The 57,671-nt window shown below is 73.1% G+C and carries 44 protein-coding genes and 1 tRNA gene (2 of these 45 only partly in view); 9 read left to right on the forward strand and 36 right to left on the reverse strand.

Annotated elements, in window-relative coordinates; translation table 11 throughout:
- The 10 genes from RKE38_RS04800 to RKE38_RS04845 form a co-directional block, all read right to left on the reverse strand.
- Positions 1-92 carry the 5' portion of a class I SAM-dependent methyltransferase gene (locus tag RKE38_RS04800; protein WP_316006304.1) on the reverse strand. It extends 775 nt beyond the left edge of the window, so 92 of the gene's 867 nt are visible here — the first part of the coding sequence; its start codon is at positions 90-92; the stop codon falls past the left edge of the window.
- Positions 85-1,380: a hypothetical protein gene (locus RKE38_RS04805; RefSeq protein ID WP_316006305.1), complete on the reverse strand. Its 1,296-nt coding sequence runs from the start codon at positions 1,378-1,380 to the stop codon at positions 85-87. Before RKE38_RS04805 ends, RKE38_RS04800 begins: the two co-directional genes overlap by 8 nt.
- Positions 1,377-2,999, reverse strand: a complete 1,623-nt coding sequence (locus RKE38_RS04810) for a hypothetical protein (protein WP_316006306.1) — start codon at positions 2,997-2,999, stop codon at positions 1,377-1,379. Before RKE38_RS04810 ends, RKE38_RS04805 begins: the two co-directional genes overlap by 4 nt.
- Entirely contained in the window at positions 2,996-4,582 is a 1,587-nt protein-coding gene (locus RKE38_RS04815) for a Wzz/FepE/Etk N-terminal domain-containing protein (protein ID WP_316006307.1), read from the reverse strand. The genes RKE38_RS04810 and RKE38_RS04815 overlap by 4 nt, the downstream gene beginning before the upstream one ends.
- The gene (locus RKE38_RS04820; protein WP_316006308.1) at positions 4,579-6,681 is read right to left on the reverse strand and encodes an alginate lyase family protein; all 2,103 of its coding nucleotides are present in this window, start codon (positions 6,679-6,681) and stop codon (positions 4,579-4,581) included. Before RKE38_RS04820 ends, RKE38_RS04815 begins: the two co-directional genes overlap by 4 nt.
- Positions 6,678-8,873, reverse strand: coding sequence for a bi-domain-containing oxidoreductase (locus RKE38_RS04825; RefSeq protein WP_316006309.1), 2,196 nt, complete (start codon positions 8,871-8,873; stop codon positions 6,678-6,680). Before RKE38_RS04825 ends, RKE38_RS04820 begins: the two co-directional genes overlap by 4 nt.
- 100 nt (positions 8,874-8,973) lie before the next feature.
- A complete protein-coding gene (gene asnB / locus RKE38_RS04830; protein WP_316006310.1) occupies positions 8,974-10,890 on the reverse strand; it encodes an asparagine synthase (glutamine-hydrolyzing) in 1,917 nt (638 codons plus the stop codon).
- A 2-nt stretch (positions 10,891-10,892) separates the two neighbouring features.
- Positions 10,893-12,185, reverse strand: coding sequence for a glycosyltransferase family 4 protein (locus tag RKE38_RS04835; RefSeq protein ID WP_316006311.1), 1,293 nt, complete (start codon positions 12,183-12,185; stop codon positions 10,893-10,895).
- Complete coding sequence (locus RKE38_RS04840) at positions 12,182-13,501, reverse strand: nucleotide sugar dehydrogenase (RefSeq protein WP_316006312.1); 1,320 nt, start codon at positions 13,499-13,501, stop codon at positions 12,182-12,184. The genes RKE38_RS04835 and RKE38_RS04840 overlap by 4 nt, the downstream gene beginning before the upstream one ends.
- Positions 13,502-13,657: 156 nt before the next feature.
- Positions 13,658-15,178 (reverse strand): lipopolysaccharide biosynthesis protein, encoded by a 1,521-nt coding sequence (locus RKE38_RS04845; protein WP_316006313.1) that lies wholly within the window; start codon positions 15,176-15,178, stop codon positions 13,658-13,660.
- Between the two features lie 332 nt (positions 15,179-15,510).
- Between RKE38_RS04845 and RKE38_RS04850 the strand changes: the two genes are divergently transcribed.
- Positions 15,511-16,707: a glycosyltransferase family 4 protein gene (locus tag RKE38_RS04850; RefSeq protein ID WP_316006314.1), complete on the forward strand. Its 1,197-nt coding sequence runs from the start codon at positions 15,511-15,513 to the stop codon at positions 16,705-16,707.
- A 30-nt stretch (positions 16,708-16,737) separates the two neighbouring features.
- On the opposite strand, the gene RKE38_RS04855 is transcribed toward RKE38_RS04850, so the two are convergent.
- The 12 genes from RKE38_RS04855 to RKE38_RS04910 all read right to left on the reverse strand — a co-directional run bounded on the left by RKE38_RS04855 (position 16,738) and on the right by RKE38_RS04910 (position 35,202).
- Positions 16,738-17,868: a DegT/DnrJ/EryC1/StrS family aminotransferase gene (locus tag RKE38_RS04855; RefSeq protein ID WP_316006315.1), complete on the reverse strand. Its 1,131-nt coding sequence runs from the start codon at positions 17,866-17,868 to the stop codon at positions 16,738-16,740.
- Positions 17,868-18,992, reverse strand: a complete 1,125-nt coding sequence (locus tag RKE38_RS04860) for a DegT/DnrJ/EryC1/StrS family aminotransferase (protein ID WP_316006316.1) — start codon at positions 18,990-18,992, stop codon at positions 17,868-17,870. Before RKE38_RS04860 ends, RKE38_RS04855 begins: the two co-directional genes overlap by 1 nt.
- Before the next feature lie 24 nt (positions 18,993-19,016).
- Positions 19,017-20,006: a hypothetical protein gene (locus RKE38_RS04865; protein ID WP_316006317.1), complete on the reverse strand. Its 990-nt coding sequence runs from the start codon at positions 20,004-20,006 to the stop codon at positions 19,017-19,019.
- Positions 20,003-20,704: a nucleotidyltransferase family protein gene (locus RKE38_RS04870; RefSeq protein ID WP_316006318.1), complete on the reverse strand. Its 702-nt coding sequence runs from the start codon at positions 20,702-20,704 to the stop codon at positions 20,003-20,005. Before RKE38_RS04870 ends, RKE38_RS04865 begins: the two co-directional genes overlap by 4 nt.
- A 174-nt stretch (positions 20,705-20,878) precedes the next feature.
- Entirely contained in the window at positions 20,879-21,946 is a 1,068-nt protein-coding gene (locus RKE38_RS04875) for a glycosyltransferase family A protein (RefSeq protein WP_316006319.1), read from the reverse strand.
- A 14-nt stretch (positions 21,947-21,960) separates the two neighbouring features.
- Complete coding sequence (locus tag RKE38_RS04880) at positions 21,961-28,140, reverse strand: DUF4082 domain-containing protein (protein ID WP_316006320.1); 6,180 nt, start codon at positions 28,138-28,140, stop codon at positions 21,961-21,963.
- 152 nt (positions 28,141-28,292) lie between these two features.
- Positions 28,293-29,294: an NAD-dependent epimerase/dehydratase family protein gene (locus tag RKE38_RS04885; protein WP_316006321.1), complete on the reverse strand. Its 1,002-nt coding sequence runs from the start codon at positions 29,292-29,294 to the stop codon at positions 28,293-28,295.
- On the reverse strand, positions 29,291-30,388 hold the full coding sequence (locus RKE38_RS04890) for a Gfo/Idh/MocA family oxidoreductase (protein WP_316006322.1): 1,098 nt from the start codon (positions 30,386-30,388) through the stop codon (positions 29,291-29,293). The genes RKE38_RS04885 and RKE38_RS04890 overlap by 4 nt, the downstream gene beginning before the upstream one ends.
- Before the next feature lie 145 nt (positions 30,389-30,533).
- On the reverse strand, positions 30,534-32,114 hold the full coding sequence (locus RKE38_RS04895; protein WP_316006323.1) for a sugar transferase: 1,581 nt from the start codon (positions 32,112-32,114) through the stop codon (positions 30,534-30,536).
- A gap of 476 nt (positions 32,115-32,590) precedes the next feature.
- Complete coding sequence (gene pth, locus RKE38_RS04900) at positions 32,591-33,190, reverse strand: aminoacyl-tRNA hydrolase (protein ID WP_316006324.1); 600 nt, start codon at positions 33,188-33,190, stop codon at positions 32,591-32,593.
- Between the two features lie 194 nt (positions 33,191-33,384).
- Positions 33,385-34,074 (reverse strand): 50S ribosomal protein L25/general stress protein Ctc, encoded by a 690-nt coding sequence (locus tag RKE38_RS04905; protein ID WP_316006325.1) that lies wholly within the window; start codon positions 34,072-34,074, stop codon positions 33,385-33,387.
- Positions 34,075-34,221: 147 nt separating this feature from the next.
- The gene (locus RKE38_RS04910) at positions 34,222-35,202 is read right to left on the reverse strand and encodes an EamA family transporter (RefSeq protein ID WP_316006326.1); all 981 of its coding nucleotides are present in this window, start codon (positions 35,200-35,202) and stop codon (positions 34,222-34,224) included.
- 72 nt (positions 35,203-35,274) lie between these two features.
- Between RKE38_RS04910 and RKE38_RS04915 the strand changes: the two genes are divergently transcribed.
- Positions 35,275-35,826, forward strand: coding sequence for a CGNR zinc finger domain-containing protein (locus tag RKE38_RS04915; protein ID WP_316006327.1), 552 nt, complete (start codon positions 35,275-35,277; stop codon positions 35,824-35,826).
- 42 nt (positions 35,827-35,868) lie between these two features.
- Here RKE38_RS04915 and RKE38_RS04920 read toward each other — a convergent pair whose 3' ends face one another.
- From RKE38_RS04920 to RKE38_RS04935, 4 genes are all read right to left on the reverse strand, one after another.
- A complete protein-coding gene (locus RKE38_RS04920) occupies positions 35,869-36,849 on the reverse strand; it encodes a ribose-phosphate diphosphokinase (protein WP_316006328.1) in 981 nt (326 codons plus the stop codon).
- The gene (glmU, locus tag RKE38_RS04925; protein ID WP_316006329.1) at positions 36,846-38,318 is read right to left on the reverse strand and encodes a bifunctional UDP-N-acetylglucosamine diphosphorylase/glucosamine-1-phosphate N-acetyltransferase GlmU; all 1,473 of its coding nucleotides are present in this window, start codon (positions 38,316-38,318) and stop codon (positions 36,846-36,848) included. Before glmU ends, RKE38_RS04920 begins: the two co-directional genes overlap by 4 nt.
- A gap of 47 nt (positions 38,319-38,365) precedes the next feature.
- The gene (locus RKE38_RS04930; protein WP_316006330.1) at positions 38,366-38,848 is read right to left on the reverse strand and encodes a hypothetical protein; all 483 of its coding nucleotides are present in this window, start codon (positions 38,846-38,848) and stop codon (positions 38,366-38,368) included.
- 313 nt (positions 38,849-39,161) lie between these two features.
- Positions 39,162-39,243, reverse strand: a tRNA-Gln gene (locus tag RKE38_RS04935).
- Between the two features lie 149 nt (positions 39,244-39,392).
- On the opposite strand from RKE38_RS04935, the gene RKE38_RS04940 reads away from it, so the two are divergent.
- The 4 genes from RKE38_RS04940 (at position 39,393) to RKE38_RS04955 (ending at position 43,362) form a co-directional block, all read left to right on the forward strand.
- Positions 39,393-40,379 (forward strand): acyl-CoA desaturase, encoded by a 987-nt coding sequence (locus RKE38_RS04940; RefSeq protein WP_316006331.1) that lies wholly within the window; start codon positions 39,393-39,395, stop codon positions 40,377-40,379.
- 222 nt (positions 40,380-40,601) lie between these two features.
- On the forward strand, positions 40,602-41,666 hold the full coding sequence (locus RKE38_RS04945) for a hypothetical protein (protein WP_316006332.1): 1,065 nt from the start codon (positions 40,602-40,604) through the stop codon (positions 41,664-41,666).
- A complete protein-coding gene (locus RKE38_RS04950) occupies positions 41,663-42,598 on the forward strand; it encodes a methionyl-tRNA formyltransferase (RefSeq protein WP_316006333.1) in 936 nt (311 codons plus the stop codon). The genes RKE38_RS04945 and RKE38_RS04950 overlap by 4 nt, the downstream gene beginning before the upstream one ends.
- A 164-nt stretch (positions 42,599-42,762) precedes the next feature.
- Complete coding sequence (locus tag RKE38_RS04955) at positions 42,763-43,362, forward strand: TetR/AcrR family transcriptional regulator (protein ID WP_316007599.1); 600 nt, start codon at positions 42,763-42,765, stop codon at positions 43,360-43,362.
- Positions 43,363-43,404: 42 nt separating this feature from the next.
- Here RKE38_RS04955 and RKE38_RS04960 read toward each other — a convergent pair whose 3' ends face one another.
- A complete protein-coding gene (locus RKE38_RS04960; protein ID WP_316006334.1) occupies positions 43,405-44,220 on the reverse strand; it encodes a methyltransferase domain-containing protein in 816 nt (271 codons plus the stop codon).
- Between the two features lie 64 nt (positions 44,221-44,284).
- On the opposite strand from RKE38_RS04960, the gene RKE38_RS04965 reads away from it, so the two are divergent.
- Positions 44,285-44,803, forward strand: a complete 519-nt coding sequence (locus RKE38_RS04965) for a MarR family transcriptional regulator (protein ID WP_316006335.1) — start codon at positions 44,285-44,287, stop codon at positions 44,801-44,803.
- Between the two features lie 54 nt (positions 44,804-44,857).
- Here RKE38_RS04965 and RKE38_RS04970 read toward each other — a convergent pair whose 3' ends face one another.
- A complete protein-coding gene (locus RKE38_RS04970; protein WP_316006336.1) occupies positions 44,858-45,661 on the reverse strand; it encodes an alpha/beta hydrolase in 804 nt (267 codons plus the stop codon).
- Positions 45,662-45,725: 64 nt separating this feature from the next.
- On the opposite strand from RKE38_RS04970, the gene RKE38_RS04975 reads away from it, so the two are divergent.
- The gene (locus tag RKE38_RS04975) at positions 45,726-46,286 is read left to right on the forward strand and encodes a PadR family transcriptional regulator (protein ID WP_316006337.1); all 561 of its coding nucleotides are present in this window, start codon (positions 45,726-45,728) and stop codon (positions 46,284-46,286) included.
- A gap of 46 nt (positions 46,287-46,332) precedes the next feature.
- Here the strand turns inward: RKE38_RS04975 and RKE38_RS04980 are convergent, their stop codons facing one another.
- The 8 genes from RKE38_RS04980 to RKE38_RS05015 form a co-directional block, all read right to left on the reverse strand.
- Complete coding sequence (locus RKE38_RS04980; RefSeq protein WP_316006338.1) at positions 46,333-48,150, reverse strand: ABC-F family ATP-binding cassette domain-containing protein; 1,818 nt, start codon at positions 48,148-48,150, stop codon at positions 46,333-46,335.
- Positions 48,150-49,085: a 4-(cytidine 5'-diphospho)-2-C-methyl-D-erythritol kinase gene (locus tag RKE38_RS04985; RefSeq protein WP_316006339.1), complete on the reverse strand. Its 936-nt coding sequence runs from the start codon at positions 49,083-49,085 to the stop codon at positions 48,150-48,152. The genes RKE38_RS04980 and RKE38_RS04985 overlap by 1 nt, the downstream gene beginning before the upstream one ends.
- 43 nt (positions 49,086-49,128) lie before the next feature.
- Positions 49,129-50,013, reverse strand: coding sequence for a 16S rRNA (adenine(1518)-N(6)/adenine(1519)-N(6))-dimethyltransferase RsmA (gene rsmA, locus RKE38_RS04990; RefSeq protein ID WP_316006340.1), 885 nt, complete (start codon positions 50,011-50,013; stop codon positions 49,129-49,131).
- Positions 50,014-50,153: 140 nt separating this feature from the next.
- Positions 50,154-51,239: a ubiquitin-like domain-containing protein gene (locus RKE38_RS04995; RefSeq protein ID WP_316006341.1), complete on the reverse strand. Its 1,086-nt coding sequence runs from the start codon at positions 51,237-51,239 to the stop codon at positions 50,154-50,156.
- 373 nt (positions 51,240-51,612) lie between these two features.
- On the reverse strand, positions 51,613-52,476 hold the full coding sequence (locus RKE38_RS05000; protein WP_316006342.1) for a TatD family hydrolase: 864 nt from the start codon (positions 52,474-52,476) through the stop codon (positions 51,613-51,615).
- Between the two features lie 12 nt (positions 52,477-52,488).
- Entirely contained in the window at positions 52,489-54,342 is a 1,854-nt protein-coding gene (metG, locus tag RKE38_RS05005; RefSeq protein ID WP_316006343.1) for a methionine--tRNA ligase, read from the reverse strand.
- Positions 54,343-54,607: 265 nt separating this feature from the next.
- Positions 54,608-55,294 carry a response regulator transcription factor gene (locus RKE38_RS05010; RefSeq protein WP_316006344.1) on the reverse strand — a complete coding sequence of 229 codons (687 nt, stop codon included), beginning with the start codon at positions 55,292-55,294 and terminating at the stop codon, positions 54,608-54,610.
- On the reverse strand, positions 55,291-57,372 hold the full coding sequence (locus RKE38_RS05015; RefSeq protein WP_316006345.1) for a GAF domain-containing sensor histidine kinase: 2,082 nt from the start codon (positions 57,370-57,372) through the stop codon (positions 55,291-55,293). The genes RKE38_RS05010 and RKE38_RS05015 overlap by 4 nt, the downstream gene beginning before the upstream one ends.
- A gap of 175 nt (positions 57,373-57,547) precedes the next feature.
- On the opposite strand from RKE38_RS05015, the gene RKE38_RS05020 reads away from it, so the two are divergent.
- On the forward strand, positions 57,548-57,671 hold the 5' end (the start) of the coding sequence (locus tag RKE38_RS05020) for a hypothetical protein (RefSeq protein ID WP_316006346.1). The gene runs 533 nt beyond the window's last position; only the first 124 of its 657 coding nucleotides appear in the window; the start codon lies at positions 57,548-57,550; its stop codon lies off the right edge, out of view.

Raw genomic sequence — 57,671 nt, forward strand, 5'->3', positions numbered from 1 at the left:
TAGTCGTCCCGGAAGCCCTCGTGCAGGCCACCCACGATGTGGTCACCGCACGGGTGGCTGTTCCAGAAGGACTGGACCGCAGACTCATCCATCTCCACCCCTTGCACTCGACGGAGCCGTCTCGTGTCGCCTGCGCCACTGCGCAGCCTCTCGTCCTCCCACTGGTGCCGGGGCGAGCAGGGAGGCGGCGACGAAGAGGTCCAGCAGGTAGGGGGACGCGTCCCCGGGGCCCGTCTCGGTGAACGACGCCGTGATGCAGTAGACGGTGAGGAACAGCGCCATGGCCCGGCGCAGCCCGCGCAGGTGCGTGGCCGCCATGAGGAGCAGCAGCAGGAGGAAGGCGACCTGGACGACGATGCCGAACCACCCGAGGTCGAGGTAGGTCGCCACCCAGTTGCTGTCGATCGGCAGGCCGTTGAAGGACTTGTTGGACAGGCCGTCCCCGAAGAGCTGGCTGGTGAGGGGGCGCTCGCCCTGCGTCGCGGCGCTCCACACCTTGGTCCGGCCGGTGAGCTCCGAGGCGTCCTGCGCGGACTGGCCGCGCGCCAGCCACTTCACCAGCTGCGGGGCGAACAGGGTCCCCCCGGCGATCCCGATGACGATGGTCCACACCGAGGTCCGGCGCACGCGCGCGTGCCCGAGGAAGAGGCTGGCCGACCCGACGGCGAGACCCACGACACAGCCCAGCAGCGCGGTTCGCGTGTGGGTGCCGATAAGCACCGCCACGCCCACCACGATCGCGAGGGAGGCGTGCCGTCCGCCGATCACGCGGCACATCCACAGCAGCGCGGAGCTGCCGACCAGCACGGCGGCGTAGTGCGCGACCTGGGTGGCGGGCATCGGCCACAGCGTCCCCGACAGGCGGCCCGACTCCCCGAACGCCGCTCCGGGGGCGATCACCGCACCGACCACGACCGAGCCCACGGCGGCCCACAGGCACAGCCGGTGCACCCGCAGGAGGGGCAGCTCGCGCCGCCCCCACCACGGGGTGAGAAGCCACAGGGCCAGCACGAAACCACAGAGCCGGACGGCCCGGTAGGTGGACCCCACCACGAACTCGCTGTGGATGCTGACGATGAGCGCCATCACCGCCATGGCGCTCACGAGGACCATGAACACGTTGGGCCGGATCACGATCCGCGGGTTGACCAGCAGGGCGAGCACGATGGCCACCAGGAGGGCGCCCTGGGCGATCGCCTGGTTGGCCGCGTGCGGGATGGGGAGGACCGTCCCGGCTCCGTAGGGAGGAAGGACGTTGAGCAGCAACGCCCCCCACGCCAGCAGCAGCAACCTCGGCACCTCGCTCGCCCGCGTGCGCAGCGACGCCGGCACCTGCGTCGCGCGCAGCGGACGCGGCAGGGCGCGAGCCCCCACGCTCACGACTGCCCGACCAGCCTGCGCGCGGCCTCGCCGAGCGCGACGGCCCCGAAGCTCTCGTCAGTGCGGTCGGCCCCCACGAGCATGGCGAAGGGCAGGACCAGCCCGGCGGCCCGGACGAGCTCGGCGGTCGTCTCCAGCAGCTCGGCCGACGCCTCACCGGCCGTCACGAGCGGCACGACGCGGTCGACCCACGTCCTGAGGTTCTCGGCGTCGATGCCCGGGTCCACCTGGACCAGGGCCAGCACGACGTCCGCCTGCTCCCACGCCTCGCGCCACGACACGTCGTCAGGGAGGTCGACCGCCCTGCCGTGTCCGGCGGCCGGGCCGGTGGCGAGGGCCGGGACCCCCGTGGGTCGGAACACCGTGACCCCGTTGGCCGCTGGGCCACCCCTGCCCCCGGACGCGTGCCGGTCAGCCGCCCGACGCCGCGCCAGCGCACCGGCGGCGCTCAGGTCGGCGACGAACGGCACCCGTCCGTGTGCGCGGACCGCGTCCACCAGCGAGTCCACGACGGCCGCGGCGATCCTGGGGTCGCCGATCGCTGCCACGGCGACGCCGTGACCGGGTCCGGGGGTGGAGAGGCGCTCGCCTCCCGCCGTCGGCGCGGACTCCTCGAGGTGGGCCTCCAGGCCCCGCACCAGCACGTCGAGGTCACTCGGCCCGGACCTCCCCCGGCGGCGCAGGCGGTTGCGCAGCCGCTGCGGCAGTCGCGAGGCGGACGCCACGCTGTAGCGGACGGGCACGCTCATGGCGACGGCCACGTCCTCACGACGCCGCACCGTGGTCGAGGTCAGGGCGCGGAACAGCACGAAGCCGACGCCCAGGGCGGTCCCGCCGATGAGCCCGGAGGCCACGTCGAGGGCCGCCGCGCGCTTGAGCGATCCCTTGACGGGCTGGGCCTCGTCGATGACATGGGTGGAGGACACGGCAGCGTCCGTGGTCAGCGCCGCGTCGGCGATCGACTGCTGCATGTCGTAGATCTGGGAGTTGAGCTGGCTGCGCCGCGTGAGCAGCTCGGTGGCCTGCGTCTGGTTGCCGCCCTCCTGGCTCGCGACGGCGTACTGCGTGTTGAGCTGCGCGACCTCCTTTTGCATGCCCGCGACGCGGGCCTCGTAACCGTTGACCAGTCCGCTGCTCAGCGAGCGCAGCTGGGTGGCCCGGAAGTCCAGGTAGACCGACGTGAGGGCAGCCGCCCGCCTGACGGCCGACTCGGTGTCGGGGGCCGAGACCGTGATGGTGAGGACCTCCGTGGTCACCGGGTCGGCCGTGATGGTCGCGCGGAAGGCCTCGGGCGTCATCGGCAGGCGCAGCCTGGCCACGGTCCTCGCCGACACCTCCCTGGTCGTCAGCAGGCTCACGTCCGTGGACATCGCCGACTGCGCCTCCAGGTTCGCCGGGTGCGCCATGAGCAGGGTCACCGAGCCCTGGCTCGGGGGTGGCAGGAAGACCGCCAGCCCGAGGCCGATCAGCGCTCCCGCGAACGACAGGCTCGCCCACGTGCGCCAGCCGCGACGCAGCGAGTTGCGCAGGTAGTGCCAGGTCCCCATCAGGGGGCGGGGCGTCCCGGTGAAGTCGACGTCCTGCTCCTCGTCCTGGATGCGCCAGGCCATGTCGATCATCGCAGCCTCCGGCGGGACTCCAGGGCGGTCGCCTCGCCGGCGACCTCCGAACCGGTCATGAGGGACGGCAGGACCACGTGCTGGGCGCGCTCGGCCGGGGCCAGGCGTCCGGTGGTCCGGTCGAGCGGGTCGGCGTCGATGACGAGGAGGCGGTCGATCGGGTGGCCCGCGTCGTCGGCGGCCAGCGCCACGCGGGCCAGCTCGTCGGCCGTCGCCCCGGCCGCCGTCACCGCGAGGAGCACCGCGGAGCCCTCGACCCGGGGCAGGTGCAGCACCGGCCGGACCCGGTCGATGACGACGACGTCGACGGCGAGGTCTCCCGTGGCCCGGCCGCCGGGCCGGGTCTCCACGGTCAGCCCGGGCCTGGGCTGGGCCTCGGTCGGAATGCCGGCGCAGGCCGCCCAGAGACGGTCACCGGAGTCGTGCGTCTGCGCGGTCACGAGGCGCGTCCGCAGGCCCGTCGACGCGGCGAAGGACGCCAGCTGCGGACCGGTCGCGAGGGCGCGCAGGTCACCGGCCAGGGTGATGACGACGACGTGGGTCGGCTGCGACTCCGGCGCCGCCGTCACGATGCTCCCCGGGTGGCCCGGGGTGAGCATCCGCAGCAGCTGCCGGAGCGTCCACATCCCGACGTTGTCCGGGGAGTACGCGGCGAGCAGGGTCGTCCACGCGGCGACCGACTTCGGCGCGCGGCTGCGCAGGGACGCCAGCACCGGGATCCCCACCGCGTCCGCGATCTCGTCGCGAGAGCGCAGGCTGCGCTCACGCCGACCGGCAACGACGATGACGCCGGCGACCACGAAGAGGTCGAGTCCGACCCCTGCGAGACCGGCGAGCGCCATCCGCAGCACGAGTGGCGTCCGCTCCGCGGGGGAGGCCTGCTGGATCACCGTGGCGTTCGCCGCGGCCGTGGTGTCGCCGGACGCCGCAGCGGCGGACTCCTTGTCGATCTGGTCCAGCTGGAGCACGAGGCTGGCCTGCTGTGCCGTCAGCTCGGCGAGCGCAGCGGCATCCGCCCGTCCCGCCGTCGACGTCGGCGACTCGCCACCGATCCGGGTCTGGGCGGCCTTGATCTCCTGGTTGACCGAGTCCAGGCTTCCCTTCAGGGTCGCGGCCCGCTCGTTGAGGGCGCTCTTCTTGTCGTCGCTGAGAGCGTTGGCCGCGTTCTTGAGGTAGTCCAGCTCCGCCTTGGCCACGGCGTTGGCCAGCGCCTCGGCCTGCGCCGGCGTCGTCCCGGTCGCCGTGATGTCGAGCACGTCGCTGGTGGGCGACTCGACGGTGACGAGCCGGGCGACTTGCTCGCCGCTGAGGGACGGCGTCACCGCCTGGCCCGCCGGGCCGAGGACCGCCTGGCTCTGGGCGATCGCCACCTGGGTGTCGATGCTGTGGCTGGAGGCCGAGGAGCTCGCCCCCGGTGACGCGGAGGGCAGCAGCACCATGCTCGTGCTCGTGTATGCCGGGGGCTGCACGTAGGCGGTGGCCGCCCCGCCCGCGGCGCCCAGTGCCGCTGCCGCGACGAGGACACCCGTGCGACGCCTCAGGATCGCCCACGTCGACCGGAGGTCGATCACCTGCTCGCTCATCGCCGTCCCTCCTGCCGGGCCGTGGCGGTCGTCCCTGCGCCTGCGTCCGTCACGCCGACCAGCTGCCTCTGCGCCTCGGCCTGTCGTGTCGCTGCGAGGTCGAGGGTCGTGGCCAGGACGAGCTCGCCGTCCAGCGCGCCGGAGCCGACCAGCGTGGTGGCCGGGACCCGCGCGCCGAACCGGGGTGAGTACCAGCCGACCACCGGGTCCGTCCCGCCACGGTGGGCGGCCCAGCCGAGCTCGTCGGGCAGCCGCAGCCGGGCGGTGCCCGCGCCGGAGGGGCCGTGCCAGGACAGCTCGGCGACCGGGCCGTCGAGGGCCACCTCCACCTCCGGGCCGAGGTGCCAGGCGAGCCGCACGGTGTGCGGGCGTGAGGACGTCAGGGTGTCGCGCACGGTGAGCAACCGCTCCCGAGTGTCCAGCCGCACTTGCCGGTCGTGGCGCAGCGCCGGGTCCAGCCGCCCGTACCCCGTGTGGTGGGCCGACCACGCCTGCACCTCGCCGTCGAGGTCGCACTCGTCGACCACCGCGTCCGTGCGGCTCGACCACAGGAACGGGCCACCCTCGACCGACTGGCTCTGGCCGTCGACCTCGATCGTGTTGTGCGCCAGCGTGGAGCGGAAGTACGACCGCCACTGCGGCTCACCGTGGTAGCAGTACGTGCCGGGGTCGGCGAGGAGGTCCACGCCGTCGCAGCGCAGCTCGACCGACAGCGCGTCGGCGTGGCCGTGCGCCGCCATCGAGCCGAAGCCCTGGGGGCCCCCGTCGCAACGGCACCAGATCTCGGGGGCGGCGTCACGGGTGCGCAGGAGGTAGAGCCCGGCGTCGGGGAACCGCACCGGTGCACGGTCCGGCCGGCCGGCCACCGGCTGCCCCGGCGTCGACCCGGTCAACGAGCCGAGGAGCACCGACCCCACGGTGGCGGGCACCGGCTGCCACCACGGCTGGGGTCCGACGACCGCCTCCCCCCACGCCAGCACCGAGGCCCACGGGTCGCGCTCGGGGTCGTCGACGACCAGCCCGCGGCCCTCGTCACCGTCGCCCTGGCGCGGCGGCCTGCCGGTGGCGTCGACCATCGCGGCGGCCGCGTCGAGGCAGGCGGCCAGCAGCCGGCGCGTCCCCGCACCCAGCGGCTCCCCCGCCGCGTCCGCCTCGACCAGGCCCAGCAGGCCCAGCTCGGCCACGAAGCGGTGGTAGTCGCTGGCCTGTTCCCGGTTGACGCCGCTGGGGAAGGTGTTGGCCTCCAGCGAGGACTCGAGGTCGGCCGCGGCGGACCGGCGCCACCGGCTGCTCTCGTCGAACCACGGGAACGCGCAGCCGGCGGCCAGCCGGCCGACCGCCTCGGCGACGAGGTGGTTGTTCGACGAGGAGCCCCGGCTGCGGAAGGCGGCGAGGTACTCCTGGTGCCAGCGCAGCTGACGCAGGGCCTCGGGGTTGTCCTCGAAGAGGGCGGGCGCACCGGCCCACCCGTCGAGCAGCCGGCGGACCCAGACCCAGCTCACCAGCCGCGTGCCCAGCTCGATGCCGCTCGTCCAGTGGACGCCCGACAGGAACGGGTTGGCCGCCCACCACGACCGCAGCTGGCGGTCCACCACCACGGCATACCGGTCGTCGCCCGTGAGCCACCACGCGGCCGCGAGCACCGTGAGGTGGTGGTGCCGCGAGAGCTCCCACACCGACTTCACGTTGCCGGTCACCGACTCGTCCCGGTGGTCCACGCGGAAGGCGAGCAGGTCCTGCGGTGCGCGCCGCCCGGTCACGGGGTCGGCGAACCAGTCGGGGTCGGCGACGTCCTGCCGCGGCACCCCCAGCACGAGCCAGTGCCCGGCGAGGATTCCGTCGGCCGCCGCGAGGACCGCCTCCCGCGCGGCGGCGGGCACGTCCTCGCGCGTCCCGGCGGGCACGGTCGAGGCGAACCGCCGCGGGCCGAGCAGCCCCGGCACGCCGTCGACGCCGGCGCCCCCGGGCGGGAGGGTGCCGGGCGCGACGCGGCGACGCGCCCACGCGAGCTGCCGGGCGCGGTCACCGACGCGCGCGCCGACCTCGCCGGGCGACATCGCGCGCAGGCGGCGGGCGTACCAGGACAGGGACCTGCTCACAGCTTGACCGGCCCTCCCGTGGTGAGGCTCTCCTCGACCGCGATCGTGGCGAGCGTCGTGGAGACCAGCGAGTCCAGGGCGATCGGCATCGGACCGCCGGTCCGGACCGCCTCGACGAACGCGGCCACCTCCGCACGCTGGCCCTTGTCCTGGCCGGCATACGACCGCTTGACGTCCTTGCCCGAGCGGCTCCACACCGTGGCGCGGGTGAAGTTGTCGAGCCGGGCGTTGCGGCCCGCCCCGGAGACGTCAATCGTCTCCTTGGGGAAGCGCGCGTTGCCGTCGGTGGCGTACGTCAGCGTCGCGAGCGAGCCGTCGGCGTACCGCAGCGTCGCCTGGAGGTCGGCGCCGTCGCCGGTCTGGAACGCGGTGACCTCCACGGGGGCGGAGCCGATCCACGCACCGACGGTGTCGATGAAGTGGCCACCCTCGCCGAGGAACCGGGATCCCTCCTGCTCCTCGTTGAGGTACCAACTGCCCGAGGACAGCTGCCCGGCGTTGACGAGGTAGCGGACGCTCACGGGTCCCGCCGTCGGGCCGAACCGCCTGCGCAGGTCCGTGAAGAGCGGGGCGAACCTGCGGTTGAAGCCGACCATGATCCTGTCGTTCCCGGTGCGGTCGACGGTCTCGAGCACCCGGTCGACCTGCTCGGCGGTCAGGGCCAGCGGCTTCTCGACGAACACCGCCTTGCCGGCCTCGAGGGCACGGCAGACGAAGTCGGCGTGCGAGTGGTGGCGCGTGACGACGAAGACCGCGTCGATGGCGGGGTCGTCGAGCACGCTCGACGCGTCGGTCGTCAGGGCGCGGAACCCGAACTTGCGCTGGGCATTCACCGCCGACAGGGACCGGGTGGTCGCCACGGTGCCCAGCGTGGCCCCGGGCAGCTTCGCCAGGTGCGGCAGCAGCATCGAGCTCGCGTAGGCACCCGCGCCGATGAAGCCGAGCCGGACCGTACCGCTGTCCGTGCCGGTCCGCGGTGACGTGCCGGCCTGCCGCGGTGCAGCCATGGTGCGGGCGTGTGCCGGTGCCGGAGCCGCCGCGAGCTGGGCCTGGTCGGCGGCCTCCGGGTACTCGAAGAGGAAGCCGATGCCCTTGAGCGAGCCGTCCCGCAGCTGTCCGTAGACCGACTCGGCGTCTGCGACCGGGTGCGTCCCGGACACCAGCGCACCGACGTCGACCGAGCCCGCGGCGAGGAGCTGCAGGAAGCACTCGAGGTTGCGGCGCTCGGTCCAGCGGACGTAGCCCGCCGGGTAGTCGACGCCCTCGAGCTCGTACCGGTCGTCGTACCGGCCCGGCCCGTACGAGCGCGAGAACCGGACGTCGAGCTCCTTCTCGTAGTAGGCGTTCCACGGCAGGTCGAGCTTGGTCTTGCCGATGTCCACGACGCGGGCGCGGTCGCGGGCGATCCGGGAGGCGAGCTCGACCGGGCCGTTGCTGTCCCCACCGGCGGCGAGGAAGACGTGGTCGGCACCCAGGCCACCGGTCGCGGCGGCGATCGCCCGCTCGAGGGCAGCGGCGCCCTCGCCGTCGGGTGTCCCGCTCGCGATGGCACCCGCCTCCTCGGCCATCCCGCAGCGCGCGGGCACGGTGTCGACGCCGACCACGCGGACCCCCGACGCGACGAGCAGCCGGACGACGAGCTGGCCGATGAGGCCGAGGCCGATCACGCAGGCGAGCTCGCCGAGCTGGGGCTCGCTGCGGCGCACGCCCTGCATGGCGATGGCGCCGACGGTGGCGAAGGCCGCGTGCTCGGGGGCGACGCCGTCGGGGACGCGGACGCACAGGTTGCGCGGCACCCAGTTGAGCTCGGCGTGGAGCGCGAACTCGTTCCCGGCCGCGGCCACGAGGTCGCCGACGGCGAACTCCTCCGCGCCGGCGCCGACCTCGACGACGACCCCGCACAGCGAGTAGCCGAGCGGCGTGTAGCTGTCGAGGGTGTTGATGGCCTTCTTGTAGGTGGCGACCGGGCCCTGCTGGGCCATCGAGTCGAGCACCTTCTTGACCTGGTCCGGCCGGGCGCGGGCCTTGCCGAGGAGCGACAGCCGCGCCTCGGTCACCTTCATCATCTCGGTGCCCGTGGAGATGAGGGAGAAGAGCGAGCGGACCAGCACTCCCCCCGGCTTGCACGACGGCACCGGGACGTCGAGCACCGTCAGCTCGCCGGACCGGTAGTTCTGCGCGACCTGCTTCACGACGCCTGCCCCCTGCTCGTGCTGTTCTCGTTCTCAGTGCTGCTGTTGCTGTTGTCGGTGCTCGTGCAGCTGCCGCTGCGGCTCCTGCTGTCGGTGCTGTTCATGCGGTGGCCACCCCCGAGGCCCGGACGTTGCGGTACCAGTACTCCAGGCACAGCAGCTGCCAGATCTGCTTGGACTCGTCGCGCCGCCCCGCACGCTGGTCGTCGACGAGTCGCTGCAACGGGTCCCGGCGCAGGAAGCCCGACCCGACGAGCTCGCCACGCAGCAGCGTGTCGTCCACCAGCTCCCTGAGGTCGTTCCCGACCCACGCGCGCAGCGGGACGCCGAAGCTCGCCTTGGGCCGGTCGATGACCTCGTCGGGCAGCCAGGCGCGGGCGGCGTCCTTGAGCGCCGCCTTCTGCACCCGGCCGCGGATCTTCTCCGGTCCGGGGATGGAGAAGGCGGCCCGGAAGACCTCGATGTCGACGAACGGCACCCGCACCTCGGTGGACGCCGCCATGCTGGCGCGGTCGGTGTAGGTGAGGTTGAGCCCCACCATGAACATCCGCGCATCGGCCAGGCACATCCGGTCGACCTGGTGCTCCAGCGCGTTGTCCTCGTACACCTCGCGGTGCCGGTCCAGGACCCGGTCGACCGTGCCGGCCAGCGCCGGGTCGACGAGGTCGACCAGCTCGTCCCGGTCGTACATCGTGTAGCTGCGCCGGAACGCCTCCTCCTCCGGCAGCTCGGCGAAGGTGAGGAACCGCTGGGCCCAGCGGACGGTGCGTATGCCGCGGCCACCGACGGCGACCGGCGTGGCCCGCACGAGCGGGGCGATGACACCCGTGCGCAACGGCGCAGGCAGCCGGCGGTACCGGGCCGTGGCGAGGGTGGCCAGGTGCTTGCGGTAGCCGCCGAAGAGCTCGTCCGCACCCATGCCGGACAGCAGCACCTTGACGCCGGCGTCGCGTGCCGCGTCGCACATGAGCAGCGTGTTGATCGCCGCCGGGTCGCCGATCGGCTCGTCGAGGATGTCCACCATCCGCGGCAGCAGGCTGACGACGTCGGGCCGGATCTCGATCTCGTGCAGGCGGATCCCGAGCGTGCGGGCCATGATCCGGGCGTACTTGGCGTCGTCCGGCATCGCCTCCAGCTTCTGGTCCTCGGCCCGGAACGCGATCGTGTACGCCTCGATGGACGGGTCGTGGCGGTGGGCAAGAGCGGTGATGATCGAGGAGTCGAGGCCGCCGCTCAGGAACGACGCGACCGGGGCGTCGGACACCAGGTGTGCCCGCACCGACTCGGCCACGACGTCCCGCAGGTCGGCCTGCGGGCCGCGCGAGGCGCGGGCGGCCTCGTCGGCGACGTCCCAAAAGGCGCCGGCGGACCGCGACCCGTCGCGGTGGTAGGTGCGCCAGGTCCCGGGCGGGAGCTTGGAGACGCCGCGCACGGAGTCGAACTCCTGCGGGACCCAGTAGTAGAGGGCCGAGGCGACCATCGCCTGCGGGTCGACGGTCAGCTCCCGGCCGACCGCCGCGAGAATCGCCTTGAGCTCGGAGGCGAAGACGACCCCGTCACCGCGCTCCATGACGTACAGCGGCTTGATGCCCAGCGGGTCGCGGACGAGGGTGATCGAGCCCGTCGACGCGTCGTGGACGGCGAAGGCGAACATGCCCCGCAGCCGCGCCAGCGACGCCGGCCCCCAGGCCCGCCAGGCCTCGAGCACGACCTCGGTGTCCGATGCCGTGGCGAAGCGGACCCCGTGGTGCCGCTCGAGCTCGGACCGCAGCTCGCGGTAGTTGTAGACCTCGCCGTTGTAGCTCAGCGTCAGGCCGTCCTTGGCGAACGGCTGGTCCGACGCGGTCGACAGGTCGATGATCGACAGCCGCCGGTGACCCAGCACCACGGAGGTCTCCGGGTCGACCAGCTCGAGCACACCGCACGCGTCCGGGCCGCGGTGGTCGATCCGCTCGACCATCGTGCTGACCACGACCTTGCCGTCCGGCTGCTGGTAGGCCCCCGCCACACCGCACACGACTAGGCCCCCGACCCCACCCGTGGGCGTCCGGCCGCCGTCGACCGGGCGGACCGCGCCGGCCCGGCGGACGCGGACCGGGTCCGCCCGCTGAGGTCGTCGAAGACCGCGAGGTAGCCGCCCCGCTGGTGCTCCCAGGCGAGCTGGGTCTCCACGCGCTCGCGGCCGTACCGGCCCATCTCCGCCCGGGTGGCCGGGTCGTCGACGAGCTCGACGATGGCACGGGCGTACGCCTCGACGTCACCGGGCTGGACGTAGCGGGCGGCGTCCTGGGCCGACACGCGCGTCTCGTGCAGGTCGAAGGCCACGACCGGCAGGCCGAACGACATGTACTCCATCGTCTTGTTCATCGTGGAGACGTCGTTCAACGGGTTGAGCGGGTCGGGTGACAGGCCGACCTCGGCGGTGGAGAAGACGGAGACGACGAAGTCGTCCGGGACGCGCCCGGGCATCTCGACGTGGTCCTCCAGGCCCAGCCGGTTCCGCTCGGCGACCAGGTCGGCCCAGCAGTCGCCGCCACCCATGAGGCAGAAGCCGATGTCGGTGCGCCCCAGCCGGTTGACGACGATGTCGGCCGCCTGCAGGGCCACGTCTACACCGTCCTGGGGGCCCATGACCCCGAGGTAGGCGACGAGGTGGTCGTGGCCGCGCCGCAGCTCCGGCTCGGCCTCGCGGCGACGCAGCTTCTCCGGGTCCGGCCCGGTCCGCACCACGGTGACCCGCTCCGGCGGCTTGCCGCCCCGGGACGTGGCGATCGCGGCATACGACTCGTTGGTGGAGGTGATCCGGTCGGCGGTCCGGAACGTCATCCGCTCCAGGAAGAGCAGGCCGCGCAGGAACGCGCGCCGGCCCGTCGGGAAGCGCGACTCGAACAGCTCGGGGCACAGGTCGTGGTGGTCGAAGACGAAGCGCGTCCCGTCGAGGACGCGCAGGGCCCACGCCAGCGGCCAGAAGATGTCCGGCGGGTTGCACGCCTGGACGACGCGGAACGCGCCGCTGCGACGGGCGCGCAGGGCCAGGCGCGCGGTGGCGAGGAAAGAGTAGGCGTACTCGGTGATGAAGCCCAGCGCTCCCCCGCCCGGGGCGTAGGGGCGGTAGGCGAGGATGCGCACGCCGTCGACGACCTGCGCGGCGCCGGTGCCGTGGCCCTGCGGGCAGACGACCGTCACGTCGTAGCCGGCCCCGGTGAGCGACTGGCACTCGAGCCAGACCCGGCGGTCGAACGGCACGGGGAGGTTCTGGACGATGACCAGGACGCGGGGCCGCGCCGAGCCGCTGCTGCGACGTCGGCTCACCAGGCCACGCCCTCGTAGGACTCCAGCGCCTCCACGTCGGCACCCAGCCGGCCGTGCAGGTCGATGACCAGCGCCGGACGGCTGGCGGCCAGGGCGCGCAGGGCAGCCGGGTCCGACGAGGAGACGAGCACGACCTCGGCGCCCTCGAGCGCCTCCTCGGGCGTCTGCGCCAGGAGCCGGTTGACGTGCGCCAGCTTGCTCTGCAGGTGGCGCAGGTTGGCACCGACGAGCTTGTCGGGGTTAACGATCGGGTCGTAGATCCGCACGTCGAGGCCCTTGCCGACGAACCGCTCGGCCACCTCGAGGTTGGGGCTCTCGCGCAGGTCGTCGGTGTCCATCTTGAAGCTGAGGCCGAGCATGCAGACGCTGCGCAGGCCGGTCTGCAGCACGCGGTCGACGACGGCTCGGACGGCGATCTCGTTGCTCACCATGGCCGAGCCGACCATCGGGATCTCGACGCCGCTCATCCGGGCCAGGCTCTGCAGGGCACGCAGGTCCTTCGGCAGGCACGAGCCGCCGAAGGCGAAGCCGGGGCGCAGGTAGGACGGCGCAATGTTGAGCTTGCGGTCCTCGCAGAAGATCTCCATGACGCGGCGGCTGTCGACGCCGTGGGCAGCGAAGACGCGGCCCATCTCGTTGGCGAAGGTGACCTTCACGGCGTGGAAGGCGTTGCAGGCGTACTTCAGCGCCTCGGCCGATGCGACGTCCACGTGGTGGATCTCCATGCCCAGGAAGGCGAACAGCTCGCTCATCGCCGCGCGGGTCCGGGTGTCGGCCGTGCCGACGACGACGAACGGCGGCGCGAAGAAGTCCTCGACACCGCAGCCCTCGCGCAGGAACTCGGGGCACATGGCCGTGCCGACGTCCCAGCCGTCCGGCAGCTCGCCGTCGAAGACCGGTGCCACGACGCCGGCCACGGTGCCGGGCGGCACCGTCGAGCGGACGACCACCGAGTGCATGCCGGATGCCGGCGGGCTGGCCACCTCCATGGCCTCGCGCAGGTCGGTCACCGCCCGCGAGATGTAGGTCAGGTCGGTGTCGCCGCGCGGCGAGGACGGCGTCCCCACGCACACGAGGGAGACGTCCGCACCCTCGACCGCGAGCCTCGCGTCGGTAGTGGCCTGCAGGCGGCCGGCGGCGACCGCGTCGCGCACCAGCTCGTCGATGCCCGGCTCCACCACGGGGCTGTGCCCGGAGGCGATCGCCTCGACCTTCATGGTGTCCACGTCCACGCCGACGACGTCATGGCCCCGCGACGCGAGACCCGCGGCCGTGACCGTGCCGACGTAGCCGAGACCGAAGACAGCAACCTTCATGAGCTTTCCCCTCCCACTGGAGACTTCATCGAACCGCGCAGCAGCGCGAGGCGGGTCGTCCCGATGCGGAAGCGTGGAGTAGGCCAAATGGTGGAGGCGCCTGCCGCCTCGGGCGGCCGGCCGGGACGAGGAGGTCAGGACCCGTCCAGCGCGCGCTCAGGACGCGTCCAGCGGCTCCAGCCGGAGCACCCGGGCCACGGGCCGCGTCACCCTGGCGGGGACGGGCAGCAGGCCCAGCGCGTCGCGCAGCACGCGCCCGCCGACGAGGCGCAGCATCAGCACGTTGACCAGGACGGTGGCGGCCGCGAGGAGCGCCAGCCCGAGCCAGACCGACGAGACGCGGGAGGTCCAGGTGGAGACCACCGCGCCGACGGCGAGGGTGACGGCCGTCGGGACCAGGGCCGTCAGGAACGGCCGCGCGACCTGGGCGGGACGCATGCCCAGGAGCCGGCCCACGAGCACCCAGCGTGCCGCCGTGGCGACCGTGGCTACGACGAGGAAGCCGAACGCCACGCCCGGCAGCCCCCAGCGCACCGCCACCACGGTGGTGGTCAGGGTCAGCGCGTCGATGACGACGGCGTACGCGAGCCACGTGCCCGGCCGGCCCAGGCCGTAGAAGAGTCCGTGGTCGACCATCGCACCGAGGGTGATGACGGCGGCCACGGACAGGGCCTGCGCGGGCACGATGCTCGCCGTCCACTGGCTGCCGAAGACGAGCGGGATCGACTGCGGCGCCGTCACGGCGATGAGCACCATCAGCGGCGACACGACGCCGTACGCGACACCGAGCGCCTTGAGGTAGGAGGCGGCCAGGCGCTCGGGGACCTCGCGGACCTTGGCGAACACCACGGTCGAGACGGGCACGAGCGAGCCGGCGGCGAGGTCCTGGGCGACCTGCACGACGCGCTGGCCGACGTTGAGCTGCCCCATCGCCGCCGGCCCCAGCACGACCGTCACCACGAGGCTCTCGGCCCACAGCCGGGCCGTGCCGACGAAGTCGACGCTGGACACGCGGACCCCGAACGCCGCCATCTGCCGGAACTTCTGCGGCGAGAACGCCAGGCCGGGGAACCACCGCACGCTCCACCAGGCGAGCACGGCGATGACCCACTGCGTCACGACCACCTGCGACACCAGCGCCCAGACGCCCCCGCCCGACACGGCCACGGCGATCGCGGCGACCTGCCCCGAGATCGCCGCGACGAGGCTCTGGACGGCCACGGCACGGAACCGCAGGGCGCGGCGGAGCAGGGCGAGCGGGACCCCGGCGAGCACGGTCGGCACGACCGAGAGGATGAGGGCGCGCAGCACCCCGACGAGGGGCTCGCTCCGGAAGGCGGCGCCCACGAGCGGGCTGGCGACCCAGAGCGCGCCCGACAGGACGGCGCCCGCCACCACCGTCGTCCAGAACGCGGTGCTCAGGCTGCGGCGGTCGGAGTCCTCGCTCTGCAGCAGGTAGGTCGAGAACCCGACGTCCGACAGCAGGTAGATGATCGGGATGAACGTCGAGGCCGCGGCGACGACACCGAAGTCCCGGGGCGAGACGTGGTGCGTCAGGACGATCAGCGTCGCGAACGCGCTGAGCCGGACGAGCCACTTCTGGACGGCCAGCCACAGCACGCCGGAGGCGGCGGCCCTCCCGAGTCCCACCCGTTCCGTGCTCTCCTCGACGCTCACGGCAGCACCCGCCCGCCCGGGCCCGCGCAGGCGAAGGGGACACGGGCACAAGCACTTTCGCGATGTGGCCTCACCCCTCGCCGAACCGTCACCGGGTCCGCGCAGACCCCGTCCACGAGGCATGGACCATCAGCACGGCCGGCAGTACCATGACCCCGCAGGGCGCCTCCGGCCGAGGTGACGACAGGCCGGATCAGGGGAAGCCGCCGGCGGGGGGCGGCCAGGGGACGCCGCCCGGGGGCGGCACGGGGAGGCCTTGTGTCCACTCCACGACGTGTGAGCACGCCACGACGAGACCGGCGACGACTGCCCGGTGACCCGGAGGCCCGGTCATGAGGGTCCTGCTGTCGTCCTACCAGTGCATGCCCGACCAGGGCAGCGAGCTCGGCAACGGATGGCACTGGGCCCGGGCCCTGGCCGAGCTCGGCCACGAGGTCACGGTCCTCACGCAGCCGAGCCACATCATCCGGGCAGCAGCACCACCGGGCATCACGTTCCTCCACGCGGCGTGCAACACCTCGCCGCTGGCGCGCGTCTCCCACCAGCTCGGCACCACCCACCACTACCTGCACTGGCAGGACGCCGCGTGGGAGTTCGCCTCCGAGTGGGACCAGGCCTTCGACGTCGTCCACCACGTGTCGTGGGGCTCGCTGCACCTGGGCAGCCAGCTCTGGCGCCTGCCGGTACCCCTCGTCTACGGGCCCATCGGGGGCGGACAGACCGCGCCGTCCGGCTACTGGCGCCAGTTCGGCCGGAGCTGGCCGACCGAGGCGGTCCGGACGGGCATCACGCGCGGGCTGCTGCGGTGGAACCGGCGCAGCCGCGACACGGTGCGCGGCGCTGCCGTCACCCTGGTGACGAACTCCGCGACCGCCGAGGCGTGCCGCGACCTCGGCGCCCGCGACGTGCGGTACATGCTCGCCGAGGGACTGCCACCGGACTGGGTCGGCGTGCCGCACGACCGGCCGGTCGGGACGCCGGTGGTCCTCTGGGTGGGTCGGATGCTGCCGCGCAAGGCACCCCTTCTGGCCCTGCACGCGTTCGCCGAGCTGCGCCGGACCATGCCGGCCCGGCTCGTCGTCGCGGGCGACGGACCACTGCTGGACCGCCTGCGTGACACCGTGGCCGAGCTCGGCCTCGGCGACGACGTCGAGGTGCGCGGGCGCGTGCCGTGGACGCAGATGCGACCGCTGTACGACGGCGCCAGCGTCTTCCTCTTCACGTCGCTGCGCGACTCGTCCGGCTCGCAGTTCCTCGAGGCCCTCGGCCGGGGGCTCCCCGCCGTGGCGCTCAACCACCACGGCATCGGCGACCTCGACGTCGGCCGGGCTGCGGTCAAGGTCGACCTGCCGGACCGGCCCCGGGACCTGCCCTGCCTCCTGGCCGCCGCCATGGCCGAGGTCGTCTCGGACCCCACCTGGGCAGGGCGCAGCGCGGACGCCGTGCGGTGGGCGTCCGGCCACAACTGGGCCGCCAAGGCCGCGGCGGCCTCGGCCGTCTACCGCGACGTGGTCGGAGCCAGGACCTGAGGGGTGGTGCACGGGCTCACCCGGCCGGGGTCATGGCGCCACCCGGACTGCCTGCCGCAGCACGTCGGCGACCCGCTCCTGCTGGCTGGGGGTGATGCCCGGGAACAGCGGCAGCGACAGGATCTGCTGCGACGCCCGCTCGGCCACCGGGAACCGGCCGGGTCCGTACCCGAGGTGGCCCATGGCGGGGGTCAGGTGCACCGGCGTCGGGTAGTGAACGCCGGCGCCGACGCCCTCCTCCTGGAGGTGGCGCAGGACCTCGTCGCGGCGGTCGACCCGCACCACGTAGAGGTGCCAGACGTGATCGTTGCCCTCCAGGGTCGTCGGCAGCCTCACGCCGTCGGTGTCGGCGAGCAGCTCGTCGTACACCGCGGCCGCGGCACGTCGCTCGGCGTTCCACCCGCGCAGGCGCGCGAGCTTGGCCGACAGCACCACTGCCTGGAGGGTGTCGAGCCGGGAGTTGAAGCCGACCACGGTGTGCTCGTACTTGGCGGGGCTGCCGTGGGCGCCCAGCAGCCGCACCGCCTGCGCGACCTCCTCGTCGTCGGTCAGCACCGCGCCGGCGTCGCCGTAGGCCCCCAGGTTCTTGCCGGGGTAGAAGCTCGTCGCCGCCACGTCGCCGAAGGTCCCGGCGGCCTTCCCGTGCCGCGTCGCCCCCTGCGACTGGGCACCGTCCTCGACGACGCGTATGCCGCGCTGCGCCAGGGCCGCGGGCAGCTGCTCGAAGGGCGCGACCTGGCCGAAGAGGTCGACGGGCACGACGGCCCGGGTGCGACCGGTCAGCGCCGCCTCGGCCGAGGCCGGGTCGAGCAGCAGCGCGTCGTCGTCGACGTCGGCGAACACGGGCGTGCCCCCGGCGCGCAGCACGGCCTCGGCAGTGGCGATGAAGGTGTTGGCCGGCAGGACGACCTCGTCCCCGGGACCGACCCCGACCGCCCGCATCGCCAGCTCCAGCGCGTCGGTGCCGTTGCCCACGCCGACGCACGCGCGGGCGCCGGTGAACTCGGCATACGCGCGCTCGAAGGCGCCCACCGCCTTGCCGCCGATGAAGTCACCGGTCGACAGCACCTCGGCGAAGCCCTGGGCGACCTCGTCCGCCACCTGCGCGTGCTGCACCGACAGGTCGACGAGGGGCACCCCGGCCCGCTGCTCGGCGCCCATCAGGCTGCCCTCAGCCCGGCCGCGCCGCGGACGCAGTCGACGACGTGCTGCTGCTCGGCCTCGGTCATGGTGTGGAACATCGGCAGGATGAGCGTGGAGTCGGTGAGCCGTTCGGTCACGGTGAGGTCCCCCCTCGGGTGGTCGGAGTACGCGGGCTGTCGGTGGGCGGCCATGATCCCGGCGCGGGCCGAGACGCCCTGGTCGGCGAGCTGGGCCAGGAGGTCGTTGCGGGACAACGGGAAACCGGGCTCGAACTCGACCCAGAACGACTGGAAGTTCGAGGTGCCCCACTCGGGGTCGCGCACGGTGCGCAGCCCCGGGACGTCGGCGAGCATCGCCCGGTAGGCCTCGGCGAGCTCGCGCCTGCGGGCGACCATGGCGTCGAGCTTGCCGAGCTGGACCAGGCCGACGGCGGCCTGGATGTCGGTCATGCGGAAGTTGAAGCCCACCTCGAGGTACTGCTCCAGGACCGGCTGCCTGCTCACGTGGCGGGCGGCGGCGCTCACGCTCATGCCGTGCTCCCGCTGGCGGCGGGCGCGCTCGGCGAGCTGCGCGTCGGTCGTCGTGAGCATGCCCCCCTCACCGGTGGTGAGCAGCTTGCGCGGGTGGAAGGACCAGGCCGCCAGGGCGGAGGACACCCCCACCGGCTGCCCGCGGTAGGTCGAGCCCGCGGCGCAGGCGGCGTCCTCCACGAGGGCGAGCCCCCGCGCGTCGCACAGCTCGCGCAGGGGCTGGACGTCGGCCGGCATCCCACCCTGGTCGACGACCACGACGGCCCTCGTCCGGTCGGTCAGGACCGCCTCGACCGTGCGCACGCTGAGGTTGCCGTCGAGCGCCTCGACGTCGGCGAACACCGGCTCGGCGCCGACGTAGCGGACGCAGTTCGCGGTGGCAATGAAGGAGAACGACGGCACGACGACCTCGTCGCCCGGACCCACCCCGAGGAGGTGCAGGGCGAGGTGCAGCGCGGTCGTGCACGACGACACCGCCACGCCCTCGGCCACGCCGACCCTGGCGGCGAAGGCCGACTCGAACTGGGCCACCCGGGGCCCCTGGGCCAGCCACCCGGAGGCGACGACGTCCGCGGCGGCCCTGGCCTCCGCGTCGTCGAGCCACGGTCTCATCACGGGGATCATGCGGTACGCACCTCAGCTCCAGATGTCTCGGTGGACGTTCAGGACCACGCGGGACCCGAACGGGTCGATCTTGATGGGAAGCTCCTTCATGGCGGCCAGGCGCTCACGCACCGCGCGCTGCCGCTCGAGCGGGCAGACGACGAGCAGGAACCCGCCGCCGCCCGCGCCGGTCACCTTGGCGCCCGTCGCGCCGCCGGCCAGGGCGGACTCGACCGCCTCGTCGATCTGGCTGTTCGACACCCCGGAGGCCAGCTCGCGCTTGGCGGCCCAGCTCTTGTTCAGCGCCACTCCGAGCGCGTCGACGTCGCCCTCGCGCAGGCCGGCGGAGGCCTCGGCCGCGAGCTCGCGCAGCTGCACGAGCTGGGCGATCCGGTCGCCGATGTTGGCCTTCTGCTCGCCGAGGATGTTGTCCGCCTTGCGGGTCGTGCCCGTGTAGAACAGCAGCAGCTCGTCCTGCACCTGGCGGCGGACCGGTGACGCGAGGTCGAGCTGGTCGACCACGACGCGGTCCCCGGGTCCGAAGTGCAGGTCGCAGATGCCGCCGTACGCGGCGGCGTACTGGTCCTGCTTGCCGATCGGCTTGCGGCAGCGGTCGATCTCGATGGCGCAGGCCCGGTCGGCGAGCTCCTCGGCCGTCACCTGGCGACCCTTGTACGCGAAGAGCGCGTGCAGCAGGCCCACGGTCACCGCGGACGACGAGCCGAGCCCCGAGCCGGCGGAGGGGATGTCGGCCAGCGTGGTGATCTCGACACCGCCCCGCACGCCGGTCATGTGCATCGCCTCGCGCACCAGCTCGTGCTGGAGGTCCTCCACGCGGGAGACGACCTCCTTGGCGGAGTAGTTGACGTAGACGTCGTCGTCGAACCGCTGCTTGACGACGACGTAGACGTACTTGTCGATGGCCGCGTTGAGGACCCGGCCGCCGTGCTCGCGGTAGAAGTCGGGCAGGTCGGTGCCACCGCCGACGAGGCCGACCCGCAGCGGGGTCTGCGTGATGATCATGCGCTCGCCCTCGCTCCCCACTCGGCCCGAGCCCGCTCCAGGGCCTGTGGCGTGCCGATGTCGAGGAACCAGCTGTCCCCGATCGAGACCGCCCGCGCCCGCCCGACCAGCCGCGGCAGCAGGTCGAAGCCCACGTCCCGCGGCAGCGAGTCGGGGATCTCGTCCAGCACCTCGGGAGCGAACGCGTACATGCCGGCGTTGGCGAGGTCGCTGCGCGGGGACGCCGGCTTCTCGACGAAGCCCACGACCCGGCCGTCGGCCACCTCGAGGATCCCGCACTCGGACGGGCGGGGCGTCCGGAAGACCGTCAGGGTCGCCACGGCCCCTCCAGCGCGGTGCGCGTCGACCAGCAGGCGGAGGTCGAAGTCGGTGAGGTTGTCAGCGTTGAGGACGAGGAACATGTCCTCGCCGTCGAGGAAGTCCCGGTTGCGCACCAGCGTGCCGGCACTGCCGAGCAGGACGGGTTCGTGGGAAAGGTGCACCTGCGGGCCCGCGGTGCGACCGGCCACGTGGACGGCGACCTGGTCGGCCAGGTGGTGGGTGTTCACCAGCACCTCGTCGACGCCGGCCACGGCCAACGCGTCGAGCCAGGTGTCCAGGAGCGTTCGCCCCGCGACCTCGACGAGGCACTTGGGGACGGCGTCGGTGACCGGGCGCAGTCGGGTCCCCAGCCCCGCCGCGAGCAGTACGGCCTTCATGCTCCGGTCCCCTCTCCTGGCGTCGGGTGCGCCCGGCCCGGGCGGGCCGCGTCCCCCGTGTCCACCAGCTCCCTTTCGCTGTGGTCGCGGCAATCCTTCCGCCGTGACGCGCAGGGCACCTCAGCCATTTGCTGAAGACCGGAGGGGGCCGACGGCATGAGGCGTGGTCGCGCCTCAGTAGCCGCGGTGGGTCCAGGCCCTGCGCCGCGCCCACCAGCGGCCCCGCTCGCGCACCATGAAGGCGATGTCGCGAGCGCCGAGGCGGTGGCCGCCCTCCAGGGTCCGGTAGAGCGGGAACCGCTTCACCTCCGGCCAGCAGTCTGCGGCGAACGCGAGCAGCTCGGTCCGCTCCTCGGCGGTGCCGGTCCCGGTGCTGCGCAGCAGGACCCGCCCGGCAGCCGTCCGGGTCAGGGCGCCGCGGTCGTACTCGCGGCCCGCAGTCCAGAGGGCCTCCCGGGCGAGCTGGCGGTGCACGGTCGTCGACAGGTTCCGGACCCCGGAGAGCCGGTGGCCGTAGCGCTCGAGCACCTGCTCGAAGACGGCCCTGCGCTGCACGAGGTCGGCGAGCGGGTCCACGCCGGTGCTCATGTTGGTGCCGTGCCGACGGTGCAGGGCCTGGTCGACCCCGCGGAGGAACCCGACGTCGGCGTGCGCCGCGAACCGCATGAACAGCTCCATGTCGGCCGCCTTGGGCAGGTTCGGGTCGTAACCCCCGAGGCGGTGCTGCAGCGAGGTCCGGACGACGACCTCGGGGGTGGTGAGCTGGTTCTCGCCCTGCCGGAACCGGTGCTCCAGCCACTCCCTGCCACGGATGACGGACTCGCCGCGCAGGTGCGTGCGGGCCGGGGGCGTCGGGACACCGTCGGTGAACCACGCCGCCCTGCCGTAGACGAAGCCGACCTCGGGGTGGGCGTCCAGCAGGTCGCAGGCCCGGCGCAGCGACCCGGGGGCGGCCAGGTCGTCGGCCGACAGCAGGGTGCAGTAGTCGCCGTCCGCCCACTCCATCAGGCCCTCGTTGAAGGTCGCGATGTTGCCCTTGTTCTCCCGGTGCAGCCGAACCTCGACCCGGGGGTCCCGGGCGGCGATCCGGGCGGCGACCTCGGCGCTGTCGTCGGGCGACGCGTCGTCGATGACCAGGACGCGGACGTCGACGCCCGGCTGGTCCTCGAGGACGCTGGCCACCGCGTCCTCGAGGAACCGGCCGTACGCGTAGCACGGGATGACGACGCTGACCGAGCTCATACCCCTGTCCCTTCTCACCCGGTGCTGAAGACGATGTCGACCCAGTAGTTCGTGGCCTTGAACGAGTTGTTCGGGAACGTGCTGCTGGCACCGTAGGCGTACACGCCGTTCCCGCCGCTCGCACCGTTCTTCAGCGCGTGCAGGGGTGGGTTGTCCACCCCTGCCGAGTTGAAGTACTGGCTGTCCTGGGAGTAACGGCCGACGGGCGCGAAGTACGACGCCACGTAGACGGTCCCGGCGGTGACGGCCACGGGTGTCGCGAAGCTCACCTGCTGCCAGCCCGAGGCGGTCTCACCGCTGAAGGTGGCCGAGGCCAGCTTCGTGCCGGTCGAGCTCCACAGGTTTCCGACGTGGGTGCCGGTGTTGGTCGAGCCCTTGTAGAAGCGGATGCCGGTGACGAAGCCACTGACGTCCGACTTGAACTTCACCCCGACCTCGACCGAGGAGGTGTCGGTGGAGCTCGCCGTGCCCGGTGTCGCCGTGGCCGCCCAGATGGTGCAGGCGGTGCACGTCACCGACTTCGGCGTGACCGCGTTCGAGGCGGTCGACGCCGGCCCGGTGCCGACCGCGTTCGTCGCGGTGACGGTGAAGGTGTACGTGGTGCCGTTCGTCAGGCCGGTGACCGTCGCCGTGGTGGCAGGCGGGTTACCCGTCACCGTGGTCGGCGTCTGGGCGGTCGTGCCCACGTACGGGGTGATCGTGTAGCTCGTGATCGCGCTGCCACCGTTGGACGGCACGCCCCAGCTCACCACCGCGCTCGCGTTGCCGGCGGTGGCCGTCACGCCCGTCGGGGCGCCCGGGGCCGTGGCGGCGGCGTTGCTGAACACCGCGTCGACCCAGTAGTTCGAGGCGTTGTACGAGTTGCTCGGGAAGATGCTCGTGCTGCCGTAGGCGTACACGCCGTTCCCGCCGTTCGTGCCGTCCTTGAGGGCGTGCAGCGGTGGGTTGTCCACCGCCGAGGCGAAGTAGCCGGAGTCGGCGGCGTAGTGGCCGACGGGCGCCAGGTAGGACACCACGTAGACGGTGCCCGCGGTGATGGTGACCGGCGTGGAGAAGTACGCCTGCTGCCAGCCCGAGGCTGTCTCGGAGGCGAACGTCGCCGACGCGAGCCTGGTCCCCGTGGAGCTCCACAGGTTGCCCACGTGGGTGCCCGTGTTGGCAGTGCTCTTCCAGAACCGGACACCGGTCACGGTCCCGCCCACGTCGGAGGTGAACTTCACCCCGAGCTCGACCGAGGACGTGTCGCCCGAGTCGCCGTTCGCCGGCGTGGCAGAGCTCGACCAGATCGTGCAGGCGCTGCACGTCACCGGCGCGGGCGTCACGCTGTTCGAGGCGGCCGATGCCGGGCTCGTGCCGACGGAGTTCGTGGCCGTGACCTTGAACGTGTATGCCGTGCCGTTGGTCAGGCCGCTCACGGCGGCCGACGTCTGGGGCGGGCTGCCGCTCACCGTCGTCGCCGTCTGGGCCGTCGTTCCGACGTACGGCGTGACCGTGTAGGACGTGATGGGGCTGCCACCGTCGGCGGGCGCCGCCCACGTGACGGTGGCGCTCGAGTCACCGGCCGCCGCCGTCACACCGGTGGGTGCGGACGGTGCGGTGGTGGCGGTCGTCGTGCTGAAGACGACGTCCACCCAGTAGTTCGACGAGTTGTAGGTGTTCGACGGGAAGGTGCTCGACCCGGCGTAGGCATAGACGCCGTTCCCGCCGCTCGTCCCGTCCTTGAGCGCGTGCAGCGGCGCGTTGTCGACCGCGGCCGTGAAGTAGCCACCATCCAGGGCGTAGCCGCCCGCGGGGGCGAAGTACGACGCGACGTAGACGGTCCCGGCGGTGACCGCCACGGGGCTGGCGAAGCTGACCTGCTGCCAGCCGGAGGCGCTCTCGCCGGTGAAGGTGGCCGAGGCCAGCTTCGTGCCCGTCGAGGACCACAGCGAGCCGACGTGCGTGCCGGTGTTGCCGGAGCCCTTGTAGAAGCGCACGCCGGAGACGTAGCCGGAGACGTCGGAGGTGAACTTGACGCCCAGCTCCACCGACGACGTGTCGCTCGCGCTGCTGGTCGTCGGCGTCGCCGTCGACGGCCAGATGGTGCACGGCGTGCAGCTGGTCGGCGCGGCCGGGGTCACCGTGTTCGACGGCAGCGAGTCCGCGCTCGTGCCGAGGGAGTTCGTGGCGGTGACCGTGAAGGTGTACGCGGTCCCGTTCGTGAGCCCGGTGACCGTCGCGGTCGTCGCCGGCGGGGTGCCGGTGACCACGGTGGCGGCGAGGGTGGTGGACCCGACGTGCGGCGTCACGGTGTAGGCCGTGATGGCGCTGCCGCCGTCCGCGGGCGCGGTCCAGCTGACGGTCGCCGCGGCGTTCCCCGCCGTCGCCGTCACGCCGGTCGGCGCGCTCGGGACGGTGTTGCTGCTGGGCGTCACCGGTGCCGACGCGGCCGAGGCCGGGCCGGTCCCGATGGCGTTGGTGGCCGTCACCGTGAACGTGTACGTCGTGCCGTTGGTCAGTCCGGAGACGGTGCCGCTGGTGGCGGCCGGGGTGCCGGTCACCGTGGTGGTCGGCTGCGCCGTCGTGCCGACCCAGGGCGTGATCGTGTACTGGGTGATCTGGCTCCCGCCGTCGGACGGCGCGGTCCAGGTCAGGCTCGCCGAGCCGTTGCCCGCCGTCGCCACGACGTTCGTGGGGGCCGACGGGGCGGTCGGGGCCTGTGGCGTGACCGACGCCGAGGCCGCGGACTGCGGACCGGTTCCCAGCGCGTTGGTGGCGGCGACCTTGAAGGTGTAGGCAGTCCCGTTGCTGAGCCCGGTCACCGTGGCCGTCGTCGCCGGCGGGGTGCCGGTGACCGTGGTGGGGGTGAGCGCGGTCGTGCCGACGTACGGCGTCACCGTGTAGCTCGTGATCGGGCTGCCGCCGTCGGCCGGCGCGGTCCAGGTGACCGTGGCCGTACCGTTGCCCGCGGTGGCGCCGACGCCGGTCGGCGCGCCGGGCACGCTCGCGGTGACCGTCGCGAACACCGGGTCGACGTAGTAGCCCTCCGAGTTGAACGTGTTGGTGGGGAAGGTCATCGACGAGCCGTAGATGTAGACACCGTTCCCGCCGCTGACGCCGTCCCGCAGGGCGTGCAGCGGGGGGTTGTCCACGCCGGAGGCGGCGAAGTACCCGGTGTCGGCCGCGTAGTGGCCCGCGGGGGCGAACAGCACGGCGACGTAGACCGTGCCGGCCGTGATGGAGACGGGGGTGGAGAAGTTGACCTGCTGCCAGCCCGACGCCGTCTCGCTGGTGAAGGTGGCCGACGCCAGCCTGGTGCCGGAGAGGGTGTAGAGACCGCCGACGTGCGTGCCGGTTCCGGTCGGGCCCTTGTAGAACCGGATGCCCTGGACCTGGCCGTTCACGTCGGACGTGAACTTGGTGCCGAGGGAGATCGAGCCGGTGTCGCCCTCGTCGAGGACGTTCGGCACGGTCGTCGGCGTCCAGATGGTGCACGGGTTGCACACCACGGGCGACGGCGTGACCGCGTTGGAGGCTGTCGACGCCGGCCCGGTCCCGACGGCGTTCGTGGCCGAGACCGTGAACGTGTAGGTCGTCCCGTTGGTCAGGCCCTGGATCGTGGCGCTGGCGTCAGCGGAGCCGCCAGGGACCGTGGTGGGCGTCTGCGCAGTCGTCCCGATGTACGGCGTGACGGTGTACGAGGTGATCGCGCTGCCGCCGTCGGACGGGATCGTCCAGCTCACCTGCGCCGAGGCGTTGCCGGGCGTGGCCGTGACGGACGTCGGCGCGCCGGGTGCCGTGGCCGGCCCGGTGTTCGGCGTGAACATCACGTCGACCCAGTAGTTCGTCGCGGTCGCCCCCGCGGAGGGGAATCCGGCGCCGCTGCGGGACAGGCCGTTCAGCGTCCCGTTGACGTTGCGCAGGGCGTGCAGCGGCGGGCTGTCGACCGAGCTGTACGTGTACGGGGTCGGTGAGGGGTTCGGATAGAAGTACGCGTCGTCGCGCGCCGTGTGCCCGACGGGGGCGTAGTACGACGCCACGTAGACGCTGTTCGCGTTGACCTGGACCGGCGAGGAGAACGTCACCTGCTGCCAGCCGGTAGAGCTCTCGTTCGTGAATGTGGCGGAGGCCAGCTTCGTCCCCGACGACGTCCACAGGCTCCCGACGTGCGTGCCGGTGTTCGCGCTCGACTTGTAGAAGCGCACGCCGGTGACGTAGCCGGACACGTCCGACTTGAACTGCATGCCGACCTCGGTCGCGCTGCCACTGCCGGAGTCCGCCTTCGTGGGCGTGGCACCGGTACCCCAGACGGAGCACGTGCAGCCGACGTTGAGGACGACTCCTGGCTTGGGCGTCTCGAGGTTGCCGCTGTCGTCGACGGCCCGCGAGCGCAGCGTCGTGCTGGGGCTCCCGTGGGCGTTCCAGGTGTACGACCAGCTCGTCGTGCCCGTCGCCGGGTGCCAGGTGGCACCGTTGTCGGTGGACACCTCGACACCCGCGACGACACCACCGGTGTCGCTGGCCGTACCGCTGATGGTGACCTTGCCACCGTCACCGACCGTGGTGGAGGACGACGGCGAGGTGATGGTCGAGGTGGGCGCCGTCGTGTCCGTCGACGGGGTCGCGGCCACCAGCCCGCTCAGCAGGGCCCACGGCTGGGCCCCCATGTCGCCCAGCAGGTTGACGGTGGCCTGGCGCATGTTACGGTCCGGCGTGAGCACCGGGTCGGCCAGGCCCCACGACCACTGCACGGTGCCCGCGCCGAAGACCAGCGCGCCGCTGCTCGCCCGGTACAGGGTCATGTTGTGGGTCGCGGTCCCGGGGCTCTGGGTGCTGCTGCCGTAGTCGGTGAAGATCTCGGCACTCGTCGAGGTGGTGGAGGAGAGACGGAAGGCCCCGGCTGGCCGGAAGCCGTTGTCCGGGTCGGAGTCCCACTCGTAGCCGAGGGTGCCGAGCCCGGACCCCAGGGTGGTCGTCTGGCCGCTCGTGAGGTTGGCGACGTCGGTGTTCCGCCAGAAGCGCAGCTTGGAGTACGTCGACGGGACCCGGATGTCGATGGTGCCCGAGTTGACCAGGAACAGCTGCCCGGTGAGCGCGTTCTGGGGGCGTCCGCCGTTGGCCGGCGGGCTGTAACGCGGGTCCTCCCACGTGCCGGTCCACTCGACCGGGTCCACCTGGCCGTCGTAGTGGGTGTCCTTGTAGCAGACCAGGGTCCGGCCGGCCGTGTTCGTGCCGTCGAAGCTGGCCTCGAAGCGCGTCTTCCAGAAGACCTCGTTGCCCGAGAAGAAGGCCAGGTTCACGCCGGCGTCACGCGCGGCCTCGACGTTGGCCCGCTGGATGCCCGACCAGTACTCGTCGTGCCCCGTGGACATGAAGACCTTGTGGTTCTGGATCAGGGTGCGCGCCCCTGTCGTCGACATGTCGACCCCGGTCGTGTACGAGACGTCGTACCCGTTCGCCTCCAGGAAGCGGATCATCGGGTACTCGCTGTACATCAGCCAGCTCCGGCCGCCCTGGTCGTCCTCGGCCGTGTGGAACGGGCGGTTGTACGACACCTTCGAGGCGCCCTTGTAGACCGCGGGGCTGCCCGGCGGGCAGTTGGTGAGCGTGCACTGGTAGAGGCTGTTGCCGCCGTAGGTGTTGTACGCCTGCCACGTCTCGTCGGACGTCTGGAACAGGACGTCGGAGTGGCTCGCGTCGTTGCGGACGACGAAGACGATGTGGCTCGACCCCTTGCCGTCGTCCCGGATGAGGTGCGCGATGTACACGCCGGAGACGGCGGTGTTCGGGACGGTCCACGAGCCCGACACGGCCCAGTTGCCGCAGTCGAACATCCCCGTTCCGTCCTGCACCGTCAGGCAGTTCGGCTGGCTCTGCGGCTGGGCCGCGGAGGGAGCGATGCCGGCGACCAGCTTCCGGGCGCCGTTGCCCTGGTAGTAGCCCATCCGCAGGATGTCGAAGTGGTACGGGTTGGCGGACTTCACCTTGAACTGGACGGTGTCACCCGGCTGGACGCTCATCTGCGTCGCGAAGCCCTGGATGGTGGCGTCGCCCGCCCCCGTGATCTGCCAGTCGGAGGTCGGCGTCCCGGTCTTGCTGTTCTCGCAGGCGATCGCGTTGACCACGGGCGGTCCGCAGGGGTCCGCGGCCGATGCCGTCGAGGCACCGATGACCTGCAGCGGCGCGAGGATCGTCGTGGCGACCGCAACGGCCACGCCAAGGGCGAGGCGGCCGAGGCGGCCACGCCCCGCAGAGCCTCCCGAGGGTCCAGGGGATGCTGACGACGCGCTCATCGGTGGGACCTTCCGACAGGTGGGACGACGGCTGACCGGTGGTCAGCCGTGACGGACGACGATGTGGTGGGGGCTCACGAGGCCCCGGCCTTGAGGGCGCGCCCCGCGGCGACCTCCGCGCGCTGCGGACGCCACCACTCGACGAGCTCGCGCAGGCCGTCCTCGAGCCCGACCTCGGCGGTGAACCCGAGGTCCTGGCGGGCCGCGGTCGTGTCGGCCAGGCGGCGCGTGACGCCGTTGACCGCGCGGTCCGGGCCGTGCTCGACGGACAGGTCGGAGTCCATGGCGCGCAGCAGCGCCTCGGCGAGGCCCAGCAGGCTCGTCTCGGTGCCGCTGGCGATGTTGTAGACGCCGTCCACGACGTCGCTGCTCGCGGCCAGGAGGTTGGCCCGGGCGATGTCGCGGGTGAAGACGAAGTCCATCGTCTGCCGGCCGTCGCCGAAGATGAGGGGCGGCTCGCCATCGGCGATCCGCTCCATCCAGCGCACGAGCACCTCGGTATAGAGCCCGTGCACGTCCATCCGGGGGCCGTAGACGTTGAAGTAGCGCAGCCCGACGTGGTTGAGGCCGTACATCGCCCGGAAGCTGCGGGCCATGCCCTCGTTGAACGACTTGGCCGCGCCGTAGAACGTGTCGTTGTTGTGGTGGTGGTGCCGCTCCCCGGTCGGGAACTCCTCCGCCAGGCCGTAGACCGACGCCGACGAGGCGTACACGAGCTTGTCCACCTTGGCGCGGGCGCAGGCCTCGAGCACGGTGAAGGTGCCGTCGACGAGCACCTCGAGCGCGAGCCGGGGCTCCTCGGCGCACTGGGTGATCCGGATCGCCGCCTGGTGGAACACCAGGTCCTTGCCACGGGTCACGTCGTGCACCAGGTCGCGGTCGCGCAGGTCTCCCTCGACGAGGGTGACCCGGCCGCCGGCGAGCGCGTCGGCCAGGTTCTCCCGCCGGCCACGCACCAGGTTGTCGAGGACGTCGACGTGGGCGACGCCGGCCTCGAGCAGCTGGTCGACGATGGTCGAGCCGATCGTCCCCGCACCGCCGGTCACCAGGACCGTGGCGCCCTCGAGCGCGGTCATCGCCCGGCTCCCGCCGCCACGAGGCCCCGCTGGGGCTGCAGGCCGGCGTGGCCGAGCGGCATACCCACTGCGGCCATGGCACCGGCACGGCGCTGGCTCTCCGTCGCGGCCTCGAGCACGGACAGCACGCGCAGGCCGGCCCACCCGTCGGTGGCGGGGGCGCGGCCCTCGGTGATGGCGGCCGCGAACTCGGCCGCCATGAGCCCCAGGGCCTCCCGCTCGGGGAGCGCCGGTGCGTGCATGTCGCCCAGCCGGTAGTTGACGTTCACGAGCCGCTTCTCCGCGGTGTCCGCACCGTCGGAGGTCAGGTCGAGGTCGACGCCGCGGTCGTAGACGGACAGCCGCTGCTGCGGGTTGAGGTCGTCCCAGACCACGGTCCGGCGGCTGCCGCCGATGACCATGTGCCGGATCTTGGTGGGGCTGAGCCAGTTGACGTGCACGTTGGCGATGGCACCGCCGGGCAGCGGCATCGTCAGGTAGCCCAGGCAGGAGTGGCCGTTGCCGATCGGGTCGGCTCCACGGGCGGAGACCTCCAGCGGCGACAGGCCCCCGGGGAGGACGAAGTCGAGGATGGACAGGTCGTGCGGGGCGAGGTCCCAGAAGACGTCGACGTCGGACCGCACGAGCCCGAGGTTGATCCGCACCGAGTCGACGAACAGGATGTCGCCGAGCTCGCCGCCCTGCACGAGCGCCCGCAGGTGCTGCACGGCGGGCGTGTAGCAGTAGGTGTGGTCGCACATGAGGACCAGGCCGAGCTCCTCCGCACGCGCGACCATCCGCTCGGCGTCGGCCCGGCTGGAGGCGATCGGCTTCTCGACCAGGACGTGCTTGCCGGCCTCGAGCGCGGCGAGCGCGATCGCGCAGTGCGTGTCCGCCGGTGTGGCCACGGCCACGGCGTCGACGTCGTCACGGGCGAGCAGCGCCTCGAGCGAGGTCTCGATGTCGACCGTGCTGCGGGGACCGAGGACGGCCGCCGCACGCTGGGCGTCGAGGTCGCAGAGCGCGACGACCTCCCAGTCCGGGCTGGACCCGAAGTTCCGAACCAGGTTCGGACCCCAGTACCCCGCCCCCACCACGGCCACGCGCAAGCTCATCGGACATCCCCTCTCGACGGGGCCCGTACGGCCCCTCTGACGGGAATCGTCGCCGTCACCGCGACACGGCGCCTCGGCTCTTTGCGGTAGGGCAGGGGTGCACCATCTGCACGGTGCGGACCGGCCGCCGACGACGGCCCGGCCATCAGTAGGCCCCAGTGCCGCGCAGGACGGCCCGAGCCGTGCGGAACAGGATCTGCAGGTCCAGCACCATCGACCAGTTGTCGACGTACCAGAGGTCGAGGCGCAGGCTCTCGTCCCACGACAGGTTGCTGCGGCCGCTGACCTGCCACAGCCCGGTGAGGCCGGGACGCACGCGCAGCCGGCGCACCGCGTCGGGCTCGTAGGCGTCGACCTCGCGCTGGAGGGCCGGCCGGGGACCCACGAGCGACATCTGGCCGGCGAGCACGTTGAGCAGCTGCGGGAGCTCGTCCAGGGAGTACCGGCGCAGGAGCCTGCCCACGCGGGTGACCCGCGGGTCGTCCTTCATCTTGAACATGACGTCGTTGCCGGCGTCACGCTGGAGGGCGGCCAGCCGCTCCTCCGCGTCCACGCACATGGTGCGGAACTTGAGCATGGAGAAGGTCTCGCCGCGGGCCCCGACCCTGTTCTGCCGGAACAGGATCGGACCCGGCGAGTCCAGGCGGATCGCCAGGGCGATGGTGAGGCCGACGGGCAGCGCGGCCAGCAGCAGCAGCGCGGTGAGCAGCCGCTCCATGGCCACCTTGAGGACCCGACGCGCACCCGACATGACGGGCCGCTCGACGTGCAGCAACGGCATACCCGCCGTGGGCCGAATGGACAGCCGCGGGCCGGCGACGCCGAGCAGGCCCGCGGAGACCACGAGGTCCACCTCCCGCTCCTCGAGAGACCACGCCAGCCGACGCAGCTCGGGACCGTGCAGGTCCGGGTCGCTGGACACCGCGACGACCTCGGCGTCGAAGAGGTCGACCGCCGACATGGCCTCCTCGGGGTACCCGAACACGGGCACGCCGTTGACCTCGGACGGCACGTCGCCGGAGAGGTCGAGCCCGGAGACGCATGCCGCCACGACGTGCAGGCCCTGCTCGGGGGCGCGCTGGATCTCGGCGATCATCGGCGCCACCGAACGCGCGTTGCCGATGATGACGGTCGCCTGCGTGTCGGTGCCCGAGCGGCGACGCCGGCCGAGGTCGCCGCGCAGCACGCGGCGCGCGGTCAGGCCCAGGACGACGAGCATCGGTGCGGCGACCAGCGGGATGGCGCGGGGCACGTCGAGCTTCAGCCCGTAGGAGACCAGGCCTGCTGCGGCCACGAGGTAGCAGGCCGTGCGCACGACGGCGCGGTACTCCTCCGGCGCGGTGCCGACGTAGCGCCCCTCGTACCCGTGGCCCAGCGCGAGCGCCCCGACCCACAGGACGGGCATGACGACCGCGGCGACGGCGGTGCGCGTCAGCGACCACCCCGGGAAGGCGAGCAGGCCCGTCACGACACCCGTGAGGACCGACACCACCAGGTCGCCAGCCACGGCGCGGCGCCGGTACGCGTCGACCCACGTGGCGCGGCGCCTGGTCACCGTCCGTGCGCCCTCCCCCACCCGTGCCGGCGACGTGAGCCCGGCGAGGATGCTGCGGCGCCGCGTGCGCTCGGCCGCCTCGCGCGAGTGCGAGCGAGCCCGGTGCGTCCCGACGTAGGCCTGTCCGGAGAGCCGTCCCTCTGCTCGGCCGGTCCCTGCGATCTCTGCCATCTCCTGCTCCCCCACGACACTGAAGTGCGTCGCACGCTAGACCCGGCACGACCTGCCGGACACCCCTCGACGACGGTCATTCGTCGTGTGGAAAAGGTTATGCAGCAATGGAATTCGGGAACTACTCCGCGGACCCGATGGCAGGGTGGACCTCTCGACTACACCACTCGGCGGACCCGTCTCAGCCGTGTGGTGGAGACGCGGGACGACGGGACGACGCAACCGGGGAGCAGCGTCCGCAAACGCAGGGATCGGCCCCTCGACGGCTCCGGTGGTTCGCGCGGCGCCGCTCGGTGACCACGTCCGAAAAATGGTCACTGACTAGTCACTGACCATCCGCGGACGCCGAAATCGGCACACTCGGCGCCGACCGGGACGGCTCCGGCGGGACGGCGCCGACCGGCTCCGGCGGGACCGCGCCGACAGCCTCCGGCGGGACCGCGCCGACGGCCTCGGGCGGGACCCGGCTGACCGCCTCAGGCGGGGCTGTGGAACTTCTGCTGGGCGACCACGAGGCCCTGCGTCACGAGCAGCTCGACGGCGTCGGCGGCGTCGCCGACGAGGAAGGGCAGCTCCTTGCGCTCCGTCGGCGAGAAGTCGCGCAGCACGAAGTCGGCCGGGTCCATCCGGCCGGGCGGCCGGCCGATGCCGACGCGCACCCGCAGGTAGTCCTTGGTGCCGAGCGCGGAGGAGATCGAGCGCAGCCCGTTGTGGCCGCCCTCGCCGCCACCCTGCTTGAGCCGGACGTCGCCGGCCGGGATGTCGAGCTCGTCGTGCACGACGACGAGGTGGTCCGGCTCGACCGAGAAGAACTTCATGAGCGCCTTCACCGGGCCGCCGGACTCGTTCATGTACGACGACGGCACCGCGACGACCGCCCGCGGCCCCGGGGCCCCGCCCGCCAGCGTCCCGACGCGGACGGTCGTCGCCGACGCGCGGGCCTTGTGGCTCGTGAGCCGGGACGACCCGCGCGAGGCCAGCTCGTCGACCACCATCGCGCCGACGTTGTGCCGGTTGCCGGCATACCGCGGCCCGGGGTTCCCGAGGCCCACCACCAGCCACACGTCGTCACTCACGGGCCGCAAGTATGCCTGATGCCGCCGCGCGCGCTGTCGTCGCCCACGTTGCCGTCGCAACACGGCAGTTGCTGACACGAAACGATGAGAAGGAAGCCCCGTTTCACGCCAGCAACTGCCGTTTCGCTCCAGACGGCGGAAGGCCGGGCCCCCTCGTGGGGACCCGGCCTTCCGGTGGTGCCTGCGGTGGGACGTCAGCCCTCGGTGGACTCGCCCTCGGCCTCGGCGGCGCCCTCGGCAGCCTCGCCCTCGCCCTCGGCGGCCTCGGCAGCCTCGCCGGCCTCCTCGTGCTCGATGCCGGCCTCGGCCTCGGCCTCGGCGAGCTCGGCCTCGAGGGCCTCGGCGGAGACCTGCTGGGTGACGTTGACGACCAGGGTGTCGCCGTCGACCGCCAGGGCGGCGCCCTCGGGGAGGGAGACCTCGGAGGCCTTGACCTGGGTGCCGGCCTCGAGGCCCTCGACCGAGACGACGACGTTCTCGGGGATGTGGGTCGCCTCGACCTCGAGCTGCAGGGTCTGCGCGTCGACCGTGACGACGGTCTCCGGGGCGGCCTCGCCCTCGACGTGGACGGGCACGTCGACGACGACCTTCTCGCCACGGCGGACGATGACGAGGTCGACGTGCTCGATGACCGGCTTGATGGCGTCGCGCTGGACGTCCTTGGCCAGGGCCAGCTGCTCCTCGCCGTCGATGACGATCGTGAGGACGGCGTTGGCGACCTTGAGGGCCAGCATGGTGTCGTGGCCCGGCAGGGTGATGTGCAGCGGCTCGGCGCCGTGGCCGTACATGACCGCGGGGATCTTGTGGTCGCGGCGGATCTTGCGGGCGGCGCCCTTGCCGAACTGCGTGCGCTTCTCGGCGACGAGCTTGGTGATCTGGGACACGGGAACTCCTGGTACGTCGGGGAACTCGGGGCGGTGGGCCTCGACGCGGGGCGCAGCACGGAGGCTCCACCGCGTCGATCACGGACGGGCCGGCGGGCCATCGTGGACCGGCCGTGCTGTGTCCCTCGCCGAGGCAACCCGGAGAGTCTAGGCGACGCCCGTGGGGAGAGGGAAATCCGCCTCCGTGTCCGCGGCTGCGGCCGCGAGCCGCTGCGCGCGGCGCACCTCGCCGGCCCGCACCGCCACCACCCCGAGCAGGATGAGCACGCCGCCGCCGAGCTGCATGGCGCCCGGGAGCTCGGCCAGCAGCACCCAGGCGAACAGCACCGCGAAGAGGACCTCCGTCAGCCCCACGAAGGACGCGACCGTGGACCCCAGGCTGCGGGCGGCGACGATGCCGAGCAGGTATGCCGCGGCCGCCGCCACGAGCGCCAGCTCGCCGATGGCGACCCACCAGGGGAGCTCGTCGCCGCGCAGTGCCACGTCGGAGGCGACGAACCGCATCGGCAGCACGCCGACCAGCCCGAGCACGCCGAGCACGACCGCGCCCGCGACCATCCCCAGGCCCGCGAGCGCGACCGGCGGCAGGCCGGAGTCGTGGGCCGCGAGCACGAAGTAGGTCGCCAGCCCGGTGGCGGCGAGCAGGCCCCAGACGACGCCCACGAGGTCGGGGCTGCTCTGCCCCGACAGGTCGAGCACGAGAGCCAGGCCCAGCACGGCCAGCACGACGCCCGCGCCGGTCAGCGCCCCGGGGGCGCGGCGGGTCCGGAGCCACACCCACAGGACGACGAGGACGACGCCGAGGTACTCGAGCAGGAGCGCGACCCCGACGTCGAGCCGCTGGACGGCGTAGAAGTACGTGACCTGGCAGCCGGCCACGGCCACCGCGCCGTAGGCGAGGACCGCCCCGGCGTTGCGGCGCAGCAGGTGCCAGCGGCCACGCATGGCGAGCGCCGTGGGGACGGCCAGCGCCAGGGCGGCACCGGCCACGCGAAGCAGGACGACGGCCCCGGAGCTCCAGCCCTCGACGAGCAGCGACTTGGCGAACGGGCCGCTCGTGCCGAAGGTCGCGGCCGAGGCGAGGGCGAACCACAGCCCCACGCCGGTGCCGGGTGCGCGCTGGCTCATCGGTTCACTCCTGTCAGGGGTCAAGGCGTCGTATGCTCATGACGCTAGCGAGCCCGCTCGTCAGGAGTCAAGATGCTTTTCGCCCATGACACCGAGGTCGCCCTGCGCGGGGCGGCAGCGCTGGTCAACACGGCTGCCACCCTCCCGACCGACCACGACGACCTGACCACGGTGGACGACCTCGACGCCTTCGTCCGGGAGTGGGGCTGGACGGGTTCGCGCACGGGCGACCGGGGCGAGCTCGACGCGGTGCGGGCCCTGCGGCCGCGGCTGCGGGCCCTGTGGACCGTGGACACCGACGAGGCCGTGACCATCGTCAACCAGCTCCTCGCCGAGGCCGCGGCCCTGCCCCAGCTCGTGCGCCACGACGAGTGGTCCTGGCACCTGCACGCGACCCCGCCCGAGGCCCCGCTGGCGACCCGCATGGCGGTCGAGGCCGCGATGGCGATGGTCGACGTCATCCGCGCGGACGAGCTCGACCGGCTCCGGGTCTGCGCGGCCGACGACTGCGAGGACGTGGTCGTCGACCTCAGCCGCAACCGCTCCAAGCGCTACTGCGACGGGACCTGCGGCAACCGCGCCAACGTCGCGGCATACCGGGCCCGCCGCGCGGGCACCGCCTGAGCCGAGCTCGGGTCCGGCGAGCGCGGCTCAGGCCAGCGCGGCTCAGGCGCGGCCGTCGAAGAGGCTCGTCACCGAGCCGTCCTCGAAGACCTCCTGGATGGCCCGGCTGATGAGCGGCGCGATCGACAGCGTCGTGAGCTTGTCGAACTCGTGCTCCGGCGGGATGGGCAGCGTGTTGGTCACGATGACCTCGCGCGCCTGGCAGGCCTTGAGCCGGTCGACCGCGGGCCCGGACAGGATGGCGTGGGTCGCCGCGATGACGACACCCGCCGCCCCGTCCGCCATGAGCGCGTCGGCCGCCTTGGTGATCGTGCCCGCCGTGTCGATCATGTCGTCGACGAGCACGCAGACGCGGCCCTCGACCTCACCGACGACCCGGTTGGCGACGGTCTCGTTCGGCCGGTCGATGTCGCGGGTCTTGTGGATGAAGGCCAGCGGCGCGCCGCCGAGCCGCTCCGACCACTGCTCGGCGACCTTGATGCGGCCGGCGTCGGGCGAGACGACGGCGAGCTGCTCGTGGCCGTACTTCTCGCGCACGTACTCGGACAGGATCGGCAGCGCCATGAGGTGGTCGACCGGGCCGTCGAAGAAGCCCTGGATCTGCGCGGTGTGCAGGTCGACCGCCATGAGCCGGTTGGCCCCCGCGGTCTTGAACAGGTCGGCGACCAGCCGGGCCGAGATCGGCTCACGACCGCGGTGCTTCTTGTCCTGGCGCGCGTAGCCGTAGAACGGCAGCACCACGGTGATCCGCTTGGCCGACGCGCGCTTCAGCGCGTCGATCATGATGAGCTGCTCCATGATCGCGTCGTTGATCGGGGTGGTGTGGCTCTGGATCACGAACGCGTCGGAGCCTCGCACCGACTCCTCGTAGCGGACGTACGTCTCGCCGTTGGCGAAGTCGTACGCGCTCGTCGGCACCAGCTCGGTGTCGAGGAGCTTGGCGACCTCCTGCGCCAGCTCGGGGTGCGCGCGGCCCGAGAAGACCATGAGGTTCTTCTCGGTGGTCCTCAGGATGCCGGTCACGCCTGGTCCTGCCCTTCGCTGCTGGAGTCGGTATGCCGGGTGGCCGCCTCGGCCGCCTCCGCCGTCCGGGTGCCCGCGCGGGACCGCGCGACCCAGCCGTCGATGTTGCGCTGGCGACCTCGGGCGACGGCGATCTGGCCGGGGTCGACGTCGCCGGTGAGGGCGGAGCCGGCTCCGACGTAGGCGCCGTCGGCGACGTTCACGGGGGCGATGAGCACGGTGTCGGAGCCGACGAACGAGTGCTTGCCGATCGTGGTGTGGTGCTTGGCGACCCCGTCGTAGTTGGCGAAGATCGTGCCGGCTCCGATGTTGGCGCCCTCGCCGATCGTGGCGTCGCCGGCATACGTCAGGTGCGGCACCTTGGCGCCCTCGCCGATCTTGGCGTTCTTCGTCTCGACGAACCCTCCGATCTTGCCGCCCGCGCCGAGCTCGGTGCCCGGGCGCAGGTAGGAGAACGGGCCGACGGTGGCGCGCGGGCCGATCACGGCCAGGTGCGCCTCGGTGCGCTTGACCTCGGCGCCGTCGCCGACCTCGGTGTCGCGCAGCGTCGTGTCGGGGCCGATGGTCGCGTCGGCGCCGACGACGGTGGCCCCGAGCAGCTGGGTGTTCGGCAGGAGGGTGGTGTCGCGGCCGATGGCGACGTCGGCGTCGATCCACGTGGTCGCGGGGTCGACGATCGTGACGCCCTCGCGCATCCACTTCTCGGTGAGCCGGCGGTTGAGCTCACGGCCGAGGCGGGCGAGCTGCACGCGGTCGTTGACCCCCTCGGTCTGCCAGAGGTCGTCGACCACGTGGGCGCTGACCCGGCCGCCGTCCTCGCGCGCGAGGCCCAGCACGTCGGTGAGGTACTTCTCGCCCTGGGCGTTGTCGGTGCCGACCGAGGCCAGGTGGGTGCGCAGGACGGCCGCGTCGAAGGCGTAGATGCCCGAGTTGATCTCGGTGATCGCGCGCTGCTCGTCGGTGGCGTCCTTCTGCTCGACGATGCCGACGACCGAGCCGTCCTCGCCGCGCAGGATCCGGCCGTAGCCGGTGGGGTCCGCGAGGTGCGCGGTGATGACGGTGACGGCGCTGCCCGACTGCTCGTGCTCGGCGACGAGCGTGTGGAGCGTCTCGCCGGCCAGCAGCGGCACGTCTCCGTAGGTGACCAGCACGGTGCCGTCGAGCTCGGGGAGGACCTCCAGCGCGCACTCGGTCGCACGCCCGGTGCCCTTGACTTCGTCCTGGTCGGCGATGACGGCCTTCGGGTCGACCTCGGCCACGTGGGCGGCGACGAGGTCGCGCTCGTGGCGCACGACCACGGCCAGGTGCTGCGGCTGCACCGCGCGCGCCGCTGCGATCGCGTGACCGAGCAGGGACCGGCCGCCGATGCGGTGCAGGACCTTGGGGGTGGCGGACTTCATCCGGGTGCCCTCACCAGCGGCGAGGACGATGACGGCGGCGAGGCGGGAACCGCCTGCAGGGGTGCTCACGCGCGAACGCTCCAGGTTTCTGGTCGGGTGCGTCGGTCGCCGTCATGCTACCGGTCGGTCAGGGTGCCGACCGCCGCCGCATCGGGGCCCTCGCGAGGGACGATCGAGCGGGCGAGCCGGCGCACGCCACGCCGCACGCCGAGGACCTGCCCGAGCATGGCGCCCGCGAGCACGGCCAGGCTCACCGGCGCCACGGCGTCGCCGTCCACCCAGTGCCCGACGAGCCGCGAGCGCGTGAGGGAGAAGACGAGGTACAGGACGAGCACCACGACGCCCACCGCGTCCAGCGTGCCGACGACGCGCTGCTCGAAGTCGTCCCAGCGCAGGTGCATCATCCGGCTCGCCCCGATGCCGACCAGGACGCCGGCGGAGAGGCCGACGACGGCCTGCCACCACGGGTGCGACGTGCGGAACGCCACCTCCGCCACGGCGGCCACGAGGACGACGACGAAGACGACGGCATACACCCGCACCCGCACCAGGATCGAGCGGTCCACGTGGGGCCGCACGACCTCCGAGCGCTCGCTCACGCGACAGGAACCCTCACGGGCGACGGTGTCACGAGACGTGATCGTAGCGACGGCCACGGGCTCGCGCCCCCGCTCGCTCGGCTCCCCAGGCTCCCCCGCTCGCTCGGCTCCCCGGGCTCCCCGGGTGGGAGCCGGGCGTGTGAGCTCCCGCTCCCCCGCTCGCTCGGCTCCCCGGGTAGGCGCCGGGCATTCCGGGTTGGCTCCCCGGGTAGGCGCCGGGCGTCCGCCCCACCTCGTTCCTCGGTGCGGCGGTCACCCTCCCCGGATTCCAGCCCGGTGAGCCACCCGGCCTGCGCTGGCGCGCATTCCGGGTTGGCTCCCCGGGTAGGAATCGAACCTACGTCGCTTGTCCTGATTCAAAGTCAGGCGGGCCCTGCCAGCAGACCAACCGGGGAACGACCCCGCCAGGGGCCGGTCACAGGGTATCCACGCCTTCCCGGGCGGCCGACCACGACGACGCCCTCGTGACAACCTACGGCAACGTAGGTTACGTTTTCGTAGGTTCGCAGCGCCGCGACTGACCGACCCACGGAAAGGTCCCCCCATGACGACCGTGACCCCCTCGGCCACCAGCTCCGACGCCACCCCGGCGGCCCCGGGCGCCCCGTCGCCGGACACTGCGTCCCAGCCCACTGGCGCGGCTGTGGAGCGCAAGGGCAACGGCGAGCAGCTGACCCTCGGCCTGTTCATCGGCGTCCCGTTCCTCGCCCTCCTGGCGGCCATCCCGGTCGCCTGGGGCTGGGGCCTGGGCTGGCACGACGTGGTCATCGCGCTCGTCATGTATGCCGTCGCCGGGCACGGCATCACGGTCGGCTTCCACCGGTACTTCACCCACGGGTCGTTCAAGGCCAGGCGGGGCCTCAAGATCGCGCTCGCGGTCGCCGGGTCGCTGGCCATCGAGGGCCCCGTGGTCCGCTGGGTCGCCGACCACCGCCGGCACCACGCGTTCTCCGACCGCGAGGGCGACCCGCACAGCCCGTGGCGCTACGGCGAGACCGTCCCCGCGCTCGCCAAGGGGCTGTGGTGGGCCCACACCGGCTGGCTGTTCGACGTGGAGCAGACCCCGCGCGGCAAGTACGCACCCGACCTCATGGCCGACCCCGACATCCAGCGGGTCGACCGGGCGTTCCCGTGGCTCGTCGCCACCTCGATGCTCCTGCCGGCCCTCGCCGGCGGGCTGTGGTCGATGAGCTGGCAGGGCGCCCTCACCGCGTTCTTCTGGGGCTCCCTCGTCCGGGTCTCCCTGCTCCACCACGTCACCTGGTCGATCAACTCGATCTGCCACACGATCGGCGAGCGGCCGTTCCGCAGCCGCGACAGGTCCGGCAACGTCTGGTGGCTGGCCTTCCTCTCCATGGGCGAGTCGTGGCACAACCTGCACCACGCCGACCCGACGTGCGCGCGCCACGGCGTCGAGAAGGGCCAGATCGACTCCAGCGCCCGTGTGATCCGCCTCTTCGAGAAGGCCGGCTGGGCCCACGACGTCCGCTGGCCCGTCGCCAAGCGACTCGACGCCCGCCGCGTGGCCTGACACGGGACGCCACGACACCGGACGCCCGACCACCGGAAGCCCGACCACCGGACGCCCGACCGCGACCCGGCGCCGTGGTCGCCGTCTCCACCATTCGGCGTACGCCCGTGCGGGCGGGCGCTGGTAGAACGCTGGCTACGGCCTGCCGGCCGGGTCGGCCCGTCGCGTGACGGTGACCGGACGCGGGCCACGCGCAGCGCTTCTCACGGGGGTTGGACGACGATGGGTGCAGGGACGACGGACGTGGGCTCGGCCCTGGGCGCGAAGCTGCGGGCGGTGCTCGACGAGCTCGCCCTCGACCTGCACGGGCGCGTGGTCCTCACCGAGGCCGCCACCGGCCCCTACGTCGTGACCGCCCTGCTCGCCGCCCTGGCCGGGGCCGAGGTGTACGCGTACGCCAGGGACACGGCATACGGCACCGCCACCCAGGCGATCGACGCCACCCGCGCCGCGGGCGAGGGGCTGGCGGCTGCCCGCGACATCACCTACCTGCAGGAGCTCACCCCCGACGTGGTGGCGCGCGCCGACGTCATCACGAACAGCGGCCAGCTGCGGCCGCTCGACGAGTCGCTGCTGCGCCACGCCAAGGACTCCCTCGTCATCCCGCTCATGTTCGAGGCGTGGGAGTGGCGCGAGGGCGACCTCGACCTCGACTACGCGCGCAGCCGCGGCATGACCGTCGGTGCCACGAACGAGCGGCACCCGGCGGTCGACGTGTTCGGCTACCTCGGCGACATGGCGCTGCGCCAGGTCCTCGACTCCGGCACGACGCCCTACCGCAACCGCTTCGTCCTGCTCACCAACAACGACTTCGGCCCCTACATCGCGCGGGTCCTCGGCACCGTGGGCGCGGGCCTGGCCGTCGTGGCGCCCGACGACCAGCGCGGGGCGTATGCCGGGCTGCCCGGCGTGGACTGGGTCGGCGGCTTCCCCGAGGTGCGGCTCCCGGCGGAGTACCGCGACGCCGAGGCGGTCGTCTTCACGGCGTACCCCTTCGACCGCACCTGGATCGGCAAGGACGGCCCCGTCGACGTCGCCGCGCTGGCGGCGGCGCTGACGCACCCACGCGTCCTGAGGTATGCCGGGGACGTCGACGTGCGCGCCCTCGAGGCGCACGGGGTGGGGTACTTCCCCCGCGAGGTGCCGTCCGGCCACATGGGCGTCCTGCCCTCGGCCGTCGGCCTCGACCCCGTCATCCGGCTGCAGGCCGGCGGTCTCAAGGCGGCCGAGGCGATGCTCACCGGGGAGCACCTGCACGCGGGGGTGCCGGTGGTCGAGCTGCTGTGACCGCCGTCGACCCCCTCGTCGCGATCGGCCGGTCGCGGCTGCTGCACGACTCCGTCGAGCACCTCGCCGCGGCGGGTCACCGGTTCGCGGCCATCGTCACGGCTCCGCCGTCGCCGGAGTACGACGTGGGCCCGGCGGACTTCGCAGCCCAGGCGGACCGGCTGGGGTGCGAGCTCTTCGTGGTCGAGAAGGGCGGCGTGCCCCCGGAGGTGTCCGCGGCGGTCGAGCGACACGGGCCGGCGGCGGCCGTCAGCGTCAACTGGCAGTACGTGCTGCCGGGTCCGTTCCTCGACCTGTTTCCCCACGGTGTGCTCAACCTGCACCTCGGCAACCTCCCCGACTACAAGGGCAACGCCACCGTCAACTGGTCGATCCTCAACGGCGAGAACGAGATCCACGCGAACGTCCACCGGATGGCGGTCGAGCTCGACGCCGGCGACGTCATCGCCCGCGCCCCGATCCCCCTCGACGACACCACCTACGTGGGCGACGTGCTCGCCCGCGCCCAGGAGCTGGCCCCCGACCTGTTCCGACAGGCCCTCGAGCGCCTCGCCGAGGACCCGACCTCCTGCGTCGTCCCGGGGTCCACGGCGGGCCTGCGCTGCTACCCGAGGCTGCCCGAGGACGGCCTGATCGACTGGACCCGCCCCGCCGGGGAGGTCGCCCGGCTGGTCCGCGCCTCCTCCCGTCCCTACCCCGGCGCCTACAGCTTCCTCGGCGGCCGGCGCATCACGGTCTGGCGGGCCGCGGTCTCCGACCGCACCGACTTCCTCGCCGTTCCCGGCCACGTGCTGGGACGCGGACCGGGGTCGACGCTGCTGGTCGCGTGCGGGGACGGGGCGCTGGAGCTGCAGGAGGTCTCGGTCGGCGAGGACTGCGTCGAACCGGCCGGCCTGACGCGCAGCATCCGGGCCCGGTTCTCCTCGTCCTGACAGGCCCGGTTCTCCTCGTCCTGACAGGCCCGGCTCTCCTCGTCCTGACGGGCACCGTCCCCTGCCGGCGGCGCACCGCGCGACCGGGCGGCCCGGCATACCGGCAGAATGGTGAGGTGAGCGACACCCAGGGGGCACCGGCGACGAGCGCAGCTCGCCTGCGCATGACCGGCAAGCAGCGACGCGAGCAGCTGATCGAGGTCGGCCGCAAGCTGTTCGCCGAGAAAGGCGTCGAGGGCACGACCGTCGAGGAGATCGCCGCGAAGGCGAGCGTCTCCAAGCCCGTCGTGTACGAGCACTTCGGCGGCAAGGAGGGCCTGTACGCCGTCGTGGTCGACCGCGAGATCGCCGCGCTGCTCGGCTCGATCACCGGCGCCCTGACCACCGAGATGGGCAGCCGGGAGACACTGGAACGGGCCGCGCTGGCGCTGCTCGACTACATCGAGACGTCGACCGACGGGTTCCGGATCCTGGTGCGGGACAGCCCCGCCGGGCAGTCGACCGGGTCGTTCGCGAGCCTCATCTCCGACGTCGCCAGCCAGGTCGAGCACATCCTCGCGGCGGAGTTCAAGCGCCGGAAGCTCGACCCGAAGGCCGCCCCCCTCTACGCGCAGATGCTCGTCGGCATGGTCGCCCTGACCGGCCAGTGGTGGCTCGACTCGCGCAGGATGAAGAAGGCGGACGTCGCGGCCCACCTCGTCAACCTGGCGTGGAACGGCCTCGCCGGGATGGAGAAGAAGCCGGACCTCGTCACCCGGCGCTAGACCGCCGACCACCCGGCCAGCGAGGCTCGGAGCGCAGGCCGCTCACCCCTTCCCCACGGCAGCGTGGCCGACGCAGAAGATGCGGCGGAACGGGAGGACCACGCCGACGTCGGTGCGCGGGTAGGCCTCGCGGAGCCGGGCGTCGTACTCGGCGAGGAAGGCGTCCCGCTCCTGCGCGTCGGGGAGGGCCTCCAGGACCGGCCGCAGCCCGGTGCCGCGGACCCACTCCAGGACCGGGCTCGCCTGCACCCCCTCGGGGTCGAGGACGTGCTGGTACGTGGTCTCCCAGGCGTCGACCTCCAGCCCGGCGGCGGCGAAGAGCTCGACGTAGTCGGCCGGCTCGGCGACGGCCAGCCGTTCGAGCGCCGGCCGCAGCCGGTCCGCCGCGGGGTGGGTGGCCGCGACCTCGCGCATGAGGCGGTGCGAGGGCGCGTCGAGGTTGCCGGGGACCTGCATCGCCAGCCAGCCACCGGGCGCCAGCGACGCGGCCCAGGCGCGCAGCAGGTCCTGGTGGCCGGGCACCCACTGCAGCGTGGCGTTGCTGACGACGACGTCGGGCGCCGCGGCGAGGCTCGCGATGTCCCACGTGGCCAGGTCGGCCTCCACCCACTCGACCCGGCCGTCCGGGTCCAATGACCGCGCGGCGTCGAGCATCTGCGGCGAGAAGTCCACGCCGACCACCCGGGCACCGGGCCACCGGTCGGCGAGCGTGAGGGTCAGCGGCCCGTTGCCGCAGCCGAGGTCGACCACCAGCCGGGGTGCGCTCGCGCCGACCCGGGCGAGCAGGTCGCCGAACGGCCGGGACCGGTGGTCGGAGAACCTCGCGTACTGGTCGGGGTCCCAGGTCGTCGTCGCCATCGCCGTCTCCCTCGCTCTAGGTATCTTGATATCAAGATACTTGACCACGGCTAGAGTTTCCACCATGAGCCCCCAGGCGGACGACGTCGACCGGATCGTCGACGCGTGGCGACGCGAGCGCCCGGACCTCGACGTCGCCCCGCTGCACGTGCTGTCGCGCATCTCGCGGCTGGCCCGGCGGCTCGACCTCGACCGGGCGCAGGCGTTCGCCCAGCACCAGCTCGAGGGCTGGGAGTTCGACGTGCTGTCGGCCCTGCGGCGGTCCGGCGCCCCCTACGAGCTGTCCCCCGGCCAGCTGATCCGCCAGACGCTCGTCACCAGCGGGACGATGACCAACCGGGTCGACCGGCTGGAGCGCCGGGGCCTGGTCGAGCGCAGCCCGAGCCCGACCGACCGGCGCGGGGTCATCGTCCGGCTGACCCCGGCCGGCCGCGACACGGTGGACGCCGCCATGGCGGACCTGCTGACCCGCGAGCGGGCGCTGCTGTCCGACCTGTCCGGCGAGGACCGCGACCACCTGGCGGCGACGCTGCGCGACCTGCTGGCACCGTTCGAGTCCGAGGCCGCCTCCGCGGAGGGCTGACGCCCGGGCGCAGCGGCCACCCGCCGCGCCCTCGACCAGCGTCCGCTGCTCCGGCTACCGCCGGTCGCCCTGCACCCAGCGCAGGACCGTCGTCGCCAACGGGGTCCACGCCGGCTCGGCGTCCGTGCCGTCGTTGAGCATCCCCCACCCGTGGCCGCCGGGCGTCGAGACGAACCGCTTGGTCCCGGCGGGCGTGGTCCCGAACGCCGCACGCGTCCGTGCCGGCTCCATCGTCCGGTCGCCCGGCGCGATCGCCACGAGCAGCGGCACCGTCACCCAGGGTGCCGCCTCCTGCGCCGAGGGCACCCCGAACCCGTCGAACGGCCCCGACAGGTCCACGATCGCGTCCGCCCCGGCCTGCTGTCCGACGCCCAGGGCGATCACCCCACCCATCGAGGCGCCCACCACCGTGACCCGCTCGGCGCCCTGCTGCCGCGCCCAGTCCACCGCGAGCCGCACCTGGGCCTCGGGGTCCCCCGCGAAGGCCGGCGTGCACCTCGCCCGACCCCACCCGCAGAGGTCGACGAGCACACCCCGCACCCCGCGCTCGGCCGCCCACGCGGCATACGACACCCAGCCGCAGAACCCCGAGGGGGCGGTCTGGTGCAGGTAGACGGCCACGGTGCGCCCGGTCCCGATCGTCGCACCCGTCATCACGCTGCCGTCGGGCGCCCGGAGGTCGACCAGGGTGCCGCCTTCGAACGGCACCTTGCAGCGCTCGGCGACCGTCGTCGGGGTGACGATCGGCAGCGGCCGCGGGGTGCGCGTGGCGCTCGCCGTGTCGGGGGCACCCCCGCCGGACCCGCACCCGGCCAGAACCAGCACCAGCACCCAGGCCAGCCCATAGACGCGCGCCATGACTCCCCACCGTCCCGGCGAGCCCGCCCCCACCCCACGCCTCCACATATGTCAACATTGACATATGCCAGCACGGGCGTCCATCCCCTCCCACCTCGGCTGCGCCGTGCTCGGCCTCCTGGCCCGCCGGCCGCGGACCGGGTACGACCTCGCCAAGGCGATGGAGCGCCCCGTCGGCTACTTCTGGACGGCGCAGCACAGCCAGATCTACCCCGAGCTCGCACGGCTCGAGGGGGCCGGGCTCGTCGAGCACGAGGTGGTGGAGGGCGCGGGACCCAGGCCCACCAAGCGGTATGCCGTGACGCCGGCCGGCCTGGAGGCCCTGCGCGCGTGGGTGGCCAGTGAGGCCGAGCCGCAGGCGGTGCGGGACCTGGAGACCCTGAGGCTGTGGTCGGTCTGGACGGTCGAGCCCGAGGTGGCGAGGGAGCTCGTCCGCACGGCCCGCGCCCGCCACGCGACGGCGCTCGAGGCCTACCGCGCAGAGCTCGACGCGCTGGTCGGCGAGCCGGCCGCGCGCGACCGCGCGCACCCCCTCTTCGCCAGCCGGCTCACCCTCGAGGGCGGGGTCCGGGCCCGGCGGGCGGCCGTGGAGTGGTGCGACTGGATGCTCGAGCAGCTCGCCTGACCAGCGACCTGGAGCCGCGCCCGGCGCCGTGCCGGGTGCCGTGCGGTCAGCCGACGACCTCGGCTGCGGCGAGCCACTCCAGCTCGAGGGCGTCGCGCTCGTCGGCCACCTCGCGCAGCTGCGCGCTGAGCTCGCCCACCCGGTCGTAGTCGGTGGCCGCCTCGGCCATGGCCAGGTGGATCCGCTCCTCGCGCTCGGCGAGCCGGGCGAGCTGGCGCTCGATCCGGGCCATGTCCTTGCGCGCCTCGCGGAGCTCGGCCGGGGTCGGGCCGCCCGCCGCGGGAACCGCCGCAGAGGCAGCCTGCGACGACGAGGCCTGCTGTCGCGCAACGGATTCCAGTGCCTGGTGCCGGAGCTCGAGGTACTGCTCCACACCACCGGGCAACTCGCGCACGTGGCCGTCACCCATGAGCGCGACCTGGCGGTCGCAGACCCGCTCGAGCAGGTACCGGTCGTGGGAGACGACGAGCAGCGTGCCGGCCCAGCCGTCGAGGACGTCCTCGAGCGAGGTCAGCGTCTCGATGTCGAGGTCGTTGGTCGGCTCGTCGAGCAGCAGCACGTTCGGCTCGTCCATGAGCAGGCGGGTCAGCTGCAGCCGGCGCCGCTCACCGCCGGACAGGTCCGACACCCGGGTCTGCTGCCGGCCACCGCTGAAGCCGAGGCGCTGCGCGAGCTGGGAGGCGCTGATCTCCTTGCGCCCCAGGTGGATGTACTTGCGGACGTCCTCCACGGCCTCGATCACCCTGCGGTCGGCGAACCGCTCGAGCTCGCGCACCTCCTGCGACAGGTAGGCGAGCCGGACCGTGACGCCCTGCTTCCGCTTGCCCGACGCGAGCGGCACCTCGCCGGCGATGGCCCGCAGCAGGGTGGACTTGCCGGCGCCGTTGACTCCCACGATGCCGATCCGCTCCCCCGGCGCGAGGTGCCACGTGATGCGGTCGAGCAGCGTCCGGTCGCCGAGGACCACCGAGGCGTCCTGGAGGTCGACCACGTCCTTGCCCAGGCGCGTCGTCGCGAAGCTCACCAGTTCGACGTCGTCGCGCGGTGGCGGCTCGTCGGCGATGAGCTGGTTGGCCGCCTCGATGCGGAACTTCGGCTTGGACGTGCGCGCCGGCGCACCGCGCCGCAGCCACGCGAGCTCCTTGCGCAGCAGGTTGTCCCGCCGCTCGGCGGTGACGGCCGCGATCCGGGCGCGTTCGGCCTTGGCGAGCACGTATGCCGCGTAGCCGCCCTCGTAGGACTGCACCGTCCCGTCGACGACCTCCCACGTCTGCGTGGCCACCGCGTCGAGGAACCACCGGTCGTGGGTGATGGTGACGAGGGCGTTGTCGGGGCGCGCACGGTGGCGCACGAGGTGCTCGGCCAGCCAGGCGACGCCCTCGACGTCGAGGTGGTTGGTGGGCTCGTCGAGCAGCAGGACCGTCGGGTCCGCCACGAGCAGGCGCGCCAGCGCGAGGCGGCGGCGCTCACCGCCCGACAGCGGCCCGACGGTGGCGTCGAGGCCGCCGACGGCCTCCGCCGCGATGCCGCCGAGCAGCCCCGTCAGGACGTCGCGGATGCGTGGGTCGCCGGCCCACTCGTGCTCGGCACGGTCCCCGAGCACGGCTTCCCGCACGGTCGACGCCGGGTCGAGCACGTCCTCCTGCGCGAGGACGCCGATGCTCGAGACGCCCGATCGCGTGACACGGCCGGAGTCGACCTCGCGCTGACCCGCGAGCACGCGCAGCAACGTGGTCTTGCCCCCGCCGTTGCGCCCGACCACCCCGATGCGGTCGCCGCCGAGGACCCCGAGGGAGACCTCGTCGAGGACCTGGGCCGTGCCGAGGGCCAGGGAGGCCCGTTCCACGCTGATGAGGTTCGCCATCAGCGGGCGCGCACCCCGCTGACCACGTGGGCGCCGTGGGCCGGTCCGGTAGCGCGGCGCACGTCCTGGACGGTGCCCGACGCGGTGAGGGACACCGCGAGGTCGAGCGCCGACTCGTTGTCCTCGGCGAGGAACGCCACGGTCGGCCCGGAGCCGGACACGATGCCGCCGATGGCCCCGAACTCCAGCCCGGCGTCGATGACGTCGGCGAGGGCGGGCATGAGCGAGATCGCGGCGGCCTGCAGGTCGTTGGCCAGCGCGGCCCCCAGCGCCCGGGGGTCGCCGGACCGCAGGGCGGTCATCATCTCGGGGGTCGGCGCCGGGTCGGGCACGGGGCGGTCGCCGCGCAGCCGGTCGCACTCGGCATACACGGCCGGCGTGGAGAGCCCGCCCTCGCTGACGGCGAGCACCCAGTGGTAGGTGCCGCGGGCGAGGACCGGCGCGAGCACCTCGCCGCGGCCCGAGGCCATGGCGGTGCCGCCCGTGAGGAGGAAGGGCACGTCGCTGCCGACCTCGGCGGCGACGTGCTCGAGCTCGACCCGCGGCGTGCCGAGGCCCCAGAGCTGGTCGCAGGCCACGAGGGCGGCGGCCGCGTCGGCCGAGCCGCCCGCCATGCCGCCGGCGACGGGGATGTCCTTGCGGATCGCGATGTGGACCGGTTCGGTGATGCCCGCGGACTCGGCCAGCAGCAGGGCCGCCCGGGCCGCGAGGTTCGTGCCGTCCTCGGGGACCCCCAGCGACTGCGGCCCCGTGACGGTCAGGCCCCACTCGTCCGCCGGCCAGACGGTGACCTCGTCGTGCAGGGAGACGGCGTGGAACACGGTCGACAGGGGGTGGTAGCCGTCGGGACGCGGGGCGCCGACGACGAGCTCGAGGTTGATCTTCGCCGGGACGCGCACCGTCACGGATGACGGCGGCGCCATGGCTGAGGTCATGGCCGCCACCCTAGTCGGACGCGGCGGGCCGGACGTCGTCGAGTCAGGCGGGGTCGGTCGGTGGCAGGGCCGCCCGGGCGGCGGCGATCGCGGCGAACTGCTCGACCCCGAGCTGCTCACCCCGGGTCCGCGGGTCGATCCCGGCCGCGCGCAGGCACTCCTCGGCGCGGGGGGCGGACCCGGCCCACCCCGCCAGCGCGGCCCGGAGTGTCTTGCGGCGCTGGGCGAAGGCTGCGTCGATGCAGGCGAACGTCTCCCGGCGGGTGGCCCCGGGGACCTGCGGCTCCGGCCTGCGGTCGAGCGCGACCAGCCCCGAGTCCACGTTGGGGACCGGCCAGAAGACGCTGCGGGGCACCGTCCCCGCCAGCCGCACCGAGGCGTACCAGGCCGCCTTGACGCTTGGCACCCCGTAGGCCTTGGAGCCCGGCGTCGCCGCCAGCCGCTCGGCGACCTCGAGCTGGACCATGACGAGCACCCTGCGGAGGGTCGGGAACGCCTCGAGGAACGACAGCACGACCGGCACGGAGACGTTGTACGGCAGGTTCGCGACGAGGGCGGTGGGCTGCGGGTCGGGCAGCTCGCGCACCTGCATCGCGTCGGCCGCGACGAGGGTGAGGCGGTCGGCGAGGCCGGGCGCGAGGCGGGCCACGGTGTCGGGCAGCGCCGCCGCGAGGGTGGGGTCGACCTCGACCGCGGTGACGTGGCCCGCCTCGGGGAGCAGCGCGAGCGTCAGCGACCCCAGGCCGGGGCCGACCTCGACGACGCAGTCCTGGGGGTCGACGCCCGCGAGCCGGACGATGCGCTTGACGGTGTTGGCGTCGACGACGAAGTTCTGGCCCCACTGCTTGGTGGGCCGCACGCCGAGGGAGGCCGCGATCTCCCGGATCTGCGCGGCGCCGAGGTAGCCGCTGGTCTCCGGGTCGCTCATGGCGCCGAGCCTAGGGCCCGACCCGGGCGGACGTGCGACAGCACCCCGGACCGTGGGTCCGGGGTGCTGTCGGTGGTGCGGGTCGCGCTGCGCGGGTGGCGGCTGGTCGCCGCCGGGCGTGGCGCGGTCGCGGGAGCCGGTCAGGCGGCGCCGGCGCAGCCCCACGGGCTCAGGCCGGCCTTGGCGTAGTACCGGTTCGCCACGGTGATCTGCTCCTCGCGGGAGGCCAGGTCGGCGCGCGGCGCGAAGTCGCCGCCACCGTTGGCCAGCCACGAGCCGGAGTCGAACTGCAGGCCGCCGTAGTAGCCGTTGCCGGTGTTGATGTGCCAGTTGCCACCGGACTCGCACTGGGCGATCCGGTCCCACATGGCGGCGTTGGCCAAGTTGAGGCCGGCACCGGAGGTGTTGCCCGCGGAGGGGGCGGACACGGCGGGCCGGGCCTTCGTGCCGACTGCGACGACGCGGGTCACGGGCTGCTGGGTCACCTTCGAGCTGACGACCTTCTTGCTCTCGACCTTGCCGTCGACCTTGGTGACCTTGTACGTCACGAGCTTGGCGCCGTCGGCACCCGCCTTCAGGGTCTTGGTCTGGCCCTTGTAGAGGCTCGAGTCGCTCTTGCGCGTGACCGGGGCGGCGATCGCCTGGGTGTCCTCGACCTCGGTCGAGCTGACGCGCTGCACCTGGATCTTCATGCCCTTGGTGACGGGCGTGGTGAGGTCGGGCTTGACGCGGTCGTCGCCGTCCTTGGTGATGCCGAGCTCGGAGAGCACGTCGGCGACGGTGGCAGCGGTGGTGGTCTCGGTGCGGTTCTTGCCGTCGGCCCGGACGGAGACGTCCTTGGGCGTGGTGACCGAGAGGGTGAGGCCCTGGCGGCCGAGGGTCATCGAGCGCGAGGCCGACAGCTTGGCCGAGTCGGCGCGGATGCCGAGCTCCTGGAGGGCCGCGGCGACGGTGGTCGCGGTGGTCCAGTACTCGCGGGTGGCCCCGTCGACGGTGACGGTCAGCTTGCGGCCGTACCGGACGACGACCTTCTCGCCGTCGGACAGGGGGCTGTTCGGGGAGGGGGCGACGACGTCGTGGTCGCCGATCGTGATGTCCTCCTTCTTCAGGACATCACCCACCGTGCTGCCGAAGGCGTGGACGGTGGAGGTCTTGCCGTCGACCGAGAGGGTCACGGACTTGTCGAGGTGCGAGACGCCAACGGCTCCAGCGACGAGGGTCGTCACGACCGCGGCTTGGACGATTCGCCGAACGGGACGGGTGATCACAGTGCTCCAGAGTTCGTGCTCCCCGGGCATCGGTCCGCGACGTCGCGCCCCCAGCCGGTACCCGGTAGGGCCCCGGACAGGGGTCGAGGGATGCTCGTCGTGACGCCGTTTCTTCGCGGCTGAGGAGCATCCCTGCTCGCGTCGTCCGGTGGTCCGACCCCGGCCAACAGTCGTCCACCATGACCCCCTCAGGACCAAAGGTCAAAATTCGATAACGGCTTGTTCAGGGTTCGGCCAAGTTCCAGCCGTGGCATTCGGAGGTGTGCCTCGGCTTCCCGGCAGGGTGCCGACGGGACTGCGAGCCCTCACCGGGCCCGGTCGGCGGCGCCTGTCACCAGGGGCCGTAGACCGCCTCGGAGTTGGCGCTCAGCGCCTCGCACAGGGTCGGCACGGCGACCCCGAGCACGCCCGCCATGGCCCGCACGGTGAGCGGCACGAGGTAGGGCGCGTTGGTGGCCCCGCGCCACGGCGACGGCGTCAGGTAGGGCGCGTCGGTCTCGACCAGGACGCGGTCGAGCGGGACGATCGACAGGGCGTCGCGCAGGCCCTTGGCGTTCTTGAACGTCACCGTGCCGGCGAACGACAGGTGGTAGCCCCGCTCGACGCAGGCGCGGGCGACGGCCATGTCGCCGGAGAAGCAGTGCATGACCGTGTGCTCCGGCGCGCCCTCCTCGTCCAGGATCCGCAGCACGTCGTCGTGGGCGTCGCGGTCGTGGATCTGCAGCGCCTTGCCGAGGCGCTTGGCGAGGTCGATGTGCCAGCGGAACGAGTCCTGTTGCACCCCAACGCCTTCCGGCCCGGTGCGGAAGTAGTCCAGACCGGTCTCCCCCACGACGCGGATGCGCGGGTGCGCGGCCAGCTCCTCGATCTCCCGGTATGCCGCGTCGAGCGTCCCGGCCGCGGCCAGCCGTGGCGCCTCGTTGGGGTGGATGGCCACGCCGCCGAGCACCTGCGGGTGCCGGTCGACGACGTCCACGGTGAACCGTGCACCGGGGAGGTCGCAGCCGATCTGGACCAGCCGGTCGACGCCGACCGCCGTCGCGGCAGCGACCGCCGCTGCGACGTCGGGCGGCTGCTCCCCGTCGCGGGCGATGTCGAGGTGCGTGTGGTTGTCGACGACCGCGATCGGCAGCGGGTCGGGCGCGTCCGGCACCCGTCCGTGGCCGCTGCGACCGGGAGCGTCCTGGGGTGCCATCCGCGCGGCCGCTCAGGCCGTCGCGGAGGTGTCGGCGCCGTCGGTCGGTTCGTCGCCCGCCAGGCGGCGCAGCTCCTCCTCGACCACCGAGTCGTCGAGCTTGGTGAAGACCGGGGTGGGCTTGGCCACGGGGGCGCCCACGACCACGGGCCGGGACTCCCACCGCGGGGTGGCGGTGTACTCGCCCGTGATGACGGGGTAGGTGCGGTCGGCGTCCCCGGGGTCGAGGCCGGCCACCTGCTCCAGCCGCGGCATCGGCATGAACTCGCCCTCGCCGCCGAGCACCCGGTGCACCGCGTTGGAGGAGTGCGGGAGGAACGGCGCCAAGATCGTGTTGAGGTCGCTCACGCACTGGACGAGGGTGTGCAGCACCGTCGCCAGCCGCTCGCGCTGGTCCTCGCCCTTGAGCTTGAACGGCTCGGTGTCGGTGACGTACTTGTTGACGTCGCCCACGACCCGCATCGCCTCGGCCACCGCGGCCTTGACCCGCTGGCGTGCCAGCAGGTCGCCGACGGTGTCGAACGCCGCGAGCACCCGAGCCCGGACGGCCTCGTCCACCGGCTCCAGGGCTGCGGGCTGCGGGACCTCGCCGAAGTTCTTGGCCACCATCGAGGCCGTGCGGTTGACGAGGTTGCCCCAGCCGGCGACGAGCTCGGAGTTGTTGCGCTGGACGAACTCGGCCCAGGTGAAGTTGGCGTCCTGGTTCTCGGGACCGGCGGCGCAGATGTAGTAGCGGATCGCGTCGGGGCCGTACCGCTCGAGCACGTCCCGGATGTAGATGACGTAGTTGCGCGACGTGGAGAACTGCTTGCCCTCCATGGTGAGGTACTCGCTGGAGACGACCTCGGTCGGCAGGTTCAGCTCGCCGAAGACGCCCGGCTCCCCGCCCTTGTCGCCCTTCCCGGCATACCCGAGCAGCTCGGCCGGCCAGATCTGGGAGTGGAAGGTGATGTTGTCCTTGCCCATGAAGTAGTAGGACAGCTGCTCGCCCTGCGCACCGTCGGCGTTCCACCACTCGCGCCAGCGCTCGGGCTCGCCGAGGCGGCGCGCCCACTCGACCGACGCCGACAGGTACCCGATGACGGCGTCGAACCAGACGTAGAGGCGCTTGCTCGGGTTGTCGCGCCAGCCGTCGAGCGGCACCGGGATGCCCCAGTCGAGGTCGCGGGTCATCGCGCGCGGGCGGATGTCGTCGAGGATGTTGAGGCTGAACTTGATGACGTTGGGGCGCCAGGTGCCCGACGCCTCGCGGCCCTCGAGCCACTCGCGCAGCGCGTCGGCGAGCGCGGGCAGGTCGAGGAAGAAGTGCTGGGTCTCGATGAACTCCGGCGTCTCCCCGTTGATCTTGCTCCTGGGGTTGATGAGGTCGGTCGGCTCGAGCTGGTTGCCGCAGTTGTCGCACTGGTCGCCGCGCGCCTCGGCGTAGCCGCAGATCGGGCAGGTGCCCTCGATGTAGCGGTCGGGCAGCGTGCGGCCGGTCGACGGGGAGATCGCGCCACGGGTCGTCTGCTCGACCATGTAGCCGTTCTTCCAGACCTGGGTGAACAGCTCCTGCGCGACGGCGTAGTGGTTGGCCGTCGTGGTGCGCGTGTACAGGTCGTAGGAGCAGCCGAGGTCGGTGAGCTCGCCAGCGATGACCGCGTGGTTGCGGTCGACGAACTCGCGTGCGGTGATCCCCTCCTTGTCGGCCTGGACGAGGATCGGGGTGCCGTGCTCGTCGGAGCCGCTGACCATGAGCACGTCGTGGCCCGCCATCCGCATGTACCGGCTGAAGACGTCGGAGGGCACGGCGAACCCCGCCACGTGGCCGAGGTGCCGCGGGCCGTTGGCGTACGGCCAGGCGACGGCGGAGAGGACCTTGCTCATGCGACGACGTCCTGAGGACACGAGCGACGAAGGAGCGAGGCCCGGAAGGCCGAGGAGCCTGAGCGGATAGGAGAGCTCATGCGGGGAATCCTATGGGTGGCCACCAAACCGGTTTCGGTGGCGGGCCCGGAGGCAGGAGGCGCTGGGTGCCGGCACTCTGCGTTGCCCCGGCCCGTGGGGCAACGCACAGCACACGTGCACCACGCCCAGTCCTCGTCGCGGGCCGCCCGCTGAGGTCGCTGACCGCCGGTGCCGCCTCGGGTCCTCAGCCGCGCTGGCCCAGCCCGGCGTCCCGGGCGCGGATGATCACCTCGGCGCGGTCGGTGGCCTGCAGCTTGGACAGGATCGCGGAGACGTTGTTGCGCACGGTCTTGGGGGCCAGGAACAGCTCGGCGGCGATCTGCGCGTTCGACCGGCCGGCCGCGATGAGGTCGAGCACCTCCCGCTCGCGCTCGGTGAGCATGGGGAACTCCGTCGCCGTCCGGGCCGGCGACGGCGAGAGCAGCTCCCCGATCCGCGACGCCAGCGACGCCCCGAAGACGACCCCACCCGCGTGGACCGCCGTGATCGCGCGGGTGACCTCCTCCTGGGACGCCCCCTTGACGAGGTAGCCGCGCGCGCCGGCCCGCATCGCCGACAGCAGGGTCCCGTCGTCCTCGCCCATGGTGAAGACGAGCACGCCGATGGACGGGTCGGCCGCCAGCACCCGGCGCGTCGCCTCGATGCCGTTCACCTCGGGCATCTGGATGTCCATGACGACCACGTCGGGCCGGTGCTCGGCCGCCAGCGCCACCGCCTCGGCCCCGTCCGCCGCCCGGGCCACCACCTCGATGTCGGGGTGGGGCTCGAGCAGGGTCGCCAGCCCGTCCCGGAACACGGGGTGGTCGTCCGCGATCAGGACCCGGATCCGGGCCCCCGCTCCGCCGCTCCCTGCCGTGCCGTCCTCGCTCATGCCGCTCCCTGTCCGACGGGCAGCCACGCCCGGACTGTGGTGCCGCCGCCGGGCGGGCACACCACCTCGTACCGTCCACCCAGCTCGTCGACCCGCTCCCGCAGCGACCGCAGCCCGACGCCGGCCACGACGTCCTCGGCGATCCCGCGCCCGTCGTCGGCCACCTCGACCGCCAGGTCCGCGGGGCCCGTGGCGAGCCGCACCGTGGCCGAGTCCGCGCCCGCGTGGCGGGCCACGTTGGCCAGCGCCTCCGAGACGATCCGGTATGCCGCGACCTCCACGGCCGCGGGCAGGTCCACCAGCGCCGCGGGGTCGGCGTCGACGACGACGGAGAGGCCACCCGACCGCACCCGCTCCGCCTGCTGCTCCACCGCCGCGAGCAGGCCCAGGTCGTCCAGGGCCGGCGGCCGCAGGCCGTGGACGAGCCGGCGGACGTCGGCGAGCGCCTCGGTGATCTCGGCCCGCGACTGCACGACGAGCCGGTGCGCGGTCTGCGGGTCCGTGGCCACGGCGTTGCCCGCCGCGTCGAGCCGCATCGCCACCCCACCGAGCACCGGGCCGAGGCCGTCGTGCAGGTCGCGCCTGATCCGGCGCCGGTCCTCCTCCCGGGCGAGCACCAGCTGCTCGCGCGACTCCTGCAGCTCGCGGGCGAGCAGGCTGGCCCGCACGGCGATCGCCGCCTGTCGGACCACGTCGAGGAGCAGCGCCTGGTCGCGCCGCGAGAGCATCCCCCGGATGCCGCCGTCGGGCAGCTCGAGGGTGCCGATCCGCTCGCCTCGGTAGGAGATCGGGAAGGTCCGGGTCTGCGTCGGGCTCGTGCCGTGGGTCGCGGCGAGCCCCTCGCCGCCACGCCCGAGCACCTCGACCCGCACGTACGCCACGCGAAACGCCTCGGCCACGGCCCCGGCGAGCATGGGCAGCTGCTCCTCCAGCCCCCCGGACTCCTCGAGCCGCTCCGCGAGCGCCGACACCACCTCGTACCGCTCACCGCGGCGGCCGAGGAGCCGGCGCCGCACCTGCCCGGTGAGCCAGGAGCGCAGTGGCCCGTATGCCGCGACGGCCAGGACCAGGACGAGCACCGTCACCTGCCGCTCCTGGAACCGGTCCCCCAGCAGCGCACTGGCGCCGGCGAGGACGAGCAGGTCGAGGGCGACGAACGCCACCGCGATGCCGCCGTAGACGAGGGTGCCGCCGACGAGGGCGTCGACGTCACCGGTCTGCGGCCGCACCACCCCGATCACGACCGAGGCACTGGTGACCACGAGCGCGGTGACGAGCGCGGCCAACCCTGCCGGGCCGCCGACGTCCAGCAGCGTGACTCCGCCCGCCAGCAGGCAGACGAGGGCGGCCCAGAGCAGCCAGCGCAGCTGCGTGCGCTCGACACCCTGCGCCCGGGAGTGCCGGGCGAACACGACCGCCGCGGACAGCGGCAGCGCCGCGAGCGTGACGACCTGCGCCACCCGCAGCGCCGCCTGGGCGACCTCGACCGACACGGGCACCGCCAGCTGCGGCAGCAGCCGGACGACCTCCGCGAACAGCCGGTCCTCGTAGACGGCCCGGTCGGGCGCGAGCATGAGCACGAGGGGCAGGACCAGCGACATGCCGACCGCCGCGACGGCGACCGGCCGCCACCGGCCCTCCGGCAGCCGGCCGGTGGGGTAGAGCACCAGCAGCACGGGCAGCGCCACCAGGAGCAGGGACCCGGCCTCGGACACGAACCAGTACGACGGCCCCACGAGCGGCGGCACGGGGTCCTGGCGCAGGCCCCACACGGCATACGCGGAGCACAGCCCGTCGGCGGCCCAGAAGAGGCCGGTCGCCGCGAGCCCGAGGCCCACGAGGTGACGCGGCCGGTGCGCGACGATCACCGCGCCGCACGCCCCGACCAGAGCGCCGACGAGTGCGGAGGAGAGGCCACGGTCGGAGGCGTACAGCGCCCGGTCGGCGTCGGTGACGGCGGCGTCGAGCACTCCGGTGACGACGACCAGCACCACGAGGACGACCCCCAGCAGCACCGGCACCGCGACGGCGCTGCGGCGCAGCGCGGGCGCGGGCGGGCTGACGGCGTGGGCGGTCACGGCGCCAGTGTGCCCGCGGGCGTGTCCCGGTGTCAGGGGATCGGTGTCCCGTCCCGACGGGACACCGGAACGGGACGCAGGTCGGGACACCGCGCCCTGCCGCCCGGGTCGCCGGGCGCCGGAGAGTTCCGGCAACGGCACCACCCGGGTGCCACCCACCAGCGAAGGAAACGCCATGGCACTCACCCAGACCCCGGCCCCGGCCCGGTCCGACGTCCGCTCCGGCCAGCACGCCACCACCCCTCCGCCGGTCGACCGGCCCTACCTGCGGCACGGCACGATGCTCACCGTCGGCGCCG

The organism is Phycicoccus sp. M110.8, assembly GCF_032464895.1.
Classification (GTDB): Bacteria; Actinomycetota; Actinomycetes; order Actinomycetales; family Dermatophilaceae; genus Pedococcus.

Coding starts and splice junctions, on each gene's coding strand:
- RKE38_RS04910 (WP_316006326.1), bottom strand. CDS start 35,202: ATGAGCCAGCGCGCACCCGGCACCGGCGTGGGGCTGTGGTTCGCCCTC.
- RKE38_RS04915 (WP_316006327.1), top strand. CDS start 35,275: ATGCTTTTCGCCCATGACACCGAGGTCGCCCTGCGCGGGGCGGCAGCG.
- metG (WP_316006343.1), bottom strand. CDS start 54,342: ATGAGCAAGGTCCTCTCCGCCGTCGCCTGGCCGTACGCCAACGGCCCG.
- RKE38_RS04815 (WP_316006307.1), bottom strand. CDS start 4,582: ATGAGCGAGCAGGTGATCGACCTCCGGTCGACGTGGGCGATCCTGAGG.
- RKE38_RS04960 (WP_316006334.1), bottom strand. CDS start 44,220: ATGGCGACGACGACCTGGGACCCCGACCAGTACGCGAGGTTCTCCGAC.
- RKE38_RS05000 (WP_316006342.1), bottom strand. CDS start 52,476: ATGGCACCCCAGGACGCTCCCGGTCGCAGCGGCCACGGACGGGTGCCG.
- RKE38_RS04895 (WP_316006323.1), bottom strand. CDS start 32,114: ATGGCAGAGATCGCAGGGACCGGCCGAGCAGAGGGACGGCTCTCCGGA.
- RKE38_RS04955 (WP_316007599.1), top strand. CDS start 42,763: ATGACCGGCAAGCAGCGACGCGAGCAGCTGATCGAGGTCGGCCGCAAG.
- rsmA (WP_316006340.1), bottom strand. CDS start 50,013: ATGAGCGACCCGGAGACCAGCGGCTACCTCGGCGCCGCGCAGATCCGG.
- RKE38_RS04885 (WP_316006321.1), bottom strand. CDS start 29,294: ATGACCGCGCTCGAGGGCGCCACGGTCCTGGTGACCGGCGGTGCGGGG.
- RKE38_RS04945 (WP_316006332.1), top strand. CDS start 40,602: ATGGGTGCAGGGACGACGGACGTGGGCTCGGCCCTGGGCGCGAAGCTG.
- RKE38_RS05010 (WP_316006344.1), bottom strand. CDS start 55,294: ATGAGCGAGGACGGCACGGCAGGGAGCGGCGGAGCGGGGGCCCGGATC.
- RKE38_RS04865 (WP_316006317.1), bottom strand. CDS start 20,006: ATGATCATCACGCAGACCCCGCTGCGGGTCGGCCTCGTCGGCGGTGGC.
- RKE38_RS04940 (WP_316006331.1), top strand. CDS start 39,393: ATGACGACCGTGACCCCCTCGGCCACCAGCTCCGACGCCACCCCGGCG.
- RKE38_RS04840 (WP_316006312.1), bottom strand. CDS start 13,501: ATGAAGGTTGCTGTCTTCGGTCTCGGCTACGTCGGCACGGTCACGGCC.
- RKE38_RS04855 (WP_316006315.1), bottom strand. CDS start 17,868: ATGGGCGCCGAGCAGCGGGCCGGGGTGCCCCTCGTCGACCTGTCGGTG.
- RKE38_RS04850 (WP_316006314.1), top strand. CDS start 15,511: ATGAGGGTCCTGCTGTCGTCCTACCAGTGCATGCCCGACCAGGGCAGC.
- RKE38_RS04870 (WP_316006318.1), bottom strand. CDS start 20,704: ATGAAGGCCGTACTGCTCGCGGCGGGGCTGGGGACCCGACTGCGCCCG.
- RKE38_RS04810 (WP_316006306.1), bottom strand. CDS start 2,999: ATGATCGACATGGCCTGGCGCATCCAGGACGAGGAGCAGGACGTCGAC.
- RKE38_RS04860 (WP_316006316.1), bottom strand. CDS start 18,992: ATGAGACCGTGGCTCGACGACGCGGAGGCCAGGGCCGCCGCGGACGTC.
- RKE38_RS04970 (WP_316006336.1), bottom strand. CDS start 45,661: ATGGCGCGCGTCTATGGGCTGGCCTGGGTGCTGGTGCTGGTTCTGGCC.
- RKE38_RS04985 (WP_316006339.1), bottom strand. CDS start 49,085: ATGACCTCAGCCATGGCGCCGCCGTCATCCGTGACGGTGCGCGTCCCG.
- RKE38_RS04980 (WP_316006338.1), bottom strand. CDS start 48,150: ATGGCGAACCTCATCAGCGTGGAACGGGCCTCCCTGGCCCTCGGCACG.
- RKE38_RS04965 (WP_316006335.1), top strand. CDS start 44,285: ATGAGCCCCCAGGCGGACGACGTCGACCGGATCGTCGACGCGTGGCGA.
- RKE38_RS04975 (WP_316006337.1), top strand. CDS start 45,726: ATGCCAGCACGGGCGTCCATCCCCTCCCACCTCGGCTGCGCCGTGCTC.
- RKE38_RS04875 (WP_316006319.1), bottom strand. CDS start 21,946: ATGAGCTCGGTCAGCGTCGTCATCCCGTGCTACGCGTACGGCCGGTTC.
- RKE38_RS04890 (WP_316006322.1), bottom strand. CDS start 30,388: ATGAGCTTGCGCGTGGCCGTGGTGGGGGCGGGGTACTGGGGTCCGAAC.